General features: G+C 69.6%; 42 protein-coding genes (1 of these 42 only partly in view). 24 read left to right on the plus strand and 18 right to left on the minus strand.

What is annotated here, in order from left to right; genetic code table 11:
* Nucleotides 1–1,661: the 3' portion of a type IV-A pilus assembly ATPase PilB gene (gene pilB / locus J2Y70_RS19260; protein ID WP_263395450.1), read on the plus strand. It extends 76 nt beyond the left edge of the window; only the last 1,661 of its 1,737 coding nucleotides appear in the window; the start codon falls outside the window, past its left edge; it ends in the stop codon at nt 1,659–1,661.
* 160 nt (nt 1,662–1,821) lie between these two features.
* Here pilB and J2Y70_RS19265 read toward each other — a convergent pair whose 3' ends face one another.
* Nucleotides 1,822–3,210: a sigma-54 dependent transcriptional regulator gene (locus J2Y70_RS19265; RefSeq protein ID WP_309921249.1), complete on the minus strand. Its 1,389-nt coding sequence runs from the start codon at nt 3,208–3,210 to the stop codon at nt 1,822–1,824.
* 73 nt (nt 3,211–3,283) lie between these two features.
* On the minus strand, nt 3,284–4,897 hold the full coding sequence (locus J2Y70_RS19270) for an ATP-binding protein (RefSeq protein WP_309921252.1): 1,614 nt from the start codon (nt 4,895–4,897) through the stop codon (nt 3,284–3,286).
* Nucleotides 4,898–5,184: 287 nt separating this feature from the next.
* Here J2Y70_RS19270 and sucC point away from each other — a divergent pair, with 287 nt between their 5' ends.
* From sucC to J2Y70_RS19295, 5 genes are all read left to right on the plus strand, one after another.
* The gene (sucC, locus tag J2Y70_RS19275; RefSeq protein ID WP_145702360.1) at nt 5,185–6,348 is read left to right on the plus strand and encodes an ADP-forming succinate--CoA ligase subunit beta; all 1,164 of its coding nucleotides are present in this window, start codon (nt 5,185–5,187) and stop codon (nt 6,346–6,348) included.
* Between the two features lie 23 nt (nt 6,349–6,371).
* Entirely contained in the window at nt 6,372–7,244 is an 873-nt protein-coding gene (sucD, locus tag J2Y70_RS19280; protein ID WP_263395447.1) for a succinate--CoA ligase subunit alpha, read from the plus strand.
* An 82-nt stretch (nt 7,245–7,326) separates the two neighbouring features.
* Nucleotides 7,327–9,234 carry an acyltransferase family protein gene (locus J2Y70_RS19285; RefSeq protein WP_309921256.1) on the plus strand — a complete coding sequence of 636 codons (1,908 nt, stop codon included), beginning with the start codon at nt 7,327–7,329 and terminating at the stop codon, nt 9,232–9,234.
* A gap of 298 nt (nt 9,235–9,532) precedes the next feature.
* Nucleotides 9,533–11,641, plus strand: coding sequence for a pyrroloquinoline quinone-dependent dehydrogenase (locus J2Y70_RS19290; protein ID WP_309921259.1), 2,109 nt, complete (start codon nt 9,533–9,535; stop codon nt 11,639–11,641).
* Between the two features lie 919 nt (nt 11,642–12,560).
* Nucleotides 12,561–14,198 (plus strand): NAD+ synthase, encoded by a 1,638-nt coding sequence (locus J2Y70_RS19295; RefSeq protein WP_309921262.1) that lies wholly within the window; start codon nt 12,561–12,563, stop codon nt 14,196–14,198.
* A 167-nt stretch (nt 14,199–14,365) separates the two neighbouring features.
* Here the strand turns inward: J2Y70_RS19295 and egtD are convergent, their stop codons facing one another.
* Both egtD and egtB read right to left on the minus strand, forming a co-directional pair.
* On the minus strand, nt 14,366–15,349 hold the full coding sequence (gene egtD, locus J2Y70_RS19300; RefSeq protein ID WP_309921265.1) for an L-histidine N(alpha)-methyltransferase: 984 nt from the start codon (nt 15,347–15,349) through the stop codon (nt 14,366–14,368).
* Nucleotides 15,346–16,599 (minus strand): ergothioneine biosynthesis protein EgtB, encoded by a 1,254-nt coding sequence (gene egtB, locus J2Y70_RS19305; RefSeq protein WP_309921268.1) that lies wholly within the window; start codon nt 16,597–16,599, stop codon nt 15,346–15,348. Before egtB ends, egtD begins: the two co-directional genes overlap by 4 nt.
* A gap of 161 nt (nt 16,600–16,760) precedes the next feature.
* Here egtB and J2Y70_RS19310 point away from each other — a divergent pair, with 161 nt between their 5' ends.
* Nucleotides 16,761–17,984, plus strand: coding sequence for an aminotransferase class V-fold PLP-dependent enzyme (locus tag J2Y70_RS19310; RefSeq protein WP_309921271.1), 1,224 nt, complete (start codon nt 16,761–16,763; stop codon nt 17,982–17,984).
* Between the two features lie 398 nt (nt 17,985–18,382).
* On the opposite strand, the gene J2Y70_RS19315 is transcribed toward J2Y70_RS19310, so the two are convergent.
* The 3 genes from J2Y70_RS19315 to J2Y70_RS19325 form a co-directional block, all read right to left on the minus strand.
* Nucleotides 18,383–19,849, minus strand: coding sequence for a glycine betaine ABC transporter substrate-binding protein (locus J2Y70_RS19315; RefSeq protein ID WP_309921473.1), 1,467 nt, complete (start codon nt 19,847–19,849; stop codon nt 18,383–18,385).
* Nucleotides 19,850–19,878: 29 nt separating this feature from the next.
* On the minus strand, nt 19,879–20,616 hold the full coding sequence (locus J2Y70_RS19320; protein ID WP_309921275.1) for an ATP-binding cassette domain-containing protein: 738 nt from the start codon (nt 20,614–20,616) through the stop codon (nt 19,879–19,881).
* Nucleotides 20,617–20,859: 243 nt separating this feature from the next.
* A complete protein-coding gene (locus tag J2Y70_RS19325; protein WP_263395440.1) occupies nt 20,860–21,738 on the minus strand; it encodes an outer membrane protein assembly factor BamD in 879 nt (292 codons plus the stop codon).
* A gap of 115 nt (nt 21,739–21,853) precedes the next feature.
* Here J2Y70_RS19325 and rluD point away from each other — a divergent pair, with 115 nt between their 5' ends.
* The 4 genes from rluD (at nt 21,854) to J2Y70_RS19345 (ending at nt 24,839) form a co-directional block, all read left to right on the plus strand.
* The gene (rluD, locus tag J2Y70_RS19330; protein ID WP_309921279.1) at nt 21,854–22,861 is read left to right on the plus strand and encodes a 23S rRNA pseudouridine(1911/1915/1917) synthase RluD; all 1,008 of its coding nucleotides are present in this window, start codon (nt 21,854–21,856) and stop codon (nt 22,859–22,861) included.
* 238 nt (nt 22,862–23,099) lie between these two features.
* Nucleotides 23,100–23,882: a peptidoglycan editing factor PgeF gene (pgeF, locus tag J2Y70_RS19335; protein ID WP_309921282.1), complete on the plus strand. Its 783-nt coding sequence runs from the start codon at nt 23,100–23,102 to the stop codon at nt 23,880–23,882.
* Nucleotides 23,867–24,409, plus strand: a complete 543-nt coding sequence (locus J2Y70_RS19340) for a DUF4166 domain-containing protein (RefSeq protein WP_309921284.1) — start codon at nt 23,867–23,869, stop codon at nt 24,407–24,409. Before pgeF ends, J2Y70_RS19340 begins: the two co-directional genes overlap by 16 nt.
* Nucleotides 24,410–24,425: 16 nt before the next feature.
* Nucleotides 24,426–24,839 carry a thiol-disulfide oxidoreductase DCC family protein gene (locus J2Y70_RS19345; protein ID WP_309921287.1) on the plus strand — a complete coding sequence of 138 codons (414 nt, stop codon included), beginning with the start codon at nt 24,426–24,428 and terminating at the stop codon, nt 24,837–24,839.
* A 408-nt stretch (nt 24,840–25,247) separates the two neighbouring features.
* Here the strand turns inward: J2Y70_RS19345 and J2Y70_RS19350 are convergent, their stop codons facing one another.
* Nucleotides 25,248–27,104, minus strand: a complete 1,857-nt coding sequence (locus tag J2Y70_RS19350) for a methyl-accepting chemotaxis protein (RefSeq protein WP_309921289.1) — start codon at nt 27,102–27,104, stop codon at nt 25,248–25,250.
* Between the two features lie 320 nt (nt 27,105–27,424).
* Complete coding sequence (locus J2Y70_RS19355) at nt 27,425–29,854, minus strand: membrane-bound PQQ-dependent dehydrogenase, glucose/quinate/shikimate family (RefSeq protein WP_309921476.1); 2,430 nt, start codon at nt 29,852–29,854, stop codon at nt 27,425–27,427.
* Nucleotides 29,855–30,262: 408 nt separating this feature from the next.
* On the opposite strand from J2Y70_RS19355, the gene J2Y70_RS19360 reads away from it, so the two are divergent.
* Both J2Y70_RS19360 and J2Y70_RS19365 read left to right on the plus strand, forming a co-directional pair.
* Nucleotides 30,263–31,303: a peptidoglycan recognition family protein gene (locus J2Y70_RS19360; protein WP_309921292.1), complete on the plus strand. Its 1,041-nt coding sequence runs from the start codon at nt 30,263–30,265 to the stop codon at nt 31,301–31,303.
* A 13-nt stretch (nt 31,304–31,316) separates the two neighbouring features.
* Complete coding sequence (locus J2Y70_RS19365; RefSeq protein ID WP_309921295.1) at nt 31,317–31,661, plus strand: hypothetical protein; 345 nt, start codon at nt 31,317–31,319, stop codon at nt 31,659–31,661.
* A gap of 150 nt (nt 31,662–31,811) precedes the next feature.
* On the opposite strand, the gene otsA is transcribed toward J2Y70_RS19365, so the two are convergent.
* From otsA to J2Y70_RS19385, 4 genes are all read right to left on the minus strand, one after another.
* Nucleotides 31,812–33,176, minus strand: a complete 1,365-nt coding sequence (otsA, locus tag J2Y70_RS19370) for an alpha,alpha-trehalose-phosphate synthase (UDP-forming) (protein WP_263395434.1) — start codon at nt 33,174–33,176, stop codon at nt 31,812–31,814.
* The gene (locus J2Y70_RS19375) at nt 33,173–34,954 is read right to left on the minus strand and encodes a glycoside hydrolase family 15 protein (protein ID WP_309921298.1); all 1,782 of its coding nucleotides are present in this window, start codon (nt 34,952–34,954) and stop codon (nt 33,173–33,175) included. The genes otsA and J2Y70_RS19375 overlap by 4 nt, the downstream gene beginning before the upstream one ends.
* Nucleotides 34,955–35,051: 97 nt before the next feature.
* Complete coding sequence (otsB, locus tag J2Y70_RS19380) at nt 35,052–35,804, minus strand: trehalose-phosphatase (RefSeq protein ID WP_309921301.1); 753 nt, start codon at nt 35,802–35,804, stop codon at nt 35,052–35,054.
* A 193-nt stretch (nt 35,805–35,997) separates the two neighbouring features.
* Nucleotides 35,998–38,436, minus strand: a complete 2,439-nt coding sequence (locus J2Y70_RS19385; protein ID WP_309921304.1) for a TonB-dependent receptor — start codon at nt 38,434–38,436, stop codon at nt 35,998–36,000.
* A 235-nt stretch (nt 38,437–38,671) separates the two neighbouring features.
* On the opposite strand from J2Y70_RS19385, the gene J2Y70_RS19390 reads away from it, so the two are divergent.
* From J2Y70_RS19390 to J2Y70_RS19410, 5 genes are all read left to right on the plus strand, one after another.
* Nucleotides 38,672–39,151: a DUF3574 domain-containing protein gene (locus tag J2Y70_RS19390; protein ID WP_309921306.1), complete on the plus strand. Its 480-nt coding sequence runs from the start codon at nt 38,672–38,674 to the stop codon at nt 39,149–39,151.
* Nucleotides 39,152–39,198: 47 nt separating this feature from the next.
* Nucleotides 39,199–39,660, plus strand: coding sequence for a GNAT family N-acetyltransferase (locus tag J2Y70_RS19395; RefSeq protein ID WP_309921309.1), 462 nt, complete (start codon nt 39,199–39,201; stop codon nt 39,658–39,660).
* 116 nt (nt 39,661–39,776) lie between these two features.
* Nucleotides 39,777–41,366, plus strand: a complete 1,590-nt coding sequence (locus J2Y70_RS19400) for a hypothetical protein (RefSeq protein ID WP_309921478.1) — start codon at nt 39,777–39,779, stop codon at nt 41,364–41,366.
* Between the two features lie 52 nt (nt 41,367–41,418).
* Nucleotides 41,419–42,603 (plus strand): lysozyme inhibitor LprI family protein, encoded by a 1,185-nt coding sequence (locus J2Y70_RS19405; protein ID WP_309921313.1) that lies wholly within the window; start codon nt 41,419–41,421, stop codon nt 42,601–42,603.
* Between the two features lie 122 nt (nt 42,604–42,725).
* Complete coding sequence (locus tag J2Y70_RS19410; RefSeq protein WP_309921315.1) at nt 42,726–43,556, plus strand: DUF3014 domain-containing protein; 831 nt, start codon at nt 42,726–42,728, stop codon at nt 43,554–43,556.
* 188 nt (nt 43,557–43,744) lie between these two features.
* Here J2Y70_RS19410 and J2Y70_RS19415 read toward each other — a convergent pair whose 3' ends face one another.
* Entirely contained in the window at nt 43,745–44,449 is a 705-nt protein-coding gene (locus J2Y70_RS19415; protein ID WP_309921318.1) for a glutathione S-transferase, read from the minus strand.
* A 350-nt stretch (nt 44,450–44,799) separates the two neighbouring features.
* On the opposite strand from J2Y70_RS19415, the gene clpB reads away from it, so the two are divergent.
* The gene (gene clpB / locus J2Y70_RS19420; protein WP_309921322.1) at nt 44,800–47,385 is read left to right on the plus strand and encodes an ATP-dependent chaperone ClpB; all 2,586 of its coding nucleotides are present in this window, start codon (nt 44,800–44,802) and stop codon (nt 47,383–47,385) included.
* A gap of 175 nt (nt 47,386–47,560) precedes the next feature.
* Nucleotides 47,561–48,847: an O-acetylhomoserine aminocarboxypropyltransferase/cysteine synthase family protein gene (locus J2Y70_RS19425; RefSeq protein ID WP_309921325.1), complete on the plus strand. Its 1,287-nt coding sequence runs from the start codon at nt 47,561–47,563 to the stop codon at nt 48,845–48,847.
* Nucleotides 48,848–49,041: 194 nt separating this feature from the next.
* On the opposite strand, the gene J2Y70_RS19430 is transcribed toward J2Y70_RS19425, so the two are convergent.
* Complete coding sequence (locus J2Y70_RS19430) at nt 49,042–49,791, minus strand: SDR family oxidoreductase (protein WP_309921328.1); 750 nt, start codon at nt 49,789–49,791, stop codon at nt 49,042–49,044.
* A gap of 97 nt (nt 49,792–49,888) precedes the next feature.
* Here J2Y70_RS19430 and J2Y70_RS19435 point away from each other — a divergent pair, with 97 nt between their 5' ends.
* The gene (locus J2Y70_RS19435) at nt 49,889–50,263 is read left to right on the plus strand and encodes a helix-turn-helix domain-containing protein (RefSeq protein WP_309921330.1); all 375 of its coding nucleotides are present in this window, start codon (nt 49,889–49,891) and stop codon (nt 50,261–50,263) included.
* A 9-nt stretch (nt 50,264–50,272) separates the two neighbouring features.
* Here J2Y70_RS19435 and J2Y70_RS19440 read toward each other — a convergent pair whose 3' ends face one another.
* Nucleotides 50,273–51,073: a helix-turn-helix transcriptional regulator gene (locus J2Y70_RS19440; RefSeq protein ID WP_309921333.1), complete on the minus strand. Its 801-nt coding sequence runs from the start codon at nt 51,071–51,073 to the stop codon at nt 50,273–50,275.
* Between the two features lie 67 nt (nt 51,074–51,140).
* Between J2Y70_RS19440 and J2Y70_RS19445 the strand changes: the two genes are divergently transcribed.
* Nucleotides 51,141–52,367 carry an MFS transporter gene (locus J2Y70_RS19445; protein ID WP_309921337.1) on the plus strand — a complete coding sequence of 409 codons (1,227 nt, stop codon included), beginning with the start codon at nt 51,141–51,143 and terminating at the stop codon, nt 52,365–52,367.
* Nucleotides 52,368–52,444: 77 nt separating this feature from the next.
* Complete coding sequence (locus tag J2Y70_RS19450) at nt 52,445–53,329, plus strand: AraC family transcriptional regulator (RefSeq protein WP_309921339.1); 885 nt, start codon at nt 52,445–52,447, stop codon at nt 53,327–53,329.
* 84 nt (nt 53,330–53,413) lie between these two features.
* Here J2Y70_RS19450 and ybaL read toward each other — a convergent pair whose 3' ends face one another.
* A complete protein-coding gene (gene ybaL / locus J2Y70_RS19455; RefSeq protein WP_309921342.1) occupies nt 53,414–55,099 on the minus strand; it encodes a YbaL family putative K(+) efflux transporter in 1,686 nt (561 codons plus the stop codon).
* Between the two features lie 652 nt (nt 55,100–55,751).
* Between ybaL and J2Y70_RS19460 the strand changes: the two genes are divergently transcribed.
* Nucleotides 55,752–57,266, plus strand: a complete 1,515-nt coding sequence (locus tag J2Y70_RS19460) for an MASE1 domain-containing protein (RefSeq protein ID WP_309921345.1) — start codon at nt 55,752–55,754, stop codon at nt 57,264–57,266.
* Here the strand turns inward: J2Y70_RS19460 and J2Y70_RS19465 are convergent.
* Entirely contained in the window at nt 57,256–57,549 is a 294-nt protein-coding gene (locus J2Y70_RS19465; protein WP_263395416.1) for a hypothetical protein, read from the minus strand. The two genes, J2Y70_RS19460 and J2Y70_RS19465, sit on opposite strands and share 11 nt — an antisense overlap.
* Between the last annotated feature and the right edge of the window lie 122 nt (nt 57,550–57,671).

The raw sequence follows: 57,671 nt of genomic DNA on the forward strand, positions 1-57,671 counted from the left end.
AGGAGGCGGTCGCGCGGACCGCGATGGCGCATGCCGCCGAGGCCAAGATCCCGCTGCCGCAGTGGTTCTCGGAGAAGAAGCTGGCCACCGCGGCGCAACTGGCCGCCGCTAACGCAGTGGAATTTGGGATGCCGCTGCTGGATGTGTCGGTGTTCGATGCCAACCAGAGCGCGATCAAGCTGGTCAGCGAGGAGTTGCTGCAGAAGCACCAAGTGCTGCCGCTGTTCAAGCGCGGTACGCGGCTGTTCGTCGGGATCAGCAATCCGACCCAGACCCGGGCGCTGGACGACATCAAGTTCCATACCAATCTGACGGTCGAGCCGATCCTGGTCGACGAGGACCAGATCAGGCGCACGCTGGAGCAGTGGCAGGCGCGCAGCGATGCGATCGGCAATGCGCTGGGCGACGACGAGGAGGGCATGGACAACCTCGAGGTCGGCGCCGGCGACGAGGACATGGGCAGCGGCGGCGATACCGGCGTCGATGCCAAGGGCGACGATACGCCCGTGGTCAAGTTCGTGAACAAGATGCTGGTCGATGCGATCCGCCGCGGCGCCTCGGATATCCATTTCGAGCCGTACGAGGACGATTACCGGGTGCGGCTGCGCATCGATGGCCTGCTCAAGAGCGTCGCCAAGGCGCCGGTCAAGCTCAACCAGCGCATTGCGGCGCGACTGAAGGTGATGTCGCAGCTGGACATCGCCGAGAAGCGGGTGCCGCAGGACGGGCGCATCAAGCTCAACCTGTCCAAGAGCAAGCAGATCGACTTCCGTGTCAGCACCTTGCCGACGCTGTTCGGCGAGAAGATCGTGTTGCGTATCCTCGACGGCAGCGCGGCCAAGTTGGGCATCGACAAACTCGGCTACGAGCCGGAGCAGCAGAAGCTGTTCTTGGACGCGATCCACAAGCCCTACGGCATGGTGCTGGTGACCGGCCCGACCGGTTCGGGCAAGACGGTGTCGCTGTATACCGCGCTGGGCATCCTCAACGATGATACCCGCAACATCTCCACCGCCGAGGATCCGGTGGAAATCCGCCTGCCCGGCGTGAACCAGGTGCAGCAGAACAACAAGCGCGGCATGACTTTCGCCGTGGCGCTGCGCTCGTTTCTGCGCCAGGATCCGGACATCATCATGGTCGGCGAAATCCGCGACCTGGAGACCGCCGAGATCGCGATCAAGGCGGCGCAGACCGGTCACATGGTGCTGTCCACGCTGCATACCAACGATGCGCCGCAGACCATCGCGCGCCTGATGAACATGGGCATCGCGCCGTACAACATCACCAGTTCGGTAACGCTGGTGATCGCGCAGCGCCTGGCGCGGCGCCTGTGCAACAACTGCAAGCGGCCCAGCCAGCTTCCGGAGAATGCGCTGCTGGCCGAGGGATTCAGCGCGGCGGAAATCGCCGCCGGCATCCAGCTGTTCGAGGCCGTCGGCTGCGACGAGTGCACCGAAGGCTACAAGGGGCGTACCGGCATCTACCAGGTGATGCCGATGAACGACGAGATCGCGGCGATCGTGCTGCAGGGCGGCAACGCGATGGACATCGCCGAGGCGGCGCAGAAGATCGGGGTCAAGGACCTGCGCCAGTCGGCGCTGCTCAAGGCCCGCAACGGCATCACCAGCTTGGCCGAGATCAATCGCGTCACCAAGGACTGATGGAGCTGGGATTCGGCATTCGGGATTCGTGAATGCCAGCGCAGCGGCGCTTCATCTGGGGGCCTTGATCCGGCTTTTTTCTACCTGGGCCGAATTAGGTGCAGGGCAGGGGGGCGCGCTTTTACGAATCCCCAATCCCAATTCCCCAATCCCAGCTCTTCTACTCCATCCCCAACTTCTTGAGCTTGTAGCGCAGCGCGCGGAAGGTGATGCCGAGCTGCGCGGCGGTGCGGGTCTTGTTCCAGCGGTTTTCCTCAAGCGCCTTCTGGATCGCGGCGCGTTCGAGCTGCTCGATGTAGGAGGGCAGGGCGGAGGAGGTCGGGTCGATGTCGACCACGCCGGGCGGCAGCGCGGGGGCGGCTTCGGCCGCGGCGCGGGCGCTGTTGCCGGGCTGCGGCAGGTGCAGGTCGGCGGCGCTGATCTGGTCGTCCTCGGCCATCGCCAGGGCGCGCTCGAGGATGTTCTCCAGTTCGCGCACGTTGCCGGGGAAGGCGTAACGGTTCAGGGCGTCCAGCGCCGACGGCGACAGCAGCGGGGTGATCCGGCCATGGCTCTTGGCCAGCCGCGCCAGGATCGCCGCGGCCAGTTGCGGCAGGTCGCCGCCGCGCTCGCGCAGCGGCGGCACGCGCAGTTCGATCACGTTGATGCGGTAGTACAGGTCGTGGCGGAAGCGGCCGTCGGCGACCAGGTCGGCCAGGTCCTTGTGGGTGGCCGACAGGATGCGCACGTCGGTCGGCACCTCGGTGGCGGCGCCGACCGGGCGCACCGACTTCTCCTGGATCGCGCGCAGCAGCTTGACCTGCATCGGCAGCGGCAGTTCGGCCACTTCGTCCAGAAACAGGGTGCCGCCCTGCGCGGCCTGGAACAGGCCGGCCTGGTCGGCGTGGGCACCGGTGAAGCTGCCCTTCTTGTGGCCGAAGAACTCGCTTTCCATCAGTTCGGCCGGGATCGCGCCGCAGTTGACCGGCACGAACGGCCCGGCCGCGCGCGCGCCCTGTTCGTGGATGGTGCGCGCGACCAGTTCCTTGCCGACGCCGGACTCGCCGAGGATGTACACCGGCGCCTGGCTGCGCGCGACCTTGGCGATGGTGGCGCGCAGCGCGTCCATCGCGGTCGAGGCGCCGAGCAGGCGGCTGGCCTGCTCCGGCGGCGGCGCCGGCGGCGCGGCGCGCTCGGTGTTGTTGAGTTCCAGCGCGTGCTTGACCAGGCCGCGCAGCACGTGGATGTCCACCGGCTTGCTGACGAAGTCGAAGGCGCCGGCCTTCAGCGCTTCCACCGCCAGGTCCATGCTGCCGAACGCGGTGATCATCGCCACCGGCGTGCGCGGATAGTGGCGGGCGATCTCGCTGACCAGCTCGATGCCATTGCCATCGGGCAGGCGCATGTCGGTGATGCACAGGTCGTAGGGGTTGCTGGCCAGCAGTTCGCGGGCTTCGGCGAGATTGGCGGCGGTGCTGATGCGCAGCCCCATCCTGCCCAGGGTCAGTACCAGCAGTTCGCGGATGTCGCGTTCGTCGTCGACGACAAGGGCGCTTCGGGTTTCGTTCATGTGGGGAAAAGATAGCCCAGGTCCAGGGTCCAGCGCCAATTTTTCGACGCCACGGGGGGTGCCGGTGCGGCGCTCAGTTCGCGAGCATGGTGTGCGGGCCGGGCAGGACCACGCGGAAACAGGCGCCGCCGGCCGGCACCGGCACGTACTCCAGCCGCGCCTGGTTGGCCCGGCACAGCTCGCGGGCGATGTACAGGCCCAGCCCGGTGCCGTGCTCGGAGGTGGTGAAGAACGGGCGGAACAGCTGCGCGGCCACCGTCTCCGGGATGCCGGGGCCACGGTCCATCACATCGACGATCGCGTTGCGCTCCTGCACCGCCACGCGCAGCCGCACCCGCGCCGGCTCCTCCATCACCCGTCCGTACTTGAGCGCGTTGTGCACCAGCGCGCTGAGGATCTGGTGCAGGTGCTTGGGATCGACCAGCGCGTGCACCGCCTTCGGCGCGGCGATGGCCTCCAGGCTGTCGGTCTCGATCGACATGGTCTGCTGGTATTCCAGCACGAAGCGGCGCACGAACACGCCCAGGTCCAGGTTCTCCGGATTGGAGCGCTCGCGCCGGGCCAGTCCCAGTACGCTCTCGACGATGCCGTTGGTGCGCTGGCACTGCATGTGGATGATCTGCAGTAGGCGGCGGTCGGCATCGCCGATCGCCGGCGACTCCTCCAGCAACTGCGAGGCGTAGCTGATCGCGGCCAGCGGGTTGCGGATCTCGTGCGCCAGGCTGGCGGAGAACCGGCCCAGCGCCGACAGGGTCAGCGATTCGGCGCGTCGCGACACCACCGTCGCATCGTCCAGGAACACCAGGGTCAGGTCGCCTTCCATCAGCAGCCGGGCGAAGCGCGGCTGCACTTCCGGCTGGTCCGGCGACAGCTGCAGCGGCGTCTCTTCCTGGTTCCAGCCGTTGCGCCAGCGCTGCAGGCGCCGCGCCAGTTCCGGTGCGGCGCTGAGCAGGTCCAGGCGGCCGCTGCCGCTGTTGCCGTCGGCGTCGCCGAGCAGGGCCGAGGCCGCCTCGTTGGCCAGGGTGACGCGGTTCTGCGCGTCCACCACCAGCACTCCGGTGCGCATGCGACGGATGATCAACTCGTTGATTTCGTAGAGATTGGCGACTTCCGCGCCGCGCTGGTCGGCCAGCGTCTGGCTGCTGCGCGCGCGCTGCCCGATCTGGTAGCAGATGTAGGCCACGGCCAGGTAGCTGGTGGCGAACATCGCTAGTTCGGCCAGGCTGCGCGTGTTCTCGCCGCCGTCCAGCGCGGTCCACAGGTATTCCAGCAGCGTGGCCGCGGCCGCGGTCAGGGCGACGCCGAAGCCGTAGCGCAGCCGCAGCAGCATCGCCGCGGCGGCGACGTTGAACAGCAGCATCATCGCGATGCCGGCGCTGGCCGCCGGCAGCGCGTGCGCGGCCAGGGTGGCCGCGGCGATGTCCGCGGTCGCGCTGCAGAACACGATGGCGGTCAGATGGCGCTCGTTGCGGCCCCACAGCAGCAGCAGCAGCGCCACGGCCAGGTAGGCGCCCGCCAGCCCGACCGCCAACTGCGGGAACCGCGGTGCGCCGACCAGCACGCTCAATGGGCTGAACACCAAGGCCGCGATCAGCCCGGCCACCAGCACCCGGTACAGCGCGAAGAAATACAGCTCGCGGCGGGGGATGGACTCGATGCGGTCGATGAGCGAAGCGCTTGTGGGCAAGCCGGACTCCAGCCAGGCGGCGGACGGCGCGAGTATAGGCGTCGCGCCGGGGAATGCGATGGCAGGCACGCAATCGGGGCCGGCGGCTGTGGCGCCCGCCCGGCCGAGGGCGGGCCGGACGCGGCACGGGCCGGGCCAGGCCGCGGGCGGCTTCACACGGGGGCCGGACCGGCGCTTTTGCGCCGTCGCCCAGGGTCGGCGACAATATGCAGCCCGTCCGTACCCTTCCGGCCGCCATCAAGGCCCGGAGCGCTGCGGGACGGTCGTTCCTCTTCCCACGGTGACGCATGAATTTCCACGAATACCAGGCGAAACAACTGTTTGCCGATTACGGCATCCCGGTCCCGGCCGGACGCGTCGCGTCCACGCCCGAAGAAGCCGTCGAAGCGGCCAATGCCCTGGGCAATGGCCCCTGGATGGTCAAGGCCCAGATCCACGCGGGCGGCCGCGGCAAGGCCGGCGGCGTGAAGTTCTGCAAGACCACCGACGACGTCAAGGCCGCTGCGGCCAAGATGCTCGGCACCTCGATGGAAACCTACCAGTCCGCCGGCGTGGCTCTGCCGATCAGCCTGGTGCTGGTCACCGAGGCCGGCGAGATCGCCAAGGAACTGTATCTGTCGGTGCTGGTCGACCGCGGCACCCAGTCGATCACCTACATCGCCTCGTCGGAAGGCGGCGTGGACATCGAGCAGGTCGCGGCCGAGACCCCCGAGAAGATCCAGACCCTCAACGTCAACTTCGTCGAAGGCCTGCAGCCGTACCAGGCGCGCGAGATCGGCTTCAAGCTCGGCCTGACCGCCAAGCAGGCCAACCAGCTGGCCAAGATCATGGGCGGCCTGTACACCCTGTTCAACGAGAAGGACCTGGCGCTGGTCGAACTGAACCCGCTGGCGATCCTGGACAGCGGCGACCTGTACGCGCTCGACGGCAAGGTCAACTCCGACGACAACGCCACCTTCCGCCACAAGGATCTGGCCGCCATGCGCGACAAGACCCAGGAAGACGAGGCCGAAGTGCGCGCCAGCGAGTACGACCTGAACTACGTGACCATGGACGGCAACATCGGCTGCATGGTCAACGGCGCCGGCCTGGCCATGGCCACCATGGACGTGATCGCGCTCAACGGCGGTTCGCCGGCCAACTTCCTGGACGTCGGCGGCGGCGCCACCAAGGAGCGCGTGACCGAGGCGTTCAAGCTGATCCTGTCGTCGGACAAGGTCAAGGCGATCTTCGTCAACATCTTCGGCGGCATCGTCCGCTGCGACATGATCGCCGAGGGCATCATCGCCGCGGTCAAGGAAGTGGACGTCAAGGTGCCGGTCGTGGTGCGTCTGGAAGGCACCAACGTCGAGGCGGGCAAGAAGCTGCTGGCCGAATCCGGCCTGGCCATCACCCCGGCCGACGACATCAACGATGGCGCCAAGAAGGCCGTCGCAGCCGTCGCTGCCTGAACCCACGAGACTAGGAAGAATTCATGTCTGTTTTGATCAACAAGAACACGAAAGTCATCGTGCAGGGCTTCACCGGCCAGCAGGGTACTTTCCACGCGACCCAGATGGTCGAGTACGGCACCCAGGTCGTCGGCGGCGTGACCCCGGGCAAGGGCGGCACCACCCACATCGACCTGCCGGTGTTCAACACCGTGCGCGAAGCGGTCGAGGCTACCGGCGCCGATGCGTCGGTGATCTACGTGCCGCCGCCGTTCGCGGCCGATGCGATCCTGGAAGCGGCCGCGGCCGGCATCAAGGTCATCATCTGCATCACCGAGGGCATCCCGGTGCTGGACATGCTGCGCGTCAAGAACGTGCTGAAGTCGCACCCGGACGTGACCCTGGTCGGTCCGAACTGCCCCGGCGTCATCACCCCGGGCGAGTGCAAGATCGGCATCATGCCGGGCCACATCCACATGCCGGGCAAGATCGGCATCGTGTCGCGTTCGGGCACGCTGACCTATGAAGCGGTCAAGCAGACCACCGCGGCCGGCCTGGGCCAGTCCACCGTCATCGGCATCGGCGGCGACCCGATCAACGGCCTGAACTTCGTCGACTGCCTCAAGCTGTTCAACGAAGACCCGCAGACCCTGGGCATCATCATGGTCGGCGAGATCGGCGGCGACGCCGAGGAAGCCGGCGCCGAGTACATCAAGGCCCACGTCAAGAAGCCGGTGGTCGGCTTCATCGCCGGCGCCTCGGCCCCTCCGGGCAAGCGCATGGGCCATGCCGGTGCGATCGCCTCGGGCGGTTCGGGCACCGCCGCCGGCAAGTTCGCGGCGATGGAAGCGGCCGGCGTCAAGACCGTCCGCTCGCCGGGCGACCTGGGTGCGGCGATCGCTTCGCTGGTGAAGTAATTGCAAGTGTGGAAGTAGCAGTCAGAAGGCCCGCCCTCGTGCGGGCCTTCTTATGTCCGGAGTCAAAAGGGGGCGGGCAGGGGTGAGGTTCCGTAACGAGATCGAAGGTCTACGCGGCATCGCGGTGCTGATGGTGGTGCTGGCCCACGCCAAGCTTCCCTTTCTGCCTGGCGGCTACGTGGGCGTGGATGTCTTCTTCGTCATCTCCGGGTTTCTCATCACCGGCTTGTTGCAGCAGGAATTGCAGGCGACCGGCAGCATCGATGTCCGGCAGTTCTACGCGCGCCGCATCAGACGGTTGCTTCCAGCATTCGGCGTCATGCTTCTGGCGAGTGCGGCGCTTGCGCTCTGGTTGCTGCCCAGGAGCAGTTGGGGCGAACAGGCCGAAGCCGCGCGCTGGGCCGCGCTGTGGGCGTCGAACATATTTTTCGCGGGTGCCGATTCCGGCTATTTCGACCAGGGAGCCGAAACCAATCTCTATCTGCATACCTGGTCGCTGAGTGCCGAGGAGCAGTTCTACCTGATCTGGCCCGCGCTCATTGGCCTCGCCTGGAAGCTTGGACGCCGGCGCGGCGCGACGATGCTCGTCTGGGCGCTGGTGGCGCTGGGTTTCGGATTGACGATAGCGGCTACCGCGCTGGAGCCGTTGCATGCCTATTACCAGATGCCGTGTCGCCTTTGGCAATTGGCGTTGGGTGCGGGAGTCCAGCTCTCTGTCGGCCAGGCGCGCCTTTCGCTGCGGTGGGTCCATGCCGCTCGCGCCATCGGCTTTCTGCTACTGGTCGTTGCGGCACTCTGGCTGGCGCCGGATCGGATCTCGTATCCGGGAGCATGGGCGCTGTTACCGACGGTTGCCGCTGCGTTGCTGTTGTTGAACGGCCCGCAAGGCTGGCGGGACGCTTGGCTGGAGGTGATGCCGCTACGATTCCTTGGTCGCTTGTCGTACAGCTGGTATCTCTGGCATTGGCCCGTTCTGGTCCTGGGTTTCTCGTTGGCCGGCCGCACTCCAGCGGTCGGACTCGTGGCGGCGGCGCTGTCGCTGGTTCCCGCGTGGCTCAGTTGGAGACTTGTCGAACAGCGCGTTCGTACGATGGAACGAGGCAAGGCAACCACCTGGGTGCTGGCTGGCGTACTCGTATCGGCATTGTTGGCCTATGCGGCGATGATGTGGGAGCAGGTGGCTTTCGTTCCTGGCCAGCCTCCAGATGCGCGGAGCCAGGCTTTGCTGACGACCCTGGCCACACCGGCGCTCTACCGGCAGCCCGGCTGCGATGAGTGGTTCCATGCCGACCGCCTCGTCCCTTGCACCCTGGTCAGTGCCACGTCCGAAGAAGCTCCGACCGTGGTGCTGGCGGGCGACAGCGTAGCGGCGCAATGGTCGACCGCGCTGGAGAGCATCGCCCGCGCCCGCGGCTGGAACCTCGTGGTTCTGACCAAGTCGTCGTGCCCGATGATCGATCATCCATTTGTCTATCCACGGATCAACCGTCGCTACGTGGAATGCGAGCGTTGGCGGGATCGCGTGGTGGCGTATCTGCACGAGCGGCCACCGACGTTGCTGGTGCTGGGCTCTTCGGCGGCCTATGCGATCGATCCGGCGGATTGGGAGCGCGGGACGCGCCGGTTCCTGACGCGGATCGAGGGAGCTTCGGAGCGCACCGTGCTGCTCGCGCCGACGCCGCTTTTGCCGTTCGATGGCCCGCAGTGCGCGCTGGCGCGTTATGGGCAGAGCGGGCACTCGGCACGGGATTGCAGCGTACCGTTGCAGCAGGTCCGGCCCAGCGCGCTCATCGCGCGGCTGCAGGCCGCTGTCGCAGGCCATCCGGCGGTGCGATTGGTCGATCTGGGGGACGCGGTCTGCCCAGGGCAGAGCTGTTCTGCCGAGCGCAACGGTTTGCTGCTGTATCGGGATGGACAACATCTCAACGCGAACTATGTTCTGCAACTGGCGCCAGCGCTGGAGGCCGCGCTGGAACCGTCCGCCCGTTGAAGTGGCTAGCGCGCGGCCTGGCATCGGACCGATAGCACGATGGCGTGCAATGGGTTCCTTTGGCGGTCCTGGCAATGGACGAAGCACTGGCGCCGTTACGCCTACCCCGGAACGAGGTCGGCGAGCAGCTGGGTCGTGCCGGAACGCGCATGAGCCGAACGCCCGGTCTTTCCGCCTTGCCATTCGTCCCTGCCCGGCCACCACTGGTCACCGGGACGACCGCGGCGCTCCCTCGGCCGCTGCGGGCGAGTAAGCGTTGTCGATACTGCTCGGCACTTCGGATGCGACGGGAAGCGGAATGGCGATCAGTGGATGGCGGGCAGCGGTGTGCGGTGCGGGACTGGCGCTCGGCGTCGGCGGGATCTGTGCGGCGGCGCCGGGCGACTGGTCCAGCTATGCCGGGGCGCCCGGCGGCGGGCAGCATTCGCCGCTGACCCAGATCACCCCGGACAACGTCGGGCGGCTGCGCATCGCCTGGTCGTTCCGCACCGGCGAGCTCGGCGCGGGCCTGCCCGATCCGGAACGGCGCCGCTTCGAGGCCAATCCGCTGGTGGTGGACGGGCGCATGTACCTGGTCACCGGCACCGGCATCGCCTTCGCGCTGGATGCGGCCAGCGGCCGCGAGCTGTGGTCGTTCGACGCCAAGGTCGCGCGCGGCAAGCACTACAGCGATCCGGCCTCGCGCGGGGTGAGTTTCTGGCGCGACGCGCAGGCCGCGGCGGGCGCATGCCGCGAGCGCATCGTGTTCGGCACCCTGGATGCAAGGCTGATCGCGCTGGACGCCGCCGACGGCCGGCCCTGCGCCGGGTTCGGCAATGCTGGCAGCATCGATCTGCATGCCGGTGTCGATGTGCACGATGCGCCCAGCGATGCCTGGGCCAACTATGCGGTGACTTCGCCGCCGGTGGTGGCCGGCGAGGTGATGGTGGTCGGCAGTTCGATCGGCGACAACCGCGGGCATGCGCTGGAGCAGGGCGTGGTGCGCGGCTACGACGTGCGCAGCGGCCGCGAGCTGTGGCGCTGGGATCCGGTGCCGCGTGCGCCCGACGCCGCGGCGGCGGCCGGCTGGCAGCCGGAGCAGGCCGCGACGGTCGGCGGCGGCAATGCCTGGGCGCCGCTGGCGGTGGACCTGGCGTTGGGTCTGGTCTACGTGCCGACCGGCTCGGCCAGCCCCGACTACTACGGCGGCGAGCGCCTCGGCGACAACCGCGACGCCAATTCGCTGGTGGCACTCGACCTGCACAGCGGCCGCCGGGTGTGGGCGCAGCAACTGGTGCATCACGACCTGTGGGACTACGACCTGGCCTCGCAGCCGGTGCTGGCGACGGTGCAGACCGCGCAGGGACCGCGCGAGGCGGTGCTGCAGGCGACCAAGACCGGTTTCCTGTTCGCCTTCGACCGTCGCGACGGCGCCCCGGTGTTCCCGATCAGCGAGGTGCCGGTGCCGGCGACGGATGTGCCTGGCGAGCGCGTTTCGCCGACCCAGCCGATGCCCGAGCCGGCGCTGCGCCTGGCGCGGCACACGCCGTTGACCGCCGCGGATGCCTGGGGAGCCACGCCGGGCGCACGCCGCGAGTGCGAGGCGCTGATCGCCGGGCTGCGCTCGGAAGGCCTGTTCACCCCGCCCAGCGTGCGCGGCACGATCGCGCTGCCGGGCTGGGCCGGCGGGGTGAACTGGGGTGGGATCGCGGTGGACCCGCAGCGCCAGCTGGCGATCATGCCGGTATCGGACCTGCCGATGCAGGTGGCGCTGATCCCGCGCGAACGCTTCAGCGAGGCCGACCACGCGCGCCATCCCGACCAGCAGTTCAACGACATGCAAGGCACGCCGTACTACATGCGCCGCGGCATGCTGGCCTCGTCCGGCGGCATTCCCTGCGTCAAGCCACCGTGGGGACGGCTGGTGGCGGTCGATCTGCGCACGCGCAAGATCGCCTGGGAACGCCCGCTCGGCACATTGGAAGAGAAGTTGCCGTGGCTGCCGCTGGAGGTGGGCACGCCGCTGCTCGGCGGCGCGGTGACCACCGCGAGCGGGTTGACCTTCATCGCCGCGGCCGCCGACGCCCGCCTGCGCGCGCTCGACAGCGCCAGCGGCAAGACCCTGTGGGACGCCAAGCTGCCGGCCGGCGGCCAGGCCACGCCATCGGTCTATGCGGTGGGCGGCGAGCAATACCTGGTGATCGCCGCCGGCGGCCGCGAGGGCATGGGGCCGATGGGCGACTACGTGATCGCTTACGCGCTCGATGGCCAGGGCAAGGAGGTAGTGTTCCAGCACGGTGTGGCCGCGCGCATGGCGACGCTGGGCGTCGTCGCGCTGGGGCTGCTCGCGGCCGTGGTGGCGCTGTGGCGGCGCTGGCGCCGGCGCCGCCGCCGCCGCGCGCGGGCCGGCAGCCGCGGCAACGGTTGAGGCGATGCGCGGGCTTGCCGCTCGTTGCGAGAGCGACTTCAGTCGCGACATGGAGTCCATCAGCGCCCGGCATGTTCGCTCTTGTGGGAGGTGGCTTAGCAGCGATCTGCCGTCGGCCCGCGACCAGCTTAGGGAATGCGTTGGGGACTGAAGTCCCTCCCACAGTGCAGCTAGCAGGCACCCGGGTCGCTCCTTGTGGGAGCGACTTCAGTCGCGACGCGGAGTCCATCAGCGATCGGCTTCGGAGCCTGTCGGGACTGAAGTCCCTCCCACAGTGCACCCAGCCGGCACCCCCGCATTTTCGCTCTTGTAGGAGCGGCTTCAGCCGCGACCCACCGTCGGCCGGCGACCGACTTTGGAGCCTGTCGGGACTGAATCCCCTCCCACAGTGCAGCCAGCAGGCACCCGGTGTCGCTCCTTGTGGGAGCGACTTCAGTCGCGACGCGCAGTCCATCAGCGATCGGCTTCGGAGCCTGTCGGGACTGAAGTCCCTCCCACAGTGTACCCAGCCGGCACCCCCGCATTTTCGCTCTTGTAGGAGCGGCTTCAGCCGCGACCCACCATCGGCCGGCGATCGACTTCGGAGCCAGTCGGGACTGAAGTCCCTCCCGCAGTGTAGTCAGCCGGCACCCGGTGTCGCTCCTTGTGGGAGCGACTTCTAGTCGCGACGCGCAGTCCATCAGCGACCGGCTTCCGAACCCGCCGAACTGAAGTTCCTCCCACGGTACGCCAGTCGAACCGCAACATGCCCTCCCTGATGAGGCACAGCGCGGAAAGGTGAACCCGTGTCGTCGGCCGCGGCGCGATGCGGCGCTACACTGCGCTTTGCCGCCGTGCGGATGCCGTCCGCGTCCGCCGCGCGGTCGCCGCATCCGCGATCGCGGCGCGCCTTCCCCCTTCCGCCTCTGCAAGGTTGTCCATGTCTTCTTCCCTTCGCATCGCCATGGCCCAGTTCGATTTCCCGGTCGGCGCCGTGGCCCAGAACACCGACCGGATCATCGCGATGATCGACGAGGCGCGCGACGAGTACGGCGCCGACATCGTGTTGTTCCCGGAACTGGCGGTCAGCGGCTATCCGCCGGAGGACCTGCTGCTGCGTCCCGGTTTCCTCGCCGATTGCGAACTGGCGGTGCAGCGCATCGCCGTGCGCGTGCACGGCATCGTCGCGGTGCTCGGCTGGCCGCAGAGCGCCGGCAGCGTGGTCTACAACGCGGCCAGCGTGCTGCGCGGCGGGCGCATCGAAACCACCTACCGCAAGCGCGAACTGCCCAACTATGCGGTGTTCGACGAGCGCCGCTATTTCGACGTCGATCCGGACGGCGGCAGCTGCGTGTTCGAGGTCAAGGGCACCCAGGTCGGCCTGGTGATCTGCGAGGACCTGTGGTTCCCCGAGCCGCTGGCCGATACCGCGCGCCACGGCGCCGAATTGGTGCTGGTGCCCAATGCCTCGCCGTTCGAGCGCGGCAAGCACGCGCAGCGCGATGCGCTGCTGGCCGAGCGCGTGCGCGAGACCGGCGTGGCGCTGGCCTATCTCAACGTCGTCGGCGGCCAGGATGCGCTGGTGTTCGACGGCGCCTCGGTGGTCGCCGACGGCGACGGTAGCGTGCATCCGGCCGCGGCCGCGTTCACCGACCAATGGCTGGTGGTGGACTACGCGACGCAGACGCGCGCGTTCACTCCGTTGCGCTGGATCGACGACGGCGACGAGAGCATGGACGCGCTGGCCTGGCGCGCGGTGGTGCGCGGGTTGCAGGACTACTGCCGCAAGAACCGGTTTTCCAAGGTGTGGCTGGGCCTGTCCGGCGGCATCGATTCGGCGCTGGTGCTGGCGATGGCGGTGGATGCGCTCGGCGCCGACAACGTCACCGCGGTGCGACTGCCGTCGCGCTACACCGCTGGGCTGTCCAACGACCTGGCCGACGAGCAATGCCGCGCGCTGGGCGTGAAGCTGGAGACGGTGGAGATCGAGCCGGCGTTCGAAGGCTTGTTGAAAGCGCTCGGCCCGATGTTCGAAGGCACCCAGGCCGACGTCACCGAAGAGAACCTGCAGTCGCGCAGCCGCGGCGTGATCCTGATGGCGCTGGCCAACAAGTTCGGCGGGCTGCTGCTGACCACCGGCAACAAGAGCGAGTACGCGGTCGGCTACGCCACCATCTACGGCGACATGTGCGGCGGCTATGCGCCGCTGAAGGACCTGTACAAGACCGAGGTGTTCGGCCTGGCGAAATGGCGCAACACGGTCGGCGGCGCGCCGGTGATCCCGCCGGCGGTGATCGCGCGGCCGCCGTCGGCGGAACTGCGCGCCAACCAGACCGACCAGGATTCGCTGCCGCCCTACGACGTGCTCGACGGCATCCTGTACCGCTACGTCGACCAGGAGGAGTCGCGCGACGAGATCGTCGCCGCCGGCTACGCCGCGGAGGTGGTGGATCACGTGGTGCGGCTGGTGCGCATCACCGAATGGAAACGGCACCAGGCCGCGCCGGGACCGAAGGTGTCGCGGCGCGCGTTCGGCCGCGAGCGGCGCTATCCGATCACCAATGGGTATCAGGCGTAGGCGGGAGAGAACGCCGCGGTCTCGCGGACCTTCGTGGCAGTTCCCAGGATGGGTGAGTGCCGGTCGCGGCTGAAGCCGCTCCTACAGGAGCGGACCGCGACAGCATCCGCATCCGGGATTCGCCGCTGTCCGAGTCCCGAGTCCCCGGTCCCGAGTCCCGGCTTTAATCACACCGCCTGCAGCAACCGCAACCCGAACGCATCGTCCTGCGCGTTCCAGCCGTGGCTGACCCGCAGGCCGGCCGCGGCGGCCATCTCGCCGAAGCTCTGGTCGGTGTACTTGTGGCTGTATTCGACCTGCATGGCCTCGCCGGCGGCGAAGTCGAAGCGGCGTCCGCCCACGCGGACCTGCTGCGCGCGCTGGCTGACCAGGAAGGTCTCGATGCGCTCGCGTTCGCGCGCATACACCGCGCGATGGCGGAACTGCTCCAGGTCGAAATCGCTGCCGATCTCGCGGTTGAGCCGGCGCAGCAGGTTCACGGTGAACTCGGCGGTGACGCCGGCCGCATCGTTGTAGGCGGCCTCCAGCACCGCCACGTCCTTGACCAGGTCGATGCCGATCAGCGCGCAGCCGTCCTGGCGCATCGTCGCGCGCATCGACGCCAGCAGCTTGATGCCGTCCTCGCGGGTGAAGTTGCCCAGCGTGGAGCCGGGGAAGAACACCAGGGTGCGGCGCGCGCTGCGCTGCGGCGCCGGCAGCGCCACCGGGGTGGTGAAGTCGGCGCAGACCGGCAGCATCTGGATGCCCGGGAAGCGCTCGGCCAGGCGCGCGGTGCTGGACATCAGCATGTCGCGCGAGATCTCGATCGGGGTGTAGGCCACCGGCGCGCGCAGGCCTTCCAGCAGCAGTTCGGTCTTGCGCCCGCTGCCGCTGCCCAGTTCCACCACGTGCGCGCCGCTGCCCACCGCCTGCGCGATCGACGGCATCCGTGCTTCCAGCAGATCCAGCTCGGTGCGGGTCAGGTAGTACTCGGGCTGGCGGGTGATCGCCTCGAACAGGCGCGAGCCCTCGGCGTCGTAGAAATACTTGGACGGCAATTGCTTGGGGCTGCGCGACAGGCCGGCGATCGCATCGGCGGCGATGTCGTCCGGCTGCGGATGCAGGTCGGTGAGCGCGGCTTCGGTCAGGGCACGGGCGGTCGCGGCGTTCATACGGGATCCTTGGCCAGGCGCACGCCGGCGAATTGCCATCGCGCATCGGAGGGAAAGAAGTTGCGGTAGCTGGCGCGGATGTGGTCGTGCGGCGTGGCGCAGCTGCCGCCGCGCAACACCCACTGCGCGTTCATGAACTTGCCGTTGTACTCGCCCAGCGCGCCCGACCATGGGCGGAAGCCGGGGTAGGCCAGGTAGGCGCTGCCGGTCCATTCCCAGACATCGCCGAACAACTGCTGCAGGCCGGCGTCGCCGTGCGCGGCCGACTGCGGATGCAGCGCATCGGCGTCGACGAAATTGCCGGCGATGGCCACGCCGGTAGCGGCCTGTTCCCATTCGGCTTCGGTCGGCAGCCGGGCGCCGGCCCAGCGCGCGTAGGCGTCGGCCTCGAACAGGCTGATGTGGCAGACCGGCGCGTGCGGATCGCGTTCGCGCCAACCGCCCAGGGTGAACTCGCGCGCGCCGTCGGCATGCCAGTACAGCGGCCGCTGCCAGTCCTCGGCGGTGCGCCGCGCCCAGCCGTCGCTGAGCCACAGGGCCACGTTGCGGTAGCCGCCGTCGGCGACGAAGTCCGCGTATTCGGCATTGCTCACCGGACGGCTGGCCAGCGCATGCGCCGGCACCAGCACGCGGTGCCGCGGCGACTCGTTGTCGTAGGCGAAGGCCGCATGCGCCGGCCAGCCAGTCGCACCGATCTCGCACAATTGCTCATCGCGCTGGATCCAGCGCAGCGCGGTGGCCGGTGCCTGCGTCACGGCCAGATCGTGGCGATACGCCGGAGCCAGCGGATTGCTCCAGAACGCGTGCTTGATGTCGGTCAGCAGCAACTCCTGGTGCTGTTGCTCGTGGTGCAGGCCCAGTTCCAGCACCTGCAGCGTCTGCGCCGACAGGTCGCCGGCCTGCAGCCGCGCCAGCACCCGCGCCTCGACCTCGGCGCGGTAGTCCAGCACCTGCGCCAGGGACGGGCGCGACAACACGCCGCGGCGCGGCCGCGCATGCATCGGGCCGACGCTCTGGTAGTAGCTGTTGAACAGGTAGTCCCACTGCGGATCGACCGCGCGGTAGCCGTCGTCGGCGCCGAGCACGAAGCGTTCGAAGAACCACGTGGTATGTGCGAGGTGCCACTTCGCCGGACTGGCATCGTCCATGCTCTGCACCATCGCATCTTCCTCGCTCAGCGGCGCGGCGAGCTGGCGGGTGCGCTGGCGCACGCTGCGGAAACGCGCCGACAGCGGTACGCCGGACGCCATGGGCGTGGGGGAAGCCGCCTGAGAGGTCGAGTGCATTCGCCAAGCTTAGGGGAAGACCGTGAACATGCCGTCATGCGTGATGGAACGTCGCGTTACGCTAGCCAAGTCAATGCGATCTTGGCGGGCCTGATCCCTCGTCGCGTCAAACGGCCTCATTTCCTATGTCTACAGCAATCCCGTCCAACGCCTCCCTGTGGGCCCCTGCGGCTGGTGCCGCGGTGCCGGCGCCGGTCGACCTCGCGCAGGCGCCGCACGCCTTCGTCCTGCCCGACGGCGTGCGTTATCTGGACACCGCCAGCAAGGGGCCGCGGCTGGCCAGCGTGCTGGCCGCCGGGCAGGCGGCGCTGGCCGATTCGGTCGCGCCGTGGACGCTGTCCTTCGCGGCCTGGCGGGAGCAGATCGAAGACCTGCGCGCCCTGGCCGCGGCGACGCTGTTCGACGGCGATGTCGACGGCCTGGCGATGGTGCCGTCTGCCGCCTATGGGCTGGCCACCGCGGCGCGGCAATTGCCGCTGGCGGCGGGCGAGGCGGTGTTGCTGCTGGACGGCCAGTTTCCGTCGAACCTGTTGCTGTGGCAGCAGCGCTGCGCCGAGACCGGGGCGCAGCTGGCGGTGGTGCGGCGTGGACCGCAGCAGGACTGGACCGAGGCGGTGCTGGCGGCCCTGGACGCCGAGCCGCGGGTGCGGATCGCGACGCTGCCGCATGCCTACTGGCGCGACGGCACGTTGCTGGACCTGGACCGCATCGCCGCGCGCGTGCATGCGGCCGGCGCAGCGCTGGTGCTGGACCTGAGCCAGAGCCTGGGCGTGCTGCCGGCGCGGCTGGCGGCGTGGCGGCCGGATTTCGTGGTCGCGGTCGGGCACAAGTGGCTGCTCGGACCGCTGGGCCTGGCCTGGTTGTGGGCGGCGCCGCACTGGCGCGCGCACGGCGTGCCGATCGAACACCATTGGCAAGCCCGCGATCCGGGCGCCGACTGGAACTTCCCGGCCGACGCGCCGCCGCCGTTCCGCGCCGGTGCGCGGCGCTTCGATGCCGGCGGCGTCGCCGAACCGTTGCGGTTGGCGATGGCGACCGCGGCGCTGCAGCAGCTGCGGCACTGGCAGCCGGCGCGGATCGCGGCGCGGCTGGGCGAACTCGGTGCGGCGTTCGAGGATGAGCTGCAGGCGCACGGCGCTGGCGATTGGACCGTGCCCGGGCATGCGCCGCATCTGTCTGCGCTGCGGCCGCCGGCGCCTGCGCTGCAGGCGTTGCTGCCATGGCTGCAAAGCGCGCAGGTGATTTGCACCCACCGCCACGGCGCGTTGCGCATCGCGCCGTACCTGCAGCTGACGCCGGAGGCGATGCGTGGGCTGGCGCGGGAGATGGTCGCTGCGGCGCGCGGGTGAGCGTGCATTCGGAGCGTTCTTGTGCAGGAGGGCTGAGGTGGCCTTGGACTTCCAGCCCGGACCGTCACCGGAGCCTGGAGGCCTGTCGCTTCGTTCGTCGCGGCTGAAGCCGCTCCTACAGGGGGCTTGCGGCTAACCTGCTCGGTGCACTGTGGGAGGGGCTTCAGCCCCGACTGTGGCCGGAGTTGGGAGGTTTATTGCTTCGTTCGTCGCGACTGAAGTCGCTCCCACAGGGGGGGGCTTGCGGCGACTCGGATGGGTGCACCGTTGTGGAAGGGACTTCAGTCCCGACGGGTTCCGAAGACGGATGCTGGCCGTTGTCGCAGTGCGATCGATGGCCGGGCGCCGGCGGATGCTTTCATTGTCGTTCCGATGCGAAACAAGCAGGCGCGCCGGCCTCAGCGCCGCGCCGCCAGGCGCAGGCCGCGCGGGGTCAGCCAGCGTTCCAGGCACTCGAAAAGCGCCTGCGCCAGCAGCGCCAGCACCGCTGCCGGCACTGCGCCTTCCAGGATCAGGCCGATGTCGTCCAGGCGGATACCCGTGAGGATCGGCTGGCCGTAGCCGCCGGCGCCGATCAGTGCGCCCAGGGTGGCGGTGCCGACGTTGATCACCGCGGCGGTCTTGATGCCGGCCAGGATGGTGCGCAAGGCCAGTGGCAGTTCGATCCGCCACAGCCGCGTGCCCGGCGGCAGGCCGATCGCCGCGGCGGTCTCGCGCAGGTCGCGGGCGATGCCGGTCAGGCCGGCATGGGTGTTGCGCACGATCGGCAGCAGGCTGTACAGGAACAGCGCGGCGATGGCGGGTTTCGCGCCGATGCCGAACAGCGGAATCATGAACACGAACACCGCCAGCGACGGCAGCGTCTGCAGCACCCCGGTCAGCGACAGCACCACCTGGCCCAGCCGCGGCCTGTAGGCGGCGAGGATGCCCAGCGGCAGCGCCACCAGCAGGGCCAGGCCCAGCGACAGGCCGACCAGCGCCAGGTGTTCGCGGGTGCGCTGCAGCAGGCGCGACAGCCGGCTGTCCTGCGCCGGTGCGGCGATGCCCAGCCACTGCGCGGCGATCGCGCTTTCGGCGCGCTTTTGCAGCTTCGCTTCGGCGTTGAGCCGTTGCATCGTCGCCGCGTCGATGCGCCCGCCCAAGCCCTCCAGCGCCTGCACGAAGCGCGGCGCGCGCTGCGCCAGGTCGCTGCGATACAGGAACACCGCGGCGTAGCGCGGGAAGTAGCGGCGGTCGTCCTGCAGTACCAGCAGGTCGTGCGCGGGGATCTCGGCGTCGGTGCTGTACAGGTCGGTGAGGTCGATCGCGCCGCTGTCCAGGGCGCGATAGGCCAGGTCGTGGTCCAGCCCGGTCGGCGTCTGCGGCAACTGGTAGGCGTCGCGCACCCCGGGCCAGCCGTCGGCGCGCGATACGAATTCGTTGCTGAGCCCGAATTTCAGCGACGGATGCGCGGCCAGGTCGGAGAGGCGCACGATGCCCAGCGCCTGCGCGCGCTGCCGGCGCATGCCGAACGCATAGGTGTTGTCGAAGCCCAGCGGCGCGCTCATCGCCAGGCCGCGCTGCGCCAAGGCGCGGCGCAACGCGGCATCGTCGGCGTCGGGCAACTGCAGCAGTTCCGCCGCCAGGGTGCCGGTGTATTCGGCATAGGCGTCGATCGAACCCTGCTCCAGCGCGCGCCACAGGATGCGGGTGCCGCCGAGCTGGCGCCGGTGCTCGACCTCCACGCCGGCCTGGCGTCCGGCGCCGGCGGCGATCTCGCCGAGCACCACCGCCTCGGTGAAGTTCTTCGAGCCGACCACGACTTTCTCCGGCGCCGCCGCTGCGCTGCCGGCGAGCAGGGCGAGCGCCGCGGCGAGCACGAGCAGCACCGCCGCGCGGCGGTGCACCGACGCCGTCACCGCGCATCCTCCAGCGTGCGTTGCGCGTGCAGGAACTGGCCGACGAACGGGTCGGTCGGCGTGTCCAGCAGGTCGCGCAGGCTGCCTTGCTGCACGATGCGCCCGCCTCGCATCAGCACCAGCGTGTCGCCCAGGTAGGCGGCCTCGGCGACATCGTGGGTCACCAGCACCACGGTCTTGCCGAGCAGCGCGAACAGCTCGCGCATCTGCGTCTGCAGCTCGTGGCGCACGATCGGGTCGAGCGCGCCCAGCGGTTCGTCCAGCAGCAGCACCGGCGGGTCCAGCAGCAACGCGCGGATCAGGCCGACGCGCTGGCGCTGGCCGCCGGACAGTTCGGCCGGATAGCGCGCCAGCAGGGCGTCGGGCAGGCGGCACAGCGCGGCCAGCTCGTGCAAGCGGGCGTCGATGCGCGGCCGCGCCCAGCCCAGGGTCTGCGCCAGCAGCGCGGCGTTGTCGCGCGCGCTCAGGTGCGGGAACAGACCGCCCTCCTGGATCACGTAGCCGATGCGGCGGCGCTGCGCCAGCAACGTGGCGCGGCGCAGCGGCTCGCCCTGGAAGCGGACTTCGCCCGCGTCCGGCCACTCCAGCCCGAGCAGCATGCGCAGCACGCTGGACTTGCCGGCGCCGCTGGGGCCGATCAGCGCGGTGGTGCGACCGGGGGCGATGCGCAGATCGACCCGGTCCAGCGCGAGTGCCTCGCCGTAGCGGCGGGTGACCTGATGCAGTTCGAACATGCCGCCAGCATAGCCGGGCGGCGCCGGTCGGCGCGCGAACGCGTGGACGACTTGCCCGGTTGGCGACAGCTGCTCGATGGGGTCGGGCGCATTGGCTGCAGCGGTCGCGGGCCACACGCAGATCGCGTCTGGTCGGGCGGAGCAGCGGCCGGTTCTAGCAAACGCCCGCTTGCCGGCCGTTGCCTGCGTCGGCAAACGAAAAGGGGCCTTGCGGCCCCTGTGTCGTTGCGTCCGGCGGTTGGCTCAGCGGGCCATTTCCGAGTTGGACTGCCCGGTGGAAGCGGATTTCTCGCCGGCGAACGGGTTGAGCTTGCGGATCATCCACGGGTACTTCGGCCAGTGGCCGGTCAGCCACGGATGCTTGGGATCGTTGAGTTCCAGCACCCGGCGCGCGTCGTCGGCCAGCGGCTTGTTGCCCAGATGGGTATAGGCCTCGGCCAGCACCGCCACCGCGTCGTACTGGTAGGCGCTCTGCGGATAGGTTTCCAGCAGGTAGGTGGCGCGGCCGGCGGCCGAGACCCAGGCGTCGCGGCGCAGGTAGTACAGCGCGTTGTCCAGCTCCTGCTGGGCGAACACGTTGCGCAGCGCGATCATGCGCTGGCGCGCGTCGGCGGCGTAGCGGCTGTTCGGATAGCGCTCGGCGACGATGTTGAAGTCGGCGTAGGCCTGCTGCGGCGTGGACAGGTCGCGGCGGCTCGGATCCAGCGACCAGACCCGGCGCAGGAACACGGTGTCGCGGTTGCCGTTGGACAGCGCGCGCAGGTAGTACATGTAGGCGATGTTGCGGTGGGTCGGATAGGTACGGATGAAGCGGTCGATGCTGGACACCGCGTCGTCGTGCTTGCCGGCCTTGAACTGGGCGTAGGCGGTCTCGATCATCGCCTGCTCGGTGTACTGGCCGTAGGGATATTGCGCGATCAGGCGCTTGAAGCTGCCCTCGGCGCCGGCCCAGTTGCCGCTCTGCATCTGCGAGTGCGCCTTCTGGTAGAGCTGCTCCACCGGCATCCCTTCCTCGGGATTCTTGTTCTTCTGGCGGTGGCAACCCGTCGCCACGACGACCATGACCAGCATCAGGGCGATGAAACGGACGTGCGCGGAGAGCGAGACGGAGCGTCGGATCATGGGTTCGGGCAGGACACGTCAGGAATACGAAGGGGCGATGATAGCCTAGTGGCCTGTCCGGCGACTGACTACGGCCGTCGCGACCCTCCCTTTCCGACGTAGCCGTGCCCTTTTCATGCCCAATACCCTCCCGGACTCCCCCGAGGACGCCGCCTCCGACGGCCCGCGCCAGGCGCGCGTGCCCGACCATGCCGCCGGCCGCCGCTTCGACGCGGTGCTGGCCGAGCTGTTTCCCGAATTCTCGCGCTCGCGCCTGGCCGAATGGATCAAGTCCGGCGACGCGCTGCTGGACGGCGCCCCGGCACGGCCGCGCGATGCCCTGCGCGGCGGCGAGATCGCCAGCCTGCACGTGGTGCTGGAGACCCAGACCCACGCGCTGCCGGAGGACATCCCGCTGGAGGTGCTGTACGAGGACGACCAGGTCATCGTGCTGAACAAGCCGGCCGGACTGGTCGTGCACCCGGGCGCCGGCAACCCCAGCGGCACCCTGGTCAACGCCTTGCTGTACCGCGACCCGTCGCTGGCGGCGCTGCCGCGCGCGGGCATCGTGCACCGCCTGGACAAGGACACCAGCGGCGCGATGGTGGTGGCACGCACGCTGCCGGCGCATACCTCGCTGGTGGCGCAGCTGTCGGCGCGCGACGTGCACCGCCAGTACCTGGCGGTGGTGGGTGGGCCGCTGGTCTCCGGCGGCACCGCCGATGCGCCGATCGACCGCCACCCGCGCGACCGCCTGCGCATGGCGGTGCGCGAGGACGGGCGCGACGCGGTCACCCACTACCGGCTGCGCGAGCGCTTCCGCGCGCATACCGCGCTGGAGTGCCGCCTGGAGACCGGGCGCACCCACCAGATCCGCGTGCACATGGCGCACCTGAAGCACCCGATCATCGGCGACCCGCTGTACGGCGGCCCGCTGAAGCTGCCCAAGGGCGCCACCGAGACGCTGATCGCCGAACTGCGCGGCTTCAAGCGCCAGGCGCTGCATGCCGAGACGCTGGAGTTCAAGCATCCCGTCCATGGCGAGCCGGTGCGCGCCACCGCCGCGGTGCCGGCCGACCTGCAGCGCCTGCTGGCGGCGCTGCGCGAGGATTCGCGGCTGGCCGCCGAGCAGGCGCGGCGCTGAGGATGGCGCCGGTGCGCGAGCGTGGGCCTGGGGCCGTTCGCCCATTCCTGTGCGGACGTGCCCGGGAATGGGCGACACGCCTTGGCTGGTCGGTGCAAACACTGAGGACGTGCCGCCGGCGCGGTGGTTTTCGTCTCGCCGGTGCGACCGCCGCAGTGCGGGAGCGGGCCGCCGGAAGCGCGCCGCAGCGCCCGCTGGCGCCGTTCGCCGGCACTGCCAGGTCCCGGACCATGCGCGCATGACCGACTTCGCCGACTTCGCCCTGGCCGCCGATTGGCCGGCACCGCCGCGGGTGCGCGCGCTGACCACGCTGCGGTATGGCGCCGGCGCTTCGTTGCCGCCGTTCGACCGCTTCAACCTGGGCAACCGCAGCGCCGCCGACGGCGACGATCCGGCCACGGTGCAGCGCAACCGCGACGAACTCGCCGAGCGCCTGGCGCTGCCGTCGCCGCCGCATTGGCTGCGGCAGGTGCACGGGGTGCAGGTGCTGCGCTTCGAGCGGCCGCCCGCCGCGGCCGGCATCGACGCCGAGCCGACCGCCGATGCCGCGGTCACCGCCGTGCCCGGGGTGGTGCTGGCGATCCTGACCGCCGATTGCCTGCCGGTGGTGTTCGCCGCCCGCGACGGCAGCGAGGTCGGCGCCGCGCATGCCGGCTGGCAGGGCCTGGCCGCCGGCATGCTGGAAGCCACCGTCGCCGCGCTGCGCACGCCGCCGGCGCAGCTGCAGGCCTGGCTGGGGCCGGCGGCGGGGCCGCAGGCGTACGAGATCGGCGCCAACGTGCGCGATGCCTTCCTGGGCCACGATCCGGCCGCGGCCAGCGCCTTCGTCGCGACCCGCCCCGGCCATTGGCGCGTGGATCTGTATGCGCTGGCGCGGCAACGCCTGGCCGCGGCCGGGCTGGATCCTGCGCAGGTGTACGGCGGCGGGCTGTGCACGATCTCCGCGCCGCAACGCTTCTATTCCTATCGCCGCGACCGCCGCAGCGGGCGCATGGCCACGCTGGCATGGATCGCGGACTGAGCGCGCCGCTGTTCGCGCAACTGCTCGGCGACGATTTCGCGCAGTTGCCGCCGGCGCTGCGCGCGCTGCACTCGGTGCCGCAGCGGCAGCGCTACGCCGGTCATGCCGAGGTGCGCCGCGGCCGGCATCCGCTGCTGCCGCTGTGCGCGTGGCTGGCGCGGTTGCCGCCGGCCGGCGCCGCGGTGCCGGTCGCGGTGACGTTCAGCGCCGATGCGCAGGGCGAGCGCTGGGAACGCCGTTTCGGCACGCATGCGATGCCGTCGCGGCTGTGGCTGCAGGACGGGCGGCTGCGCGAACGCCTGGGCGCGGTCGAATTCGAATTCGCGCTGCGCGTGGACGGCGCCGCCATCGTCTGGCGCGCCGCGCGCGCCTGGGCGTTCGGCGTGCTGCCGCTGCCGCGGCGCTGGCTGGCCGGCGTGCATTGCCGCGAAAGCGAGCGCGACGGCCGCTATACGTTCCTGGTCGAGGTGGCGCTGCCGTGGATCGGCCCGTTCATCCGCTACGAGGGCTGGCTTGCGCCGGCCTGAGCGCCCGCGCGGCGCAGTGCCCGCCGCGGCCGCCGGCAGCGCGATCGTCGTGTTCGACGGCGTGTGCGTGCTGTGCAGCGGCTGGGTACGCTTCCTGCTGCGCTTCGATCGCCGCGGCCGCTATCGCTTCGCCGCGCTGCAATCGGCCAGCGGGCGCACGCTGCTGCGCGACAACGGGCTGGATCCGGACGATCCGCTCTCGTTCCTGCTGCTGACCCCGGAGCGCGCCTGGACCGACTCGGATGCGGCGATCGGCGTGATCGCCGGCCTCGGCGGCCCATGGCGCATCGTGGCGGCACTGCGCGTAGTGCCGCGGCGCTGGCGCGACGCGGCGTACCGGCTGCTCGCGCGCAACCGCTATCGGTGGTTCGGCACCACTGCGCAGTGCTTCCTGCCCGACCCGGAGCAGCGTTCGCGCTTCCTGGAGTGACGCGGCCGGCGGTGCGGTCGCCTGCGGGCGCTCGGATTCAGGCGATGCGATTCCTGCAGCGGTGCCGCGTGCAATCGCTGTGAGGCGGGGATGCGACTGGGGGCAACGCGCTGGCCGCCGGCTCGGTCGTGCCGCAGCCGAGTTCGGAACGATCGCCGCCGAGGCTGCCACTATTTGGCGCGTCGCGACCGATGGCTCTCGGTACCGAGTCCGCTCCCCACACATCGCTCCGATATGGCACACGGGCCAGACTGGCGCCGGTCGGTCAATCCTGCGTTGTGGGAGTCGCTCCCGCAAAAGCACAATTCGCCGGCGATGCAGCGACCGAGCGACCAAATGGTTGAGCCGCCGCGCAGCTGCCGCGGTCGGCGCGACACGCAGCGCGCCCGCGCGTCGGCTGCGCGTCGCCTAGCCGGCGCTACGCAGCAGCGGAGTGACGTTGCCGCCGGCGTGGCCGCGGTCGGGTTCCATACGGAACACCGCCACCGCCGTGGCCAGGCTGCCGGCCTGTTCTTCCATGCTGCGGGCAGCGGCGGTCGCTTCCTCGACCAGCGCGGCGTTGCGCTGGGTCACTTCGTCCAGCTGCATCACCGTGCGGTTGACCTGCTCGATGCCGCTGGACTGTTCGACGCTGGCGGCGCTGATCTCGCCGATGAGCCCGGTCACGCGCTGCACCGAGCCGACGATCTCGTGCATGGTCGCGCCGGCCCGGTTCACCAGCCCCGAGCCCAGTGTCACCTTGTGCGTGGAGTCCTCGATCAGGCCCTTGATCTCCTTGGCCGCATCCGCCGAGCGCTGCGCCAGCGAGCGCACTTCCGAGGCGACCACGGCGAAGCCGCGGCCCTGCTCGCCGGCGCGCGCGGCTTCCACCGCCGCGTTCAGCGCCAGGATGTTGGTCTGGAAGGCGATGCCGTCGATGACGCTGATGATCTCGCCGATGCGCCGCGACGAGGTGCTGATCGCGCTCATCGTGGCGACCACCTCGTCCATCACCTTGCCGCCGGACTGGGCGATCTCGCCGGTGCTCTGCACCAGGCCGTTGGCCTGCTGCGCGTTGTCGGCGTTCTGTTTCACCGCCGAGGTCAGTTCTTCCATCGAACTGGCGGTTTCCTCCAGGCTCGCCGCCTGCTGCTCGGTGCGGTCGGACAGGTCGGTGTTGCCGGCGGCGATCTCCATCGAGGCGCGGCGGATCGCTTCGACCGCGCCCTGGATGCCGACGATGATCTCGGTCAGCTTGGCCACGGTGCGGTTGGTGTCTTCGCGCAGTTGCGCGAACACGCCCTGCGCGTCGCCGTCGACGCGATGGGTGAGGTCGCCTTCGGCCAGTGCGGCCAGCGCGGCGGCCAGCGCGGCCAGATTGTTCTCCACCGAATCGGAGATGCGGTTGACGCCCTCGGCCAGCGCCTTGAGCACGCCGTCCATCGCCGCGGTATCGATGCGGCGGCTGAAATCGCCGTGCGCGGCGGCCTCGATCACCGTGGTCAGCGCCTGCTCGGCAGCGACCTGCGCGGTCACCTCCTCCCACTGCGCGATGGTGCCCAGGCGCACGCCGTCGGCGCCGCTGATCGGGCTGTAGACGAAGTCGATCTGGCGGCCGAAGAACGGCGCGCGCACGCGCTTGGAGCCGGTCAGCGCGCGCATGCGGTCGATCGCGGCCTGGCTGTCGGGATAGATGTCGCCGATGCTGCCGCCGACGAACCCTTCAGCGTGGAACTCGGGGCGGAAGCTCTGCACGTCCGGCTCGATCGCGCGCAGCATCTGCAGCAGCTTGCGGTTGGCGAAGTGCACGCGGCCGTCGTCGTCGGCGATGCGGACCATGGTGTCCAGGTCGTCCAGCGCCTGGATCACGAAGCGGCCGCGGCCCAGTTCGGCCTCGGTCTCGGCCTGGCGCGCGGCCAGCCGCGCCTGCGCGGCCTGCAGCGCACGCAGCAGCGCGGCGTCCGCGCCGTTGCCGGCGGGGGGCAGGCGCTGCTCGAAACGGCCTTCGCCCAGCGCCTGCACGGCCTGCACCGCGCGCTGCAGCGACGGCGCCGCGAGCCGCAGGCCGGCCCAGTACAGCGCCGCCGCCAGCAGCGCGCCGATCGCCAGTGCCGGCGCCAGGCGCGCCAGCGCCGGTCCGTTCGGTCCGAGTTGGCGGCCGACGTGCAGCGCGTACAGCGCCATCGCCAGCAACCCCAGCGCATAGGCCAGGGCGAGCAGGAGCGGACGCGCCTGCAGGCGGGAGGTGCCGGTCGGCGGCAGGGCTGAGGCGTCTGGCAAGGTCATGGCGTCTACCGGCTGGGAAGCGCTGGCGCAGTCCATTCGCGTCAGCGGTTCATGGTGAATGTCTTCCAGTATCGGCCGGCACCTCCGCCGACTTGACCGCAGCGGACGCCGCTCGTCGGAAACATGGCGCCTGAATGCGCGAAATAGGTCGCTGAATACGCTGCATTTTTTGCTGCACTGCGATAGATCGTGGCCTCTGCCGCTTGCCGTGGCGCCACCGTTGCCGCCCACCACCGCTGCCGCCGCGGGCGCCGCACCCGCGCCAAACGAAACCGGCCGCCTTGCGACGGCCGGTCGGGTCGATCGGGCGGTGACGCGGTCTACTTCGTCGCGGCGGCGTCGGGCAGGGTCCAGGCGATCACGCTGTCGCCGGGCTTGGTCTCCATGCGGTCGTGGCCGCCGATCGCGGCGACGATGTACTGCTTGCCGTCGACCGTGTAGCTCAGCGGCGCGGCCTGCGGGCCGGCCGGCACCCGCACTTCCCACAGCAGCTTGCCGGTCTGGGTGTCGTAGCCGCGCAGGAAGTTGTCCAGCGCCGCGCCGATGAAGGTGACGCCGCCGGCGGTGGCCAGCGAGCCGCTGTTGTTGGGCGTGCCCAGCTCGAACTTCATCTTCGACGGGATGCCCATCGGTCCCTGGTCGTAGCCGGTGCCCAGCGGCCGCCGCCAGATCACCTGCTGGGTGCGCAGGTCCACACCGGAGACGTAGCCCCACGGCGGCGCGATGCACGGCGTGTTCAGCGGCGACATCCACGGCTCCTTGCGTGCGCCGTAGGCCAGGCCTTCCTGGGCCATGTAGCCGGGCGTCTTGCTCTTGCCGTTGAACACCGAGACCACGCCAAGCTCGTTCATCTCCTGCCGCGGGTACACGTTCTCGGTGTACGGCAGGCGATTGCTGTTCATCACCATGATGCCGCGCTGCAGGTCGACCGACACGCCGCCCCAGTTGATGCCGCCGTGGTTGCCGGTGAACGACAGCGAGCCGCCCAGGCTGGGCGGGGTGAACATGCCTTCGTAGCGCAATTGCTTGAACTGGATGCGGCAGGCCAACTGGTCGAACGGGGTGATGCCCCAGGCATCGGACTCGACGATGGTCTCGTAGTCCTTGCTCGGCGCGCCGACCGTGTTGGGCATGCCCGGCGACACCGGCTGGGTCTTGGCGGTCCAGTCGCCGTGGTCGGTGCCCTGCGGCACCGGGATCTGCTGCACCGGCATGATCGGCTTGCCGGTCTCGCGGTCGAGCACGAACACCTGGCCGGACTTGGTCGCCTGGATCACCGCCGGGCGGGTGCCGCCGCCGGGAACCGGGAAATCGACCAGGTTCGGCTGCGGGCCGATGTCGTAATCCCACAGGTCGTGGTTGACGGTGCGGAAGTGCCAGCGTTCCTTGCCGGTGGCCGCGTCCACCGCGACCAGCGAGGCGGTGTATTCCTCCTCCTGCGGCGTGCGGCCCTTGCCGAAGAAGTCGCCGGCGGCGTTGCCGGTGGGCAGGTAGACCAGGCCGAGCTCGTCGTCGGCGGCCATCAGCGACCACACGTTGGGGGTGGAGCGGGTATAGGTCTGGCCGGCCGGCGGCGCGGCGTCGATCGCCGGGTTGCCCAAGTCCCAGGCCCAGCGCAGCTGGCCGCTGACCGCGTCGAAGGCGCGTACCACGCCCGACGGCGCATCGCGTTCCTGGCCGTCGCGGACCTGGCCGGTGGGCTGGATGACCACGCCGCGCATCACCACCGGCGGCGAGGTCGGGCCGACGAAGCCGGGCTTGGTGTTGCCGGTGTCCTTGTTCAGATCGACGTAGCCGTGGTCGCCGAAGCTCTCGCACAGTTTGCCGGTGGCGGCGTCGAGCGCGCCCAGGCGGCCGTCGACCATCGGCCAGAAGATGCGCTTGGCGCATTCGGCGACCGGCGTGGTGGCCTCGAAATAGGACACGCCGCGGCAGGTGGTGGCGGCGACGCCTGCCATCGCCTTCGGATTGGTCTTGGGATCGAAGCGCCAGCGCTCCTTGCCAGTGGTGGCCTCGACCGCGATCACCTTCTGCGTGGGGGTGCAGATGTAGACCAGATCGCCGACCTTCAGCGGCGTGTTCTGGAACGCATAGCCGAGCTTGGAGCCTTCCGGCTTGAGGTCGCCGGTATGGAATTCCCAGGCGATCTTCAGGTCCTTGACGTTGTCCGGGGTGATCTGCGCGCCGGGGCTGTAGTGGTTGGACAGGTTGGAACCGGCATAGGCGGTCCAGTTGCCGGCATCGTGGTTGGCGGCGACGTTGCCGTCGGGGCTGTTCACCGCGGCGCGGCTGAACGCGGCCTGCGGGCGCTGCGCGGCCAGCGCCGGATCGGCCAGCTGCACCGTGCGCGGGAAGAACAGCGGCACGAACACCAGCAGCGCGCCCAGCACCGGCAGCACCCCGGCGACCAGCACGTAGCCCGGGCCGGACAGCGGCGCCAGGCGCCAGCGCGCCACCTTCCAGAACGGCAACAGCAGCAGACCGAGTACCGAGATCATCGCCAGGCGCGGGATCAGCGCCCAGCCGTCCAGGCCGACCTCGGCCAGCGCCCAGGCGATGGTCGCCGCCAGCGTCGCGCCGAACAGCCACAGCCCGGCGCGGCGGCCGAGCGCCAGCAGCACGCCGGACACGGCCAGCGCCAGGCCGGCCAGCAGGTAGTACCAGGAGCCGCCGACGGCGACCAGTTGCCCGCCCATGAAGGCGAGCGCGATGCCCACTAGGGCGATGACCACGGCATAGGCGGCGAACAGCCAGTGGCCGGGTCCGTGTTTCGGGGTGTGATCGTTCATGGGGATGGGGGAGCGTCTGACGGGGACCCGGAGGCGTCGCGGTGCGGCGGAGGCGGGTCGTGGAGGGAGCAGGCGAGGGCATGGCCGCATCGGCGGTGGTCCTGCGCACAACGGCAACATCGCGCTACCCCTCCCAGGGTGCAGAAAAGCGCGGTGCGTAGGCGTAATTTTAAGGCCCGCAGGTCATCGGACCGTGACGGCAGGGGGAAACCTTCCGTCCCGCGGTGCGCGATGCCGAGCAGCAGCGGGATTGGGATTGGCGTCTCGCCGTGGCGGGGCCGCAGGTTCGGGCGACCGAGTTGTTGACATCGTCGCTGCTCCCATGACCTATGCTCCAGCCACGTTGCGCCGACCCAAGAAGGATCTTCGATGGCCAATTCGCCGACTGTTCGACTCCCCAGCGATCCGCTTCATCCCGACCACGAGATGTACCAGCGCCTGTTGACGGGCGTACAGGACCTGCATCGCGGCACGCCCGAGCAGAATGCCAACCTGGCGGCTGCCTTGTACGCCGATCTCCGAACGCGGCAACCGCATATGGCAGCGCGCGATATCGAGCGGGTCGTGGCGGGCGATCCGGGTGCGTCACCACCTTCCGTGTTCGCCCTGCCGAGGGCGGGTTACCACACGCACGATCCCGATCCTGCGGCATTGCGATTCGGCGCGCCGATGGACGCCGCGTCGCGGCCTGCGCAGCAATCGCTGGCGCCGTTCGGACGCCAAACCACGATCGGTCAGGACGGCTTCCTGACCGATCCGGGCATCACCCGCACGCCGGTCGCCAAAATCGAACATGGGGCCATGCCGCAGGTGAATGGCATCGTGTTGCACCGGACCGAATCGAGTACGGCGGCAGGCACACTGAATACATGGCGGACGCGCGCGGACGCGACCGGTGCCCACTTCCTGATCGACACCGACGGCACCATCCACCAGACCGTCAGCGTCGACAGGCAGGCCTGGCACGTGGGCCCGGTGCGCTCGCGCGGCGAAGTGGAGGGTACGACCACGCCGGGCGACCAACGCGAACTCGATGCCGCCAGGGGCGCGACGCCGGAGTGGCGGGGGACGGCGGTGCGGGCGGTCAGCGGCATCGAAGCCACGCGGCCATATCCCGAGCGCTATCCGACCAACGGCGACAGTGTCGGTATCGAGGTCGTCGGCCGATACAACGCGGCGACGCAAACATGGGACGCACCGACAGCCGCGCAGACGGCGTCCATTCAACGGCTGGTGGGAACCTTGCAGAACAACTTCGGGCTAAACGACCATGACGTGTATCAGCACGATGTCATCTCTCGCAAGACTCCTGGGGAAGGCGCAGGCCTCTATACGCCTGCCACGCCTGCCACGCCTGCTGCTCCTGCTGCCGATGCTCCTGGGATGTCACCCTCAGGCCCGACCCGATAGCGGCGCGGCGGACGTGAGCGTCCTGGAGATCGCGAAAGCGGTCTACCAGCCGGCGCCCGGCGCTGCCAGGCTGGCCGGGGAGCAGGCGATGTGCAGCGCCTGGTCGCTCGACAGGAAACAGGCGGAATCCTTCTTCGGCCTGAGCAAGGAGCTGGGAGAGGGAGAACTGCACGACTTCGACTGGCTGCCCTGCTCGATCAAGGGGCGGGTGCAGGCGCAGGGGCGCGTCTGGGAGTTCGAGATCAATGCCGCGGGTACCAGTACCTGGCGCAACGGCGACCAGGCGCGGATGCTGGGGTGCTCGCAAGCGGCGTGCGAGCCGTTCGTGGTGTTGATGCCGGACGCCAGCGGGCAGTAGTCGCGCCAGCCGGTCCGGATCGCGACACTTGCTACGAATGGTTGAGGAAGCGATACGGCAGCGGCAGGTTATGCCCATTGCGAGAGCCCGTTTCCTGCCTTTCGACGCTGTCGCGTTCGGCGGGACCGACGTCGCGCCGGCTCCGTGGCCTCAGCGTTCCAGCGCCTGCAGGTAGCGCTGCCGCCAGACGCCGATGTCGTTCTTGCGCAGGTGCTCCATCATGGTCTGCCAGCGTTCGATGCGCTTGGCCTTGGACAGCGAAGCGGCGGTGGCGATCGCGTCGGCGACGCCGTCCAGGTCGTGCGGATTGACCAGCAGCGCTTCCTTCAGTTCGTCGGCGGCGCCGGCCAGCAGCGACAGCACCAGCACGCCGGGATTCTCCGGGTCCTGCGCGGCCACGTATTCCTTGGCCACCAGGTTCATGCCGTCGCGCAGCGGCGTCACCAGGCCGACCTGGGCGGCGCGGTAGAAGCCGGTCAGGGTGGCGTGGGTGAAGTTGCGGTTGACGTAGCGCAGCGGCGTCCAGTCCGGTTCGGCGTGGCCGCCGTTGATGTGCCCGGCGATCTGCTCGAGCTGGTTGCGCAGTTGCTTGTACTCGGCGACGTCGCCGCGCGAGACCGGCGCGATCTGCAGGTAGGTGAGGCTGCCGCGCTGGTCCGGATGCCGTTCCAGGTAGCGCTCGAAGCCGAGGAAGCGCTCGGGCAGGCCCTTGGAGTAGTCGAGCCGGTCCACGCCGATCGCCAGCTGGCGGTCGCGCAGGCTGCTGCGCAGGTCGCGCACCGCCGGCTTGGCCACCGCCGCGCGCGCCTGCTGCGCGATCAGTTCGGTGTCGATGCCGATCGGGAACTTCTCGGCGCGGAAGCGGCGCCCGCCGGGCGCTTCCAGCACGCCGTCCTTGATCACCTTGCCGCCGCCGAACAGGCGCACGTAGGCCTGGAAGCGGTCCACGTCGCGCTGGGTCTGGAAGCCGACCAGATCGTAGGCGTAGAAGCCGGAGAACAGCCGCGCATGGTCGGGCAGGGCCTGGATCAGGTCCGCCGAGGGGAACGGCACGTGCAGGAAGAAACCGATCTTGCAGCCGATGCCGCGCTCGCGCAGCAGCGAGGCCAGCGGGATCAGGTGGTAGTCGTGGATCCACACCGTGTCGTCGTCGCGCAGCAGCGGCGCCAGCTTCTCGGCGAACATCGCGTTGACCCGGCGGTAGCCCTCGCGGGTGGCGCGGTCGTAGTCGACCAGGTCCAGGCGGAAGTGCAGCAGCGGCCACAGCGTGCGGTTGGCGAAACCGTTGTAGTAGGCGTCCAGGTCGGCGCGGTTGAGATCCATGGTGACGAAGCGGATGTCGCCCTGGGTCTGCTCGTGCATCGCGCCGCTGTCGCCGCGCACGGTTTTGCCGCTCCAGCCGAACCACACTCCGCCGCGTTCCTTCAACGCGGCGAGCAAGCCTACCGCCAGGCCGCCGGCGCGGTTCTCGCCGGGCAAGGCCACGCGGTTGGATACCACCACCAATCTGCTCATGATGCCTCCTGCCAGCTGCGCGACAACCGCATCGCGGCGATGATCAACCCGACATGCGAATAGGTCTGCGGGAAATTGCCCCAGGCCTCGCCGTTGTCGAAGGCTAGATCCTCCGACAGCAAGCCCAGGTGATTGCGGCGCGCGAGGATGCGCTCGAACAGTTCGCGCGCCTCGTCCTTGCGCCCGATCGCGGCGAGCGCGTCGATGTACCAGAACGTGCAGATGGTGAAGCTGGTTTCCGGCTCGCCGAAATCGTCCGGCGCCACGTAGCGGTACAGCGCATCGCCATGCTTGAGGTCGCGGCCGATCGCCTCGACCGTGGCGACGAAGCGCGCATCGTCCGGGGCGATGAAGCCGATGTCGGCCAGCAACAGCAGCGAGGCGTCCAGCCGATGGCCGTTGAAGGTATCGGTGAAGTGGCCGCGCTCGGCGCTCCAGGACTCGGCCAGCACCCGCGCGTGGATGGTGTCGGCGCGCTCGCGCCAGTAGGCCACGCGCGCATCGATGCCCAGCCGCGCGGCGATCTTGGCCAGGCGGTCGCAGGCGGCCCAGCACATCGCGCTGGTGTAGGTGTGCACCTCGGCGCGGCCGCGGAATTCCCACAGGCCGGCGTCGGGGACGTCGTGCAGCGCGAACGCGCGCTCGCCCAGCGGCTCCAGGCGCAGGAAGGTGTCGGCGTCGCCAGGGTCTTTCAGGCGCAGGTCGAAGAACAACTGGGTGGAGGCCAGCACCACGCTGCCGTACACGTCGTGCTGCTTCTGGATCCAGGCCAGGTTGCCGCGCCGCACCGGGCCCATGCCGCGGTAGCCGGCCAGCGATTCGACCTCGTGCTCCTCCAATGCCGCCTCGAAGCCGATGCCGTACAGCGGCTGCAGGCTGCCGTCGGTGGTGGCGATGTTGAAGATGTAGCCGAGGAACTGTTCCATGGTGCGGGTGGCGCCGAGCCGGTTCAGCGCGCGCACCACGAAGGCGGCGTCGCGCAGCCAGCAATAGCGGTAGTCCCAGTTGCGCGGAGTGTCCGGCGCTTCGGGGATGGAGGTGGTCATCGCCGCGATGATCGCGCCGCTGTCTTCGTACTGGCACAGCTTCAGGGTGATCGCGCTGCGGATCACCGCGTCCTGCCAGTCCAGCGGCACCGACAGGTAGCGCACCCATTCGCGCCAGTATTCCTCGGTGCGTTCCTGCGCTTCCTGGATGTAGCCGGTCAGCGAGCGGGTCAGCGATTCGTCCACGCCGAGCATCAGGTTGACCGGGTGGTTGAGCACGAACGGCAGTTGGTCGCGGATGAAGCGCACCGGCACGTCGGTGGTCAGGCGCAGGGTGAAGTCCGGCAGCAGCCAGCGCACGTGGTTGCTGCCCCAGGTGCTTTCCGGCTGGCGCGCGCCCCAGTCGGCCAGCGGCCGCGCCAGCACGCGGATGCGCGGGTTGCCGGACAGCGGCCGCACCTGGCGGATGATGCTGACCGGACGGTAGAAGCGGCCGTGGTTGCGCCAGCGCGGCGCGAAGTCGATCACTTCCACCGCGCCGCCGTGCGCGTCGCGCAGCACGGTGCGCAGGATCGCGGTGTTGGCCAGATAGTGCTGTTCGCTGTCGACGAAATCCTCCAGTTCGATGCTGAAATCGCCGCCGGGGTGGTCGCGCGGGGACAGCAGCGCGCAGAACGCCGGATCGCCATCGAAGGCGGGCAGGCAACTCCACACCACGCGGGCCTGCTTGTCGACCAGTGCGCCGAAACTGCCGTTGCCGATCACGCCGAGGTCGAGGTTGGGGGAGCTCATGGAGCGGGCAGATCCTTGTGCAGGGGCGGGGAGAAGGCGAGGGCGGGTCGGGCGGCGCGCGCGGGCAGGCCTGCACGCGCCGTCGTACGCGCCGCGCTCATGCGGCGTTGTCGCGCAGCCATGCGTGCACGCCATGTGTATCGGGCAATGCGAACGTCGCCGCGCTGTGTTCGCGGGCGCCGACCAGCACGCTCCAGCCGCCGGCGCGGTTGGCCGCGTCGAAGCCGAATTCGTCGGTGAGGTCGTCGCCGACGAACACCGGGCGCCGGCCCTGGAACGGCGGATGCTGCAGCAGCGTGGTCACCGCCTGGCCCTTGTCGCTGCCCTCGGGCACGAACTCGACCACGTGGTCGCCGGGTTGCAGTCGGTAACCGGGCAATGCGTCCATCTGCGCCTGGGCGAAGGCCAGCACCTGCGCGCCGGCGTCCGGCGCGGCGCGCCAGTGCAGCGCCAGGCTGGCGCCCTTGTCTTCGATCAGCACGCCCGGGTGCGCCTGGCGCAGGTGCGCGGCGCGCTGATGCAAGCCATGCAGCCACTGCGAGGTGTCGGCGGGCATCGCCGCGCGCGCGTTGATGTCGCTGCGCAACTCGTGGCCGTGCAGGCCGGCCGCCGGCAAGCGCAAGGGCGCGAACAATGCGTCCAGCTGCGCCAGCGGCCTGCCGCTGACCAGCGCCAGCGCGCCGTGCAAGCGGTCGCTGATGCGGCCGATCGCCTCGCGCACCTCGGGCAGCAGGTGCACGCCGTCGGGACGGTCGGCGAACGCGATGAGGGTGCCGTCCACGTCCAGGAACAATGCGCAGGCATCGTCCAGGCGCGGCGGCGGCGGTCGGAGGGGGAGCGCATCAGCCATCCATTCATCATGAACGAGACAGCGTTAGCGTCAGGTGGAGCGGCGCACGACCCAGGCCGCTAACGCAGAAATCGGGCGGATCCGCGTCCGATACCAATGCAGGGGCGCACGCGCCCCTGCATTGGAAGATGCCGCCGATTCGCGCGCGATATCGCCGAATCGCTTTGCCGAGTCCCGGGTCCCGAGTCCCGCGTCAAAAGGTAAACCGCACCCGCCCGTAGTAATAAGCGCCATTGCTGCCGATCGGCGACAGCACGTCGTAGGGCAGGTTGCCGAAGTAGTGGATGTCTTCGTTGGAGCGGTCGGAGTAGTTGTCGGTGAGGTTCTGCCCGCCCAGGGCCACGCTCCACTGCGGGGTGATGCGGTACTCGACCTCGGCGTCGAGCTGCCACTCGGCGCCGTAGGTCTGCCGCGGCACGAAGCCGCCACCGAAGTCGAACACGCGTGTCGCGCTGCCGTAGCGGCTGACGCGGGTCTGCAGCGCCCAGCGGTCGTTGCTCCAGTTCGCCGCGAACTGCGCGCGGGTGCGCGGGGCGGCGTCGGTCAGGGTGTTGCTCTCCTCCACGCCGAACAGCACGTAGTCCGGATTCAGCGCCAGCAGCTGCGCCGGGGTGGCGACCACGTTCTTCAGCTCGGTCTTGGCGTAGCTCCAGGTGCCGGTCAGCTGCAGCTGGCCGTTGCCCAGCGCCTGCCGCCAGTTGCTGACCAGCTCGGCGCCGCGGGTGCGGGTGTCGGCGGCGTTGACGAAGAAGCTGGCGCTCTGCAGGCCGCTGACGCCGAAGTTCTGCGCCACGAACGCGGTCAGCGCGTCGCCGCTGATGTCTTCGGACAGCGCGATGCGGTCGTCGATGTCGATCTGGAACAGGTCCAGCGACAGGTCGAAGTGGGAACCGATGCGGCTGGTGAAGCCGAGGCTGTAGTTCAGCGACTTCTCCGGCTTCAGTTCTTTCGCGCCCAGCGCCTGCGCGATCGGGTTGTTGACCGACAGCAGCCGGCCCTGCTGCAGCTGGCCGGCGGCGTCGTAGCCGGTGGAGGTGGCTTCGTAGCCGATCTGGCTCAGCGACGGCGCATGGAAGTTGTTGGAGATCGCGCCGCGCAGCGCGAACGCCGGCACGAACTCGTAGCGTGCGGCCAGCTTGCCGGTCAGTTCGCCGCCGAAATCCTGGTAGTGCTCGTAGCGCGCGGCCAGGTCGGTGGAGAACTTGTCGCCGAACTGGCTGGACAGGCTGGCGTAGGCGCTGGCGACGTTGCGCGACAGGTCGGCCGCGTCCTGCGGGGTCAGCCCGCCGCCGGCCTGGGCGCCGGTGGGACGGTCGGTGAAGGCGCCGGCGGCGTAGCTGGCCGGGTCGCCGGGACGGGTGCGGTAGTGCTCGCGGCGAAATTCCACGCCGCTGCCGAAGCTGTGGGTGGCGCCGGCCGCGTCGAAGCTGCGGCTCAGGTCCAGGTTGGCCACGCTCTGCTCGAAGGCGTAGTCGCCGGTCTTGAAGCGGGTCGTGCTGCCCGGGCCGAGCGAGGCGTTGAGCGAGTTCTTCAGCCGGTAGGTGAAGTCGTTGCGGCCGTAGTCGAGGCTGGCGTCGTACGCCCACTCGCCCCATTGCCCGCGCGCGCCGGCCACGCCCTGCAGGTCGCGGTTCTCGCCCAGCGACACCGGGCGGTAACCGTTCGGGTAGACCTCGGTCCAGTTGGCGTCGCTGTCGGGATAGCGGAAGTAGTTGGCGCCCTGCGTGTCGCGCTGGTTGTAGGTGCCGAAGAAATAGAACTCGCTGCTCTGGCCGAACGGCAGCTTGCCGTTGATCCAGGCGTTGAGGTCCTTGCTGGCGCCATCGCCGAGCACGTAGTTGCGCTTGCCGGCCAGGGCCAGGTTGGCCGGGGTCTGCGCTTCGAACGGCGGGATCTGGTCGTAGCCGGCGCGGTTGGTGCCTTCGCGGTTCTTCAGTTCCAGGCCGACCTTGAAGAAGCCGCCGTCCTCGCCCAGGCGGGTGCCGACCTTGGCGCTGGCGTAGCTGGTCTGGCCGTCGGTGACGGTGCGGTCGATCGGCTGCACGTCGGTGTGGTGGGCACCGAAGCTGGCTTCCAGTGCGCCGCTGTCCGGGTCGTCGTCGAGGATCACGTTGATCACGCCGGCCACCGCATCGGAGCCGTACTGCGCGCCGGCGCCGTCGCGCAGCACCTCGATGCGCTGGATCGCGCTGACCGGGATCGCGTTGAAGTCGACCGGGGTGGTGCCCTTGCCGATCTTGCTGTCGGTGTTGACCAGCGCCGAGGTGTGGCGGCGCTTGCCGTTGACCAGCACTAGCACCTGGTCGGGCGAGAGCCCGCGCAGCTGCGCGGCGCGGATGTGGTCGGCACCGCCGGAGTTGGACTGGCGCGGGAAGTTGAACGACGGCAGCAGCGCCTGCAGCGCGCTGCCCAGCTCGCCGTTGACCACGCCGGCCTTGCGGATGTCCTCGGCGCTGAGCACGTCGACCGGCGCGGTGGACTCGAGCACGGTGCGGCCGCTGGCGCGGGTACCGGTGACGATCACCGTGTCCAGGTTGGTCGCGGCGGCGGGCTCGGCCTGCTGCGCCAGGGCGGGGGCCGACAAGGCCAGGGCGATGGCCAGGCTCAGCGGCCGGGCGAACGGGTACGACATGGGGGCTCTCTCCTGCGGTGGCGCGAAGACCGGCCGCGGCGGTGGTCCATGCGCCGCGGACGATCGAATTTGGTTACATCCATCCGGATGAAGCGATATATTAGCTTATCGTTAACGCGGCCGCGAGCCGCCCGATCCGCTGCGTTTGGCATGAGCTGATGCCCGGCGGTTATCGGGTGCGCGCGGCCGCCGTCGCCTACCATCCCGTCTTTCCGTTCGCTTCCGAGACCTGCCGATGCTGCTGCGTGCCCCGTTGCTTGCCGTGTTCCTGGCCCTGACCGCCTGCGCCAGCGTGGCGCCGTCTGCTTCCACCGCGCCGGCCAAGGTCGCTGCCGCCATGCAGGGCGATGCCGCGCGGCCGGCGCAGGCCAGCGGCTGGGTGCGCAGCGAGCTGTACTTCGGCGTCGGCGAGGAGAGCGGCCCGGCCGACCGCCCGCAGGCCGAGCCGATCAGCCAGGCGCAGTGGCGCGCGTTCCTGGACAAGCAGGTCACGCCGCGCTTCCCCGACGGCCTGACCGTGTTCGACGCCTACGGGCAATGGCTGTTCCGCGGCGCCAAGGAACCGAACCGGCTCAACACCAAGGTGCTGGTGATCCTGCACGAGGACACGCCGCAACGCCGCGCCGACATCGAGGCGATCCGGCTGGCGTGGAAGCAGGCGACCGGGCACCAGTCGGTGCTGTGGTCGCGGTCGCCGGTCGAGGTGTCTTTCTGAAGCCGGGACTCGGGACTGGGGACTCGGGACCCGGAACAGCGGGGGCGATGACGTTCTCGATTCGTCGGGACGATCTGTCCGGTGTCGCGGTGCGTGCGCTGCTGGAGTACCACCTGCAGCAGATGCATGCGCAGTCGCCGCCGGGCAGCGTCTATGCGCTGGACCTTTCCGGGTTGCAGCGTCCGGATGTGACTGTGTGGAGCGTCTGGCGCGGCGATGCGTTGGCCGCGGTTGGTGCGTTGCGCGTGCTGGACGATGGCGGCGGCGAACTGAAGTCGATGCGCACCCATCCGGAGTTCCTGCGCCAGGGCGCGGCCGCGGCGCTGCTGGAGCACATCGTGGCCGCCGCGCGCGGCGCCGGCCTGCGCCGGCTGAGCCTGGAAACCGGCAGCGGCGCGGCCTTCGACGCGGCGCTGGGCCTGTACCGGCGCCGCGGCTTTCGCAATGGACCGGCGTTCGCCGATTACGTGCCGAGCGCGTTCAACCAGTTCCTGCATCTGGCGCTGTAGCCGCGGCGCACGGGCGCAGGCCGGGATGCTGCATCCCTGTTCGCGCGCCAATCGGCAAGCGCCGCTTCCATTACCATCCATCGATCCCTCACCTAGCCATCGCCCGCATGCCCAGCATCGCTCCTCCTACGTCGCGCCCGCGCTGGTTCGTTGCCGGCGACCTCAACGGTTTCTTCGGGCTGGTGGTCGACAACCTGTCGATCCTCGGCTTCATCACCATGGCGCTGGTCGGGATCTTCCAGTTCCCGGCCGAGGTGATCTACACGCGGATGATTCCCGGCACCGCCTTCGGCGTGCTGATCGGCAATCTGCTGTACACGTGGATGGCGCGCAGGCTGGCCGCGCGCAGCGGGCGCAGCGACGTCACCGCGATGCCGCTGGGCCTGGATGCGCCGACCAGCATCGGCATGGCGCTGCTGGTGCTGGGCCCGGCGTTCGTGCACTACAAGCAGCAGGGTCTGGATCCGCAGGCCGCGGCGATCGCCACCTGGCACCTGGGCATGGCCTCGCTGGTGGTGATGGGCGTGCTGAAGACGGTGCTGTCGTTCTTCGGCGACGCGGTCACCCGCGCCTTGCCGCGCGCGGCGCTGCTCGGTTCGATCGCCGGCATCGCGCTGGTGCTGATGGGCTTCCTGCCGCTGCTGGAGACGCTGCGCGCGCCGCTGGTCGGGCTGGTCGTGCTGGGCCTGCTGCTGTACGTGCTGATCGCCAAGGGCCGGCTGCCGTACGGCGTGCCCGGCGTGCCGCTGGCACTGGTGCTGGGCACCGGCCTGTACTACTGGTCGAACGCGGCCGGTTTCGGCATCCCCGGCTACCAGGCGCCGCAGTGGGTGGCGCCGCAGTTGGTGCTGCCGTGGCCGAGCCTGGGCTTCGTCGCCGGCCTGCCCGACACCGTGCCGTTGCTGCCGCTGCTGCTGCCGTTCGGCCTGCTGATGGTGGTCGGCGGCATCAACGTCAGCGAGAGCGCGCGCGCCGCCGGCGACGACTACCGCACCCGCGACATCCTGCTGGTCGAGGCCTGCTCGACCCTGGTCGCCGGCATCTGCGGCGGCGTCGCCCAGACCACGCCCTACATCGGCCAGCCGGCGTACAAGCACATGGGCGCGCGCAGCGGCTACACGCTGCTGACCGGGTTGTTCATCGGCCTGGGCGGCATGCTCGGCCTGGTCGCCGGACTGGTGCAGTGGCTGCCGCTGGCGGTGCTGGCGCCGATCATCGTGTACGTGGCCATCGACATCACCACCCAGGCGTTCCAGGCCACGCCCAAGCGCCATGCCGGGGCGATGGTGCTGGGCTTCCTGCCGTCGGTGGCCTACCTGCTGGCGATCAAGGCGCCGGGCTGGATCCCGGCGGACAAGCTGGCCGCGCTGACCACCACGCTGGACGGCCACGGGTTGCCCGAGCTGGCGGTGATCTTCACCCTCGGCAACGGCTTCATCATTACCGCGATGCTGTGGACCGCGGCGGTGGCGGCGATGGTGGACGGACGCCTGCGCCGCGCCGCGGTGTTCCTGCTGGTGGCGGCCGGGTTGACCCTGTTCGGCTTGATCCATTCGGTGGATCCGCGCGGCGGCATCTACCTGCCGTGGACGCTGAGCGGCCTGCCCAAGTTGATCGCCTGGCAATTCGTCGGTGGCTACGTCGCCCTGGCCGCGCTGCTCGGCCTGCTGTCGTTGCAGAAACCGCGCGCGGTGGTGGTGGACTGAACGTTCCGCGGCCGGCATGCTCGGCCGCCCAACCGCAACAGGGATGTCGCACATGACCCCACGCTTCGTTCCGCTGGCCGGCCTGGCCCTGGCGGCGCTGCTGCTGGCGCCGGCCGCGTCGGCCGCCTCCTTCGATTGCGCCAAGGCCGCCAGCCCGATCGAGCGGCTGCTGTGCGGCGACGCGAATCTGAGCCATCAGGACGAGCAACTGGCCAACGGGTACGCCGCCCTGCTGGACAGCGCGCCGCGTGCCCAGGTCGCCGCGTTGCGCAGCGCGCAGCGCGCCTGGCTCACGCAACGCAATGCTTGCCTGCAACAGGCGCAGCCGGTGGCCTGCGTGCAGCGCGCCCAACTGGCGCGGATGCGGGAGTTCGACACGCAGAGCGCGGCGCAGGCGGCGCGCCTGGACCGCATCGTCGCCCGCATCCCGAGCGCGCCGGCCGCCGCCGCCGCGCAACTGCGCGACTACGACGGCGCACTGGCCTCGGCCTGGTTGGCGTACCTGCAGCGCTTCGAACCCGGCGCCGGGGTCGGCGCCAAGGAAGCGCAGACGCGTTTCGCCCGCGCCGCCACGGCATTGCGCGCGCAGGACGAGTTCGCCGCCTCGCTGCTCGACGACCTGCGCAAGGATCCCAAGACACCGGCGGGCGAGGTCGAATTGACCCTGCTGCGCAACTGGATCGAGCGCAGCGGCTACGACGATGGCACGCGTCCGTACGTGCACTGCTTCGTGTTCGCGCGGCAGGGCGAGTTGGCCTATGCGGCGATGGGTCCGCTGTACGGCTCCTCGCGCGACGGCAGCGCGCCGCTGTGCGCACCGCAGGGCGGCCTGTTCGATCTGCCGGCCTGGACCGAACTGCGGGCGGCGTTCGAGCCGGCGATCGCCACCGTCTCGGGCGACGCGGGCACGATCCGCTTCGCCAGCTATGCCGGGTGGCGCGTGCAGGAACTGCGCGCGACCGTGTCGCCGCTGGATTTCCTGCAGGCGGCGAAGGTGCCGCGGGCGCCCGATCCGCTGCCGGCGATCCGCGCCATCCGTGGCGAGACGCCGTGGCCTGCGGCCGCGCGCAAGGCCGCGCTGGCGGCGGTGCCGGCGGCGCGCATCGCGACCGCGGCGTGGCTGGTGCAGCACAAGCGGTTGCCGGCCGCGCAGGCCGACACGGTGGCCGCGGCGATCATCGCCGACTGGGTCGGGTCGCGGCTGGACTTCATCGACGAAAACACGGTGGAGCAGTAGCGCGCGGCATGGCACGCGCCGGCCGCACGCCGTGCGGTGTGGCTTAACGCCGCCCCACTCGCCGCGGAACCAGGACCGCCGCACCGGGTCACACCCCTGTGTTCCGCAAGAGGTGCGATCCCATGCAGACCCGACACGCGCGCTGGCCCTGGGCCGTGGTGGCGCTCGCCATGCTCGCGGCGGCCGCCTGGCTGTTCCGCGACAACCTGGGCGGTCTCGGCACGCCCGCCGCGCCGCCGCCTCCTGCCGCGGCACCCGCGGCGGGCACCGCGCCAGCGGCTGCACCTGCACCGGCCGCTCCGCCGCCGCCGATCCAGCATCCCATCGCGCCTGACGACCCCGCTGCCGCCGACGCGGCGATCCCGGCGTTGGCCGACAGCGACGCGGCGGCGTGGGCCGAGCTGGTGACGCTGGCCGGCAGCGACGGACCGCTGGCGCTGCTGATCCGCGACCATCTGGTCCAGCGCGCGGTGACCATGATCGACAACCTGCCGCAGCGCCGCGTTGCCGCGCGCACCCTGGCAATGAAGCCGGTGCCTGGACAGCTACAGGTCGACACCGATGCGGCCGGCGCCAGTACCATCGCGGAGGCCAATGCGCAGCGCTACGCGCCCTACGTGCAGGCCTTCACCCACGCCGATGCTGGCGCCGTGGTGACCGCGTACCGGCGCTTCTATCCCCTGTTCCAGCAGGCGTACGTGGAGCTGGGCTATCCGCAGGGTTATTTCAACGACCGCCTGGTGCAGGTGATCGACCACCTGCTGCAGACCCCGGCGGTACCCGCTGCGCCGGCGGTGGTGGCCGATGCGCGCACCGGCAAGTACCGCTTCGCCGATCCTGCGCTGGAGTCGCTGTCGGTCGGGCAGAAGGCGCTGCTGCGCCTGGGGCCAGCGCAGGCCGAGGCGGTGCGCAAGCAACTGCGGGCGATCCGTGCGGCGTTGATCCGGACCTGAGGACCAGGCCGGCTTCGGTACCGTCGTTGTGGAACGCCTTAGCATTGCTGCAAGAATCATGTGGGAGCGACTTCAGTCGCGACGGGCTTCACCGGCAATGCCCGTCGCGACTGAAGTCGCTCCCACAACAGGCATCGCGCTGAGCCCGGCCCAAATGCAGATTCCGTGATCCGCCACGCCGTCACACCTCACCCATCCAACTCCGGATAACGCCGGAAGATCCCGTTGTCGTTGAACGGCAGGCGCCGCGCCGAGGCCAGGTAGGCGGCGACGCCGGGGCGCTCGGAAACGCGCTGCTGCAAGGCGCGCAGTTGCGGCAGCTTCGGCGAGAGTTTCTTCATCGCGCCGGGGAACGCGTAGTCCAGTCCGCTCATCAGCTGGAACAGCGACAGATCCACGTAGGAATGCTCGCGCAGCGCATGGCGCCCGCCGCCCTGGACCAGCACCTGTTCGAAGTAACCCAGGAACTTCGGCAGCCGCTGCGTGCGCAGGTCTTCGGCGCGACGCCGCGCTTCGGGCTTCTGGTCTTCGTAGTACAGCGCGCTGGCGATGGGGTGGTGGCTGTCGTGGATCTCGGTCACCAGATCGGCGATGGTCAGCTGCAGTTGCAGCGCCTGCAGGCGCCGCGACTCGCTGTCCGGCACCAGCCCCAGCGGCGGACCCAGGTAATGCAGGATGTTGGCCACCTGCGCGATCACCTGCCGCCCGGCCTTCAGGAACGGCGGCGCGAACGGCCGTGCGCCCGGCTGCTCGCCATCGAGAAAGGGCTGCAGCACGGCGTCGCCTTCTTCGCGGGCGACGTCGCGGTAGGCCGCGCCGGCATCCTCCAGCGCCAGCCGCACGAACTCGCCGCGGCCCTGGATGCCGGTCCAGTAATAGAGTTCGTAGTGCATTGCGGCTCCTGTGCAGGATCGTTCGGAATGCGCAGGGTAGGGGCACTACCGGTAGCGGCGTGTGACCGCGGTGCGACGGACTGCGCCCGCAGGAGCATCCGGCGCATGCGGGCATCGCCGGATGCGTACCGTAGCGGGAGCCGTGCTGCGGCGGCGATCGCGCGGGCGGTCAGGCCCGCGTTGCAGCCCGTGGCGCGCGCCGGGCGCGACTCCCGCCGATCCCTGCGGCGAGCGGCCCGTGCGTCGCGAGGGTGTATACAGGCGGTCCCGGCGGCCTTGAAACATGCCGCGCCAACCGCATCTGACTAGCATGCCGGCACGGCCGGCCCTTCATTCAGAGGAACTTCCCGATGCGGATGGACAAGCTCACCTCGCGTTTCCAGCAGGCGCTGGCCGACGCCCAGTCGCTGGCCGTGGGCCGCGACCACACCATCGTCGAGCCGGTGCACGTGTTCACCGCGCTGCTCGACCAGTCCGGCGGCAGCACCCGGCCGCTGCTGGCGCAGGCCGGCGTCAACGTGCCGGTGCTGCGCGAGCGCCTGGGCGAGGCGCTGGACAAGCTGCCCAAGGTCAGCGGCCAGCCCGGCAACCTGTCGATCGGCAACGACCTGAGCCGGTTGCTCAACCAGACCGACAAGCTGGCGCAGCAGCACAACGACCAGTTCATCGCCAGCGAATGGTTCGTGCTGGCCGCGGCCGACGACGCCGGCGCGCTGGGCCTGGCGCTGCGCGCTGCCGGCGCCGACAAGAAGAAGCTCGAAACCGCCATCGACAAGCTGCGTGGCGGCGAGACCGTGCAGTCGGAGAGCGCCGAGGACCAGCGCCAGGCGCTGGAGAAATACACCATCGACCTCACCGCGCGCGCCGAGAGCGGCAAGCTGGATCCGGTGATCGGCCGCGACGAGGAAATCCGCCGCACCATCCAGGTCCTGCAGCGGCGCACCAAGAACAACCCGGTGCTGATCGGCGAACCCGGCGTCGGCAAGACCGCCATCGTCGAGGGCCTGGCCCAGCGCATCGTCAACGGCGAGGTGCCCGAAGGCCTGCGCGGCCGCCGCGTGCTGTCGCTGGACATGGGCGCGCTGATCGCCGGCGCCAAGTTCCGCGGCGAGTTCGAGGAGCGGCTCAAGGGCGTGCTCAACGACCTGTCCAAGACCGAAGGCCAGGTGATCCTGTTCATCGACGAACTGCACACCATGGTCGGCGCCGGCAAGGCCGACGGTGCGATGGACGCGGGCAACATGCTCAAGCCGGCGCTGGCGCGCGGCGAGCTGCACTGCATCGGCGCCACCACGCTGGACGAGTACCGCAAGTACATCGAGAAGGACGCGGCGCTGGAGCGGCGCTTCCAGAAGGTGTTCGTCGGCGAACCGACCGTGGAGGACACCATCGCCATCCTGCGCGGCTTGAAGGAGCGCTACGCGGTGCACCACGGCGTGGAGATCACCGATCCGGCGATCGTCGCCGCGGCCACGCTGTCCAACCGCTACATCAGCGACCGCCAGCTGCCGGACAAGGCCATCGACCTGATGGACGAGGCCGCCAGCCGCATCCGCATGGAGATCGACTCCAAGCCGGAGGAACTGGACCGCCTGGAGCGGCGCCTGATCCAGCTGAAGATCCAGCGGGAAATGCTGAAGAAGGAAAAGGACGAGGCCTCGCGGCAGCGCCTGGCCGACCTGGAAAGCGACATCGACAAGCTCGAACGCGAGTTCTCCGACCTCGACGAGGTGTGGAAGTCGGAGAAGGCCGCGTTGCAGGGCGCGACCAGGATCAAGGAGCAGATCGAGCAGGCACGGGTCGAACTGGAAGCGGCGCATCGGCGCCAGGACTACGCCAAGATGAGCGAGATCCAGTACGGCCTGCTGCCGAACCTGGAGAAGCAACTGGCCGCGGCCGGCGATGCCGAGCATCACGATTTCACGCTGGTGCAGGACCGGGTCACCGCCGAGGAGATCGCCGAGGTGGTGTCGCGCTGGACCGGCATTCCGGTCAGCAAGATGCTCGAGGGCGAGCGCGACAAGCTGCTGCGCATGGAAGACGAGCTGCACCGGCGCGTGGTCGGCCAGGAAGAGGCGATCAAGGTGGTGTCCGACGCGGTGCGGCGCTCGCGCGCCGGCCTGTCCGATCCCAACCGGCCCAGCGGTTCGTTCCTGTTCCTGGGCCCGACCGGCGTCGGCAAGACCGAACTGTGCAAGGCGCTGGCCGAGTTCCTGTTCGACAGCAGCGACGCGATGATCCGCATCGACATGAGCGAGTTCATGGAGAAGCATTCGGTGGCGCGGCTGATCGGCGCGCCTCCGGGCTACGTCGGCTACGAAGAGGGCGGCTATCTGACCGAGGCGGTGCGGCGCCGGCCGTATTCGCTGATCCTGCTCGACGAGGTGGAGAAGGCGCACAGCGACGTGTTCAACATCCTGCTGCAGGTGCTCGACGACGGCCGCCTCACCGATGGGCAGGGCCGCACCGTGGACTTCCGCAACACCGTCATCGTGATGACCTCCAACCTGGGCTCGCACCAGATCCAGGAACTGAGCGGGGACGGCAGCGCGGAGGCGTACACGCAGATGAAGGCGGCGGTGATGGGCGTGGTGCAGGCGCATTTCCGCCCGGAGTTCGTCAACCGGCTGGACGACATCGTGGTGTTCCATCCGCTGGACAAGGCGCAGATCAAGTCGATCGCGCGCATCCAGCTGCACGGCCTGGACAAGCGCCTGGCCGAGCGCGGGCTGAAGATCGAACTCAGCGACCGCGCGCTGGAACTGCTCGGCAACGTCGGCTTCGATCCGGTGTACGGCGCGCGGCCGCTGAAGCGCGCGATCCAGTCGCAGCTGGAGAACCCGCTGGCGCAGCAGATCCTGTCCGGGCAGTTCCTCAGCGGCGACACGATCCGGGTCGATGCCGAGGGTGGACGCCTCGCGTTCGTGAAAGCCTGACGCGTTGCCGATCCTGGCCCACGGTGCGCTCGGCGACGGCCGAGGCACCGTCGGCGTGCGGCGGCGCTGTGCCTAGCGTCGCCGCCACGGCGCCGGCATGAGCTCATAACCGCAGCTTTGCATTCGCCGCCGCGCATGGCGCTATCGTCTCGGCTCCTCTTGCCGAGACCCTCCCATGTCCGACCCGAACTGGAAGCTGGAAACCATCGCCGTGCACGGCGGCTATCGTCCCGATCCGACCACGCGCGCGGTGGCGGTGCCGATCTACCAGACCGTGGCCTATGCCTTCGACGATACCCAGCACGGCGCCGACCTGTTCGACCTGAAGGTGCAGGGCAACATCTACAGCCGCATCATGAATCCCACCACCGACGTGCTGGAGCAACGCATCGCCGCGCTGGAAGGCGGCATCGGCGCGCTGGCGGTGGCGTCCGGGCAGGCGGCGGTGACCTATGCGATCCAGACCATCGCCGAGGCCGGCGACAACATCGTCTCCTCCAGCGCGCTGTACGGCGGCACCTACAACCTGTTCGCGCACACGCTGCCGCTGTCGGGCATCCACACCCGCTTCGCCGACTACCGCGAGCCCGACGCGTTCGCCGGGTTGATCGACGAACGCACCAAGGCGATCTTCGTCGAGTCGATCGGCAATCCGCGCGGCAACGTCACCGACCTGGAAGCGGTCGCCAAGGTCGCGCATGCGCACGGCGTGCCGCTGATCGTCGACAACACGGTGCCCACGCCGTACCTGCTGCGGCCGATCGAGTTCGGCGCCGACATCGTGGTGCACTCGCTGACCAAGTACCTGGGCGGGCACGGCACCAGCCTGGGCGGGGCGATCGTGGACTCGGGCAAGTTCCCGTGGGCGGCGCATGCGCAGCGCTTCCGCCGCCTCAACGAGCCGGACGTGAGCTACCACGGTGTGGTCTATACCGAGGCGCTGGGCGAGGCCGCCTACATCGGCCGCGCGCGGGTGGTGCCGTTGCGCAACACCGGCGCGGCGCTGTCGCCGTTCAACGCGTTCCAGATCCTGCAGGGCATCGAGACGCTGCCGCTGCGGATGGACCGGATCAACCAGAACACGCTGGCGGTGGCCAGGCACCTGCAGAGCGAAGCCAAGGTGGAGTGGGTGAACTACGTCGGCTTGCCCGGCCATCCGGAGCATGCGCTGGCGCAGAAATACCTGCGCGGACATGGCTCGGGCGTGCTCACCTTCGGCCTGCGCGGCGGCCGCGCCGCCGGTGCGCGCTTCCTCGACGCGCTGCAGCTGTTCACCCGTCTGGTGAACATCGGCGATGCGAAGTCGCTCGCCACCCATCCGGCCTCGACCACGCACCGCCAGCTGTCGCCGCAGGAACTGGAGCGCAGCGGCGTCAGCGAGGACACGGTGCGGCTGTCGGTCGGCATCGAGCACATCGACGACCTGCTCGCCGACCTGCGGCAGGCGCTGGCGCAGGCCTGAGCCAGGCGCTGGTAAAGGCCGGGAACGCTACCGACAGAACCAGCTCGGCCGCTGGCCGAGCTGGCGCTTGAACACCGTGGTGAATGTTGAAGCCGTCGCAGCCGGGTTCGACCATGCGTCGACGCCGTAGTCGTCGGCGGCCAGCCGTTGCTGCCCGCGCGATGGCCGCCGCCGCCCGCAAATGCAGGCCAGACTCAGACCTGGGCGAACCCGCCGTCCACGAACACTTCGCTACCGGTCATGAAGCTGCTCTCGTCCGACGCCAGGAACAGCGCCGTCGCCGCCACTTCTTCCGCGCGGCCGATGCGCTCCAGCGGGATCTGCGCCGTCATGCCGTCGACGATCGCCTCTTGCTGGCCGGTGCCGGAAAGCGCCAGATCCAGGCCCGGTGTCGCGATCGGCCCGGGCGACAGGACGTTGACGCGGATGCCGGTGCCTTTCAGGTCCAACGCCCAGCTCCTGGCGAAATTGCGCAGCGCGGCCTTGGTGGCGCTGTACACGCTGAAGGCCGGGGTGCCCATCGTGCCGGTCGTCGAGCCGGTCAGGATCACCGAGCCGCCGGCGCGCATCAGCGGCAGCGCCTTTTGCACGGTGAACAGCGTGCCTTTGACGTTGATGCCGAAGGTGCGGTCGAACGATTCTTCCGTGATCGCTCCGAGCGGCTGGAACTCTCCCAGCCCCGCATTGGCGAACAGCACGTCGATCCGGCCCTTGGCGGCTTCGACCTGAGCGAAGACGCGGTCCAGATCGTCCAGCCTTGAAATGTCGCCCTGGATCGCGACGGCGTCATGGCCGATCAGGCGCAGCGCCTTGTCCAGTTCTTCCTGCCGGCGCCCCACGATCACCACCTGCGCGCCTTCGGCCGCAAAGCGGATGGCGCTTGCCAGGCCGATCCCGCTGTTGCCGCCAGTCACCACTGCAATCTTGCCGTTGAGCCTGCTCATGTCTGCACTCCGAGAATGTCGAGGCGCAACTGTAGATCTCGGCTATTATTTTGAATAGTATGCACCGTTAGGTAAGTACCTTGGAGCGACCGATACCATGGCGAACAACAGCACCTTCAGTTGCGGGCTCGCGGCGGCCCTGGCCGTGGTTGGTGGCAAGTGGAAACCCCTGGTTCTCTACTATCTGGCCAAGCGTGCCCACCGCTACGGCGAATTGCGGCGTGCGATCGGCGGGGTGACCGACAAGGTGCTGATCCAGCAACTCAAGGAGCTGGAGCGCGACGAGATCGTTGCGCGCATCGACTTCCAGGAAATCCCGCCCAAGGTCGAATATTCGCTGACGCCTTTCGGGCAGTCCCTGGCGACCGCGCTGGGCGGGCTGTGCGAATGGGGCACCGAACACATGCGCACGGTCGAGCGCATCAGCGTACGCCGCATGCCCGCGTCGCCGGATCCGAGCCTGCCGCGCTGAAGGACACGCCTAACGGAAGAACTGGCTCGGCGGCTGGCCGAACTGGCGCTTGAACATCGCGGTGAACGCGCTGGGGCTGTCGTAGCCGAGTTCGACCGCCACGTCGATGACGCGGTCGCCGGCGGCCAGCCGTTCCAGTCCGCGCAGCAGGCGCTGCTGCTGCCGCCATTGGCCGAAGCTCATCTGCAACTCGCGCCGGCACAGGCGCTGGATGGTCTTGACGTCCACGCCCAGCCGTGCCGCCCAGTCGTGCAGGGTGGTGGCGTCGGCCGGGTCGGCATCGAGCGCGGCGCCGATACGCAGCAGGCGCGCATCGTGCGGTTGCGGCAGGTGCAGCGGCAGCGCGGGCAGGGCATGCAGTTCGTCCAGGATCAGCCGCATCAGGCGCCCGTCGCGCGATTCGGCGGCGTGGTCCCAGGGCACGCTGGCGGCGCTGCGGATCAGCGCTTCCAGCAGCGGCTCCACCGCCATCACCGTGGGCTGCGCAGGCATGCCGGCGATCGCGCCCGGGCGGATGTACAGGCTGCGCATCCCCAGCGTGCCGACGCAGCGCACGCTGTGCACGGTGCCGGCCGGCATCCACAGCGCGCGGGTGCTCGGCACCACCCAGTGGCCCTGGCCGGAGCGCACCACCATCAACCCGTACAGCGCGTAGACCAATTGGTGGCGCGCATGCCGGTGCGGGGCGATGACGGTGTCGCTGGGATAGTCGGAGGCCTTGCACACCACGTCGGCCGGCGCGTCGTCCACGCTCCACGCCCGCGGCGTTGCGGCGCTGAAGCTGTCCTTTTCTCGACGAGTGATGGGCATGTTGCGCAGGAAGGTCGCGACGGCACAGCCTACCATGCGCGCCGTCCCCCTCATCGCCCGGTCCGCCATGTCGAGCCCGCGTCCTGACGCCGCCGCCGTTCCCGCTGCCGCGCCCCGCCCGATCGTGGCTGGCGTGCTGGCCGCGATCACCTCCTCGCACCTGATCAACGACATGATGCAATCGCTGATCCTGGCGCTGTACCCGGTGCTGAAGGGCCAGTTCCAGCTCAGCTTCGCCCAGGTCGGGCTGATCACGTTGACCTACCAGCTCACCGCCTCGCTGTTCCAGCCGCTGATCGGGCTGCGTACCGACCGCCGCCCGGCGCCGTACTCGCTGCCGCTGGGCATGACCTCCACCCTGTGCGGCCTGTTGCTGCTGGCGTATGCGCCGAGCTTTGCGATGGTGCTGCTGGCCGCGGCGCTGGTCGGGATCGGCTCGGCGATCTTCCATCCGGAATCCTCGCGCATCGCGCGGCTGGCCTCGGGCGGGCGCCACGGGCTGGCGCAGTCGGTGTTCCAGGTCGGCGGCAACACCGGCACCGCGCTGGGGCCGCTGATCGCCGCGGCGGTGATCGTGCCCAACGGCCGCCACAGCGTCGCCTGGTTCGGCGCCGCGGCGCTGCTCGGCATCGCCTTGCTGTCCTACGTCGGCCGCTGGTACGCGCTGCACCTGCAGGCGGTGCGCGCCGCGCCGCGGCCGGCGGTGGCGGCGCCCGCGTTGCCGCGCAAGACCGTGGTGCGGATCGTGGCGATCCTGCTGCTGCTGATCTTCTCCAAGTATTTCTACATCGCCGGGCTGAGCAGTTACTACACGTTCTATCTGATCCAGCGCTTCGGGGTATCGGTGCAGAGCGCGCAATTGCACCTGTTCGCGTTCCTGCTGGCCTCGGCGCTGGGCACGCTGATCGGCGGTCCGGTTGGCGACCGGATCGGGCGCAAGCCTGTGATCTGGGTGTCGATCCTGGGCGTGGCGCCATTCGCGCTGGCGCTGCCGTACGTCGGCCTGCATGCGGCGACCGCGCTGACCGTGCTGATCGGCTTCGTGCTGTCCTCGGCGTTCTCAGCGATCCTGGTGTACGCGCAGGAAATGATGCCCGGCCGCATCGGCACCATCTCCGGGCTGTTCTTCGGCTTCGCCTTCGGCATGGGCGGGCTGGGCGCGGCGGTGCTCGGCCTGCTCGCCGACCGCGAGGGCATCGTGTTCGTGTACCAGGCGATGTCGTATCTGCCGCTGCTGGGCATCGTGGCGGCGCTGCTGCCGGCGCGGCGCGTGCCGCCGCCGGACAGGTTGTAACCGCGATCGCGCAAGATCGGGACCGCCACGCGGCCGCCGCCATGGGAGGCTGTGATCCTCGTCCATCGGAGCCCGCCATGAACATCGCCGTACGCCACGCCTACGCACGCGCCATCGAGCGCGTCATCGCGCACCTGCAGCAGGTGGTACAGGACAACGCACCGTTGCCGGACCTGGCCGAGCTGGCGGCGGTGGCGCACCTGTCGCCGTTCCATTTCCATCGCATCTACCGCGCGCTGACCGGCGAGACGGTCGGCCGGACCGTCGCCCGGCTGCGCCTGCTGTGCGCGCTGCAGCTGTTGGGCGGCACCGCGCGGCCGGTCAGCGAGGTGGCGTTGGCGGTGGGCTACGAGACCTCGCAGGCGCTGGCGCGCGCGTTCCGGCAGGCGCTGGACGCCACCCCGAGCGAACTGCGCGCCGCGCCGGAACGGCTGCAGGCCAAGCAGCGCGAACTGGCACAGCCGGTGGTGGCGGTCGACGCCGCGGCACCGCTGCAGGTCAGCGTGCTGACCCTGGCGCCGTTCGAGCTGGTGGTGCTGCGCAAGCGTGGCGCCTTCGACGATCTCGACCGCGGCTTCGGCCGGCTGTTCGCCTGGGCGATGCGCGCCGGCATCGCCGAGCGGCTGGAGCGGCTGGTGGGCATTCCGCTGGGCGACCACCGCGACCTGCCGCCGCGCGAACTGGAATTCGACTGCGCGATGGGATTCGCCGCTGCGGTCGATCCGCCGCCGCCGCTGCAGCGGCGTGTGCTCGGCGGCGGCCTGTACGCGGTGCTGCGCCACGTCGGCCCCTACCACGAGCTGGACGCCGAGGTGGACCGGTTGATCGCCGGCTGGCTGCCCGGCAGCGGCCATCTGCTGCGCGATCAGCCGCTGCACTTCCATTACCTGGACGATCCGGAGGAAGTGCCGGCGTCCATCCTGCGCGCGGACATCTGCGTGCCGGTGCAGGCCACCGGATGACCGCAGCGGCGCCGCGCGGCGTCGTCGGGATCCCGGTCCCTGCCTCTCCCGCGACAGCCGCCGCGTAACGGGAACGGTTCGACCCTAGGCCGGCGTGGTCTGCTTGCGCAGTGCGCGGTACGGCGGCGTCGCCATCACCATTTCGGCCAGCGAATAGGCCAGCTCGCGCTCGGCCAGCACCGTGCCGTCGGCGCCGTGGTCGAGCAGGTGCTTGACCTCGGCATCGCTGTGCGCGCGCGCCAGCAGGGTCAGTCCCGGATTCAGCGCGCGCAGCTTGGCCAGCGCCTCGCCGGCCTCCAGCGGTTGCGGGATCGCCAGGATCGCGATCTTGGCCTTCTCCGGATGCGCCTCGGCCAGCACCCGGTCGGCGGCGGCGCTGCCGCGGATGCCGGGGATGCCGTCGGCATGCGCGCGTTCCACGTGTTCGCGGTTGTCGTCGATCACCAGCACCGGCACGCCGCGCTCGCGCAGCACCGCGGCCAGGGTGCTGCCGACCCGGCCATAGCCGATCACGATGGCATGGTCGACCAGGTCCAGCGACGGCCCCGGCGGCAGTTCCGCTTCCACCGTCACCGGCGCGTCCACCGCCTGCCTGGCCTGCCAGCGGTCCAGCCAGGTGAACAGCAGCGGGTTGGCGATGATCGACAGCAGCGCGCCGGCCAGGATCAGGTCGCGGCCGGTCTCGGGCAGGATCGCCAGGCTCACCCCGAGCCCGGCCAGGATGAAGGAGAACTCGCCGATCTGGGCCAGGCTGGTGGAGATGGTCAGGGCGATGCCGGTGGGATGGCCGAACGCGCGCACGATCACGAACGCGGCCAGCGACTTGCCCACGGTGATGGTCAGGAACGTGGCCAGCACCTGCCACGGATGCTCGAGCAGGATGTGCGGGTCGAACAGCATGCCGACCGAGACGAAGAACAGCACCGCGAACGCATCGCGCAGCGGCAGCGAATCGCTCGCCGCCTTGTGGCTGAGTTCGGACTCCTTGAGCAGCATGCCGGCGAAGAACGCGCCCAGCGCGAACGACACCCCGAACAGGGTGGCCGAGCCGAACGCCACGCCCAGCGCGATGGCCAGCACCGACAGCGTGAACAGCTCGCGCGAGCCGGTCGCGGCGACCTTCTCCAATACCCACGGGATCGCGCGGCGGCCGACCACCAGCATCACCACCACGAACGCGGCCATCTTCAGCAGGGTGATGCCCAGCGCGCCGAGGATCGCGCCGCTGCCGGCGCCCTTGCCGCCGAGCGCGTCGGCCAGCGCCGGCAGCAGCACCAGCGCCAGTACCATCACCAGGTCCTCGACGATCAGCCAGCCGACCGCGATGCGCCCGCGCTGGGTTTCCAGCAGGCGCCGCTCTTCCATCGCGCGCAACAGCACCACGGTGCTGGCCACCGACAGCGCCAGGCCGAACACCAGCCCGTGCAGCGTCGGCCAGCCCATGCTCCAGGCCAGGCCCCAGCCGAGCAGGGTGGCGACCGCGATCTGCGCCAGCGCGCCGGGGATCGCGATCCACTTCACTTCCATCAGGTCTTCGAGCGAGAAGTGCAGGCCCACGCCGAACATCAGCAGCATCACCCCCAGTTCCGACAGCTGGTTGGCCAGCGCCTGGTCGGCGACGAAGCCGGGAGTGAACGGGCCGACGCAGATGCCGGCCACCAGATAGCCGACCAGCGGTGAGAGCTTGAGGCGATGGGCGAGCGCGCCGAGGACGAAGGCGAGGGCGAGCCCGACCGCGATGATGTCGATGAGGCTGGTGTCGTGATGCATTCAGATTCGCAGAACAGGGATGCCCGGAGTGTGGCCGATACGGCTTTTGTCGGCAAATTCCGGCCAATCGGCCGAGTTACGGAGAACGCCTGCTCGCGCGTCGCGTCGCGTCGCATGACGCACGGCCGCCGCCTGCTTGTGGCCACGACACCTTGCGACAGCATTGGCTTTCCGAGCGCTGCGACGTTGCCGGCGGCCGCTGACCGCGCCCCGGCATGTGCTCCCGATCGACGCTGCAGCGGCGGCGGCGGGGCACATCGGCGCTTCGGCAAACATGCGTCGCGTTCGCATTCCCGCGCTATCCCGTTCTGCGCCCGCAGTCGGCCGCTCCGCCCGATTGCAGTAAAGCCGCTCCGTTCCGACAAAACACCGACATCGCCGCCTGGATATCGGGTTACACAGCATCTCGGACGCCGCCGCGCCAATATCGGCGGCACTCTCACACAAGCGTGATACGCGAAACCGTCAAAATTGCGCCGGGCCGGGAAGACGTCGAATGAGAAGCCTGTCCCAGGGCTCCTCGCGATCGCTGCAAACCCCCGCCAGGCAAGGGGTTGCCGCGATCGCGCGCGCTGCAAAATGTCTACTGTGCGGGTTCGCGGCGTGCTGTATGTTTGCGCCAATTGGGCGTCCTGCCAAGGATCAAGGTGGCATGGCAACACTGAAAAAATTCGCTGGCGGCATCCTTCTGAGTGCGCTGTATTGCGCGCTCTACATGACCGTGTGGCGCTGGTCGGTGGACCAATGGTTCCTGCCGGCGGGCGTGCGCGCGGCGGCGTTTCTGTTCCTGCCCTACCGGCTGTGGCCGTATGTGCTGCTCGGCGACGCCGCCGCGTTGCTGGCGATGCGCGTGCCGATGGCCAACCACGACGGCGTGAGCGAAGTGTGGGCGTACCTGAGCCCGTTCCTGGTCGCGCCCTTGTTCGCGTTGCTGCCCTGGGCCTTCCGCAGCCGCTTTCCCGCCGCCACGGCCGTACAGCGCTGGTTGCCGCTCCTCACCGTGAGCCTGGCGCTGTGGGGCCTGCTGGTCAACAAGTCGGTCAACGCGATGTTGGACGGGCCGGCCGCGTTCATCACCCTGGAGCACAGCGTCAGGTACTGGATCGGTAGCTATCTGGGCATCCTGATGTTCTTCCTGCCGGCCTTGCTCTGGCTGCATCGCAAGACCGACAAGGCCGTGCCCAGCAAACTGCTGCGCGACTCCGCGATCGCGGTGCTCGCGGTGGCGGCGATCTTTGTGCTGGCGATGAGGACGCCGGGCCTGTTGCATCAGGTCATCTTGCTGATGCTGCTCGTGCCCGGCGCCTGGCTGACGCTTTCGCACGGTTGGCGCGGCTCGGCGGTAGGCGTGGTGCTGGCCAACCTGGCGGTGGCCATGTCGCTGCCGCGCTCGAACTATTCGGGCGCCTACGACCAGCAGGGATTCGACGTGCAGATGCTGATCGCGGTCGCCGCGACCCTGCTGTTCGTGCTCGGCGCGAAGATTTCCAGCGCCTTCCGCCAGGCGCGGCATTTCGGCTATGCCGAGCAGCAGGCGCTGCAGGTGGCGCAGGCCAGCTACATGTCCGCCGAACGCACGCTGCGCAACCGGGTGATCGAGTACACCGATATCCATGTCCACCTCAACAAGCTGCGCCGCGACATCGCCTCCTCGCTGAAGGAGCGCGGGCACTACGCCGCGGCCATGGAAATGAACCGCACCGGGGTGATCCAGGCGCAGCTGCTGGACGACTACGTCGCCGCGCTGTATCCGCTGGACATCGAGACCCATGGGCTCTACGGCGCACTGAGCTCGGTCGCCTTCGCCAATGCCTGCGATACCGAGGTGGAGACGCGGTTGCGCGGCGAATCGCGGCAGCTATCGATCGGTCTGCAACTGGCGGCGTACCGCTGCGTGCTCAATGCGATGGAGATCCTGCCGCGCGGCGGCCGGCATCGGATCACGGCGCGCGTCTGGAATGGGCGTGGCCGGCGCGGGCTGGTGGTGGCGATCGCCGCCGATCCGGCGCTGCTGCTCGACACCGGCGCAGGCAAGAGCACGGACGAGATCGAGTGGGAACTGGCGAGCCGGCTGAAAGCTCATGACGGCACCTGTCGGCGTCGCCATGAGCTGAAGATCAGCTTCCTCGTCTCCGAACCCTCGGAGCGGCGCCCCCTCACTTCTTGATGGTGACGGTCCACGCGTCGCCGCTGGCGGTGCTGGAGCGCTGCACGGTGAAGTAGCGTGCATCGTAGAGCACCATGCCGCGGCTCTGGTCCAGCGTATCGACGATGCTGACCCGGTCGACGTCCTGGCCCATCGGCGTCACCCAGGCCGTGTTTTCGATGCGCGCCACGGCGCCGCGGACCTGGCCGTTGGCATCGTTGATCTGCAGGTAGGTCACCCCGCCGCGCTCGAATTGATAGATGCTCACGGTGGCGTTGGTCGACAGATTGGTTGCGGCCGGCATGCTTTCGCCCAGGCCTTGCGTCGCGATGTGGCTACCGCCTCCGGTGGGGCAGCAGGTCTGCGCGTGGGCGGCCGTGGCGAATGCGGAGCACAACAACACTCCCGAGGCCAGCGCCGCGGTTT

It is taken from the genome of Xanthomonas sp. 1678, from assembly GCF_031455575.1.
Lineage (GTDB): Bacteria > Pseudomonadota > Gammaproteobacteria > Xanthomonadales > Xanthomonadaceae > Xanthomonas_A.

Excerpts from the sequence above, each read along its gene's own strand:
- J2Y70_RS19325 (WP_263395440.1), bottom strand. The coding sequence starts at position 21,738 with ATGATCCGACGCTCCGTCTCGCTCTCCGCGCACGTCCGTTTCATCGCC.
- J2Y70_RS19410 (WP_309921315.1), top strand. The coding sequence starts at position 42,726 with ATGCAGACCCGACACGCGCGCTGGCCCTGGGCCGTGGTGGCGCTCGCC.
- J2Y70_RS19435 (WP_309921330.1), top strand. The coding sequence starts at position 49,889 with ATGGCGAACAACAGCACCTTCAGTTGCGGGCTCGCGGCGGCCCTGGCC.
- otsA (WP_263395434.1), bottom strand. The coding sequence starts at position 33,176 with ATGAGCAGATTGGTGGTGGTATCCAACCGCGTGGCCTTGCCCGGCGAG.
- J2Y70_RS19445 (WP_309921337.1), top strand. The coding sequence starts at position 51,141 with ATGTCGAGCCCGCGTCCTGACGCCGCCGCCGTTCCCGCTGCCGCGCCC.
- J2Y70_RS19265 (WP_309921249.1), bottom strand. The coding sequence starts at position 3,210 with ATGAACGAAACCCGAAGCGCCCTTGTCGTCGACGACGAACGCGACATC.
- J2Y70_RS19360 (WP_309921292.1), top strand. The coding sequence starts at position 30,263 with ATGGCCAATTCGCCGACTGTTCGACTCCCCAGCGATCCGCTTCATCCC.
- ybaL (WP_309921342.1), bottom strand. The coding sequence starts at position 55,099 with ATGCATCACGACACCAGCCTCATCGACATCATCGCGGTCGGGCTCGCC.
- rluD (WP_309921279.1), top strand. The coding sequence starts at position 21,854 with ATGCCCAATACCCTCCCGGACTCCCCCGAGGACGCCGCCTCCGACGGC.
- J2Y70_RS19425 (WP_309921325.1), top strand. The coding sequence starts at position 47,561 with ATGTCCGACCCGAACTGGAAGCTGGAAACCATCGCCGTGCACGGCGGC.
- J2Y70_RS19320 (WP_309921275.1), bottom strand. The coding sequence starts at position 20,616 with ATGTTCGAACTGCATCAGGTCACCCGCCGCTACGGCGAGGCACTCGCG.
- egtB (WP_309921268.1), bottom strand. The coding sequence starts at position 16,599 with ATGGCGTCCGGCGTACCGCTGTCGGCGCGTTTCCGCAGCGTGCGCCAG.
- J2Y70_RS19440 (WP_309921333.1), bottom strand. The coding sequence starts at position 51,073 with ATGCCCATCACTCGTCGAGAAAAGGACAGCTTCAGCGCCGCAACGCCG.
- J2Y70_RS19405 (WP_309921313.1), top strand. The coding sequence starts at position 41,419 with ATGACCCCACGCTTCGTTCCGCTGGCCGGCCTGGCCCTGGCGGCGCTG.
- J2Y70_RS19290 (WP_309921259.1), top strand. The coding sequence starts at position 9,533 with ATGGCGATCAGTGGATGGCGGGCAGCGGTGTGCGGTGCGGGACTGGCG.
- J2Y70_RS19295 (WP_309921262.1), top strand. The coding sequence starts at position 12,561 with ATGTCTTCTTCCCTTCGCATCGCCATGGCCCAGTTCGATTTCCCGGTC.
- sucD (WP_263395447.1), top strand. The coding sequence starts at position 6,372 with ATGTCTGTTTTGATCAACAAGAACACGAAAGTCATCGTGCAGGGCTTC.
- J2Y70_RS19350 (WP_309921289.1), bottom strand. The coding sequence starts at position 27,104 with ATGACCTTGCCAGACGCCTCAGCCCTGCCGCCGACCGGCACCTCCCGC.
- J2Y70_RS19375 (WP_309921298.1), bottom strand. The coding sequence starts at position 34,954 with ATGAGCTCCCCCAACCTCGACCTCGGCGTGATCGGCAACGGCAGTTTC.
- pgeF (WP_309921282.1), top strand. The coding sequence starts at position 23,100 with ATGACCGACTTCGCCGACTTCGCCCTGGCCGCCGATTGGCCGGCACCG.
- J2Y70_RS19430 (WP_309921328.1), bottom strand. The coding sequence starts at position 49,791 with ATGAGCAGGCTCAACGGCAAGATTGCAGTGGTGACTGGCGGCAACAGC.
- otsB (WP_309921301.1), bottom strand. The coding sequence starts at position 35,804 with ATGGCTGATGCGCTCCCCCTCCGACCGCCGCCGCCGCGCCTGGACGAT.
- sucC (WP_145702360.1), top strand. The coding sequence starts at position 5,185 with ATGAATTTCCACGAATACCAGGCGAAACAACTGTTTGCCGATTACGGC.
- egtD (WP_309921265.1), bottom strand. The coding sequence starts at position 15,349 with ATGAACGCCGCGACCGCCCGTGCCCTGACCGAAGCCGCGCTCACCGAC.
- J2Y70_RS19450 (WP_309921339.1), top strand. The coding sequence starts at position 52,445 with ATGAACATCGCCGTACGCCACGCCTACGCACGCGCCATCGAGCGCGTC.
- clpB (WP_309921322.1), top strand. The coding sequence starts at position 44,800 with ATGCGGATGGACAAGCTCACCTCGCGTTTCCAGCAGGCGCTGGCCGAC.
- J2Y70_RS19415 (WP_309921318.1), bottom strand. The coding sequence starts at position 44,449 with ATGCACTACGAACTCTATTACTGGACCGGCATCCAGGGCCGCGGCGAG.
- J2Y70_RS19340 (WP_309921284.1), top strand. The coding sequence starts at position 23,867 with ATGGATCGCGGACTGAGCGCGCCGCTGTTCGCGCAACTGCTCGGCGAC.
- J2Y70_RS19310 (WP_309921271.1), top strand. The coding sequence starts at position 16,761 with ATGTCTACAGCAATCCCGTCCAACGCCTCCCTGTGGGCCCCTGCGGCT.
- J2Y70_RS19385 (WP_309921304.1), bottom strand. The coding sequence starts at position 38,436 with ATGTCGTACCCGTTCGCCCGGCCGCTGAGCCTGGCCATCGCCCTGGCC.
- J2Y70_RS19390 (WP_309921306.1), top strand. The coding sequence starts at position 38,672 with ATGCTGCTGCGTGCCCCGTTGCTTGCCGTGTTCCTGGCCCTGACCGCC.
- J2Y70_RS19465 (WP_263395416.1), bottom strand. The coding sequence starts at position 57,549 with ATGCCGGCCGCAACCAATCTGTCGACCAACGCCACCGTGAGCATCTAT.
- J2Y70_RS19460 (WP_309921345.1), top strand. The coding sequence starts at position 55,752 with ATGGCAACACTGAAAAAATTCGCTGGCGGCATCCTTCTGAGTGCGCTG.
- J2Y70_RS19395 (WP_309921309.1), top strand. The coding sequence starts at position 39,199 with ATGACGTTCTCGATTCGTCGGGACGATCTGTCCGGTGTCGCGGTGCGT.